Origin of the sequence: Mycobacterium sp. pR1184, assembly GCF_041287235.1 — a bacterium.
Lineage (GTDB): Bacteria > Actinomycetota > Actinomycetes > Mycobacteriales > Mycobacteriaceae > Mycobacterium.
Genome location: NZ_JBGGKR010000012.1, coordinates 173,015 through 216,974, shown reverse-complemented (window position 1 = coordinate 216,974; position 43,960 = coordinate 173,015). Strand labels below are relative to the sequence as shown.

Here is a 43,960-nt window from a genome sequence, read left to right as displayed (position 1 = left end):
GCGATCGAAATTCTCATCCAATCTGGGGCAATGCAGGTCAGACTAGTAAATGTGCCCCAGATTCAATGAGAACGGACAGAGATCAAATTCGCCGGCGTGGCGCGTCCCGGTTGACCGGTTGATCACATCGCCATACACCAGATCTGCGGAGTCGTGTTCGTAAATGAAAGCCGCCACCCGGGCCAGCGTGTCGGGTTCGTACAGAACGTCGTCAGCACCCAGGAAAAGCATCCAGGAACCAGTTGCCATGTCAACTCCGCGATTCATCGCGTCGTAAGGCCCGTCATCGGGACCGGAATGAATCACCAGGCGCGTATCTAGCTCGGAGGCAAACGTTTTCGCGATGTCCAGGGTGCCATCCGTGGAACCACCGTCGACCAAGACCACCTCGAAGTCATTCCACGTTTGGCGAACGATGCTTCGGAGGCAGGCGTCAAGCGTCGCCGCAACATGGAACGTCGGAACGATGATGGAAAACATCGGCGCAGTCATGGCGCTAGCCCCTCAATCAATCGTTCTGCCGGAAAAAGATACCGTCCGCCTGCAACATTTGGCCATCCCGCGGATCCACAAAGCACGGCAACAAACCCGTTAGGGTAAACCCCATGGAATATACGAGATCAAGCGCTTGGTTGATAAGCATTCCGCCCTCGTACAACGGCAGGAACGACAACTCGAGTTGCAGGCCGGCGCAGCGATCGTTGATCGTTGATTCGCCGCCGGCGAGAACGTGCTGCTCGAATCCTTGGACGTCAATTTTGAGAAAAACCTTGTCATTCGGCCTTAAAGTTTCCGACGCCACCGCATCCAGTCGATGTATTGGCACCTCTTCGGTACCAACATAGTTTGCCGGTGGGTATGCGTCCCGATGGCTCTTCAGCATCGGCAAGACAGAGCTACTCTCGCCAGCATTGCCTGCAACGTTTACGGTTATCGTTCCATCGGTATCTCCCAGCGCGCAACGTCGGATATCCCATAGCGGATCCTTTGATGCGTTGCTCTGAAGCCGCGAAAATGGTTCCGACAGGGGCTCGAATGAGATCAATCGACCTGGAAACCCTGCCTTGCGGAGACCGGCGGCATATTGTCCCGAGTTAGCGCCGATATCAAATACGACATTTACTTGGTGGGATTCAAGATGCCTGACGAATTGTCGTTTTAGATCCCGGTCAGAATAGGAACGTGACAGCTGAAGTGCGACGCCACGTGCGATCAAGCCGGCCCGACTCAGTAATTCCATTCTGCGACACTAACACGCGAATATGTCAGACGAATAGATTCCCCGACAACGGAACCATCGATGTCATTTCCGCACCGCACCGGCGTTGGCGCGATACCACGCCACCGTTGCCTCGATGCCCTCTCGCAGCGTGATCCGGGGCAGCCAGCCTGCCTCACGCAACACCGAGATGTCGAGCACCTTGCGGGGGGTACCGTCGGGTTTCGTTGAGTCCCACCGTGTTTCGCCTGTATAGCCGACTGCTGCTGCGACCATTTCGGCGATCTCCCTGATGGTGTGGTCGATACCGGTTCCGACGTTGACGTGCTCCGGATTATCGAAGTTTTCCAGCAGGTGCAGGCACGCACTCGCGAGATCGTCGACATGCAGCAATTCGCGCCGCGGCGTTCCAGTCCCCCAGTTCGTCACCTGCGCCGCACCAGTGGATTTGGCTTCCTCATACCTCTGGATGAGCGCCGGCAACAGATGCGAGTTCGTCGGCGAAAAGTTGTCACCGGGCCCGTACAGATTGGTGGGCATCGCCGAGATCCAGGCCAGCCCATGCTGTCGCCGCACCGCCTGGACCTGAAGGATGCCGGCGATCTTGGCGATCGCGTAAGCATCGTTGGTCGGCTCCAGGGGACCGGTGAGCAGTGCGGACTCTTTGATCGGTTGCGGAGCGAATTTCGGGTATATGCAGGAAGACCCGAGGAACAGCAGCCGCGGCACCCGCGCGGTGACGGCAGCATCGAGCAGATTGACCTGGATCTGTAGGTTTTCGGACAGGAAATCAGCCGGATAGGTGTTGTTCGCCATGATGCCGCCGACCCGCGCTGCCGCGTCGATCACCAGCTGGGGGCGGACGCTCAGGATGAAGTCAAAGGTCGCGGCCCGATCGGTCAGGTCGAGTTCGGCGTGCGACCGCACCACGATATTGGTGAAGCCCGCTGCCTGGAGGCCGCGCAACAAAGCGGATCCGACCAGACCGCGGTGTCCTGCAATGTAAACGGGTGCTGTCCGGTCGAGGACGGCGGCTGATGTACCCATCCCCCCGCTCAGCCCCAACCCGCTAGGGCCGGCTTGTCGATCCAGGGCTTGCCGTCGCACGCCAATGCCGCCATGTCCGCGTCCACCATGATGCGGGCGAGCTCCCCCGTGTGGACGGATGCCTTCCAGCCGAGCGACTGGGCAGCTTTGGTTGCATCGCCGATCAGCGAATCCACTTCGGTGGGGCGCAGATAGCGCTCGTCGAACTTCACATACTGCTCCCAGTCGAGGCCGGCGTGCTCGAATGCGGCCTGAACGAACTCGCGCACGCTGTACCCGCGCCCGGTCGCGAGAACGAAGTCATCGGGTTCAGCGGCCTGCAGCATCCGCCACATTCCCTCGACGTACTCGGGTGCGTAGCCCCAGTCGCGAACGGCATCAAGGTTGCCCAAATATAGATCCTCCTGCACGCCGGCTTTGATGCGAGCAACCGCCCGGGTGATTTTTCGAGTCACGAATGTTTCACCACGCCTTGGTGATTCGTGATTGAACAGGATGCCGTTGACCGCAAACATCCCGTAAGCCTCGCGATAATTGCGCGTCACCCAGTATGAGTAGACCTTTGCCGCACCGTACGGTGAGCGCGGATAGAACGGCGTTTGCTCGTTCTGAGGTGGCGGTGACGCGCCAAACATTTCCGAGGACGACGCCTGATAAAACCGGCAATCCACTTTGGATAGGCGAACGGCATCAAGCAGGCGCATCGATCCCATGCCGGTGGTGTCACCAGTGTGCACCGGTTCGTCGAAACTGACCCGGACATGCGACTGGGCCGCGAGGTTGTACACCTCATCGGGCTCTATGGTGCTCAGCAAAGTCACCAGGCGGGTGCCATCGGTGAGGTCGCCGTAGTGCAGGAACAATCGCGCGCCCGCTTGATGGGGATCGACATACAGATGATCGATCCGTGACGTGTTGAAGGTCGAAGCCCGGCGGATCAATCCGTGTACTTCATATCCCTTGGCCAGCAGCAGTTCGGCGAGATATGAACCGTCTTGCCCGGTGATTCCGGTTATGAGCGCTCGCTTCACTGAATTCCCACTTCTGTCTGTGCATACTCGTCACCACACGCCCGGCGTCCCACCATCGCGGCCGTCTCACTCCGCGTTGTGCTGCACCAGCGGGACGTCGCTTCGCTTCATACCAGATGTCGAAGCTCGACGCACTCAGATCCCGAGGTCACGCGCGAACCCACCGCTGCCTGGCGGCGACGTGGTTTGGGCGCGCGGGCAAAGTAATCCGCCGCGTGCTGGTTGCCAACGTAACCGGTCTGACCAGTGACGGTGTGCGCGACACGACGGCGTCAAGATGGACCCGCAACCTCGCCCTGCGGTACCCAGAGTCGCGTCCCTCGGGACGAAGCATGGGCTAGACTCCCCCGCATGGCGAACGATTTCGTCCCTGACATGCCCTCGGTGCGCCGTGGCGCTGAGCGCTGGATGTGCTCCCTCGCGCAGACCGAAAGAACCTCGCCGGTGGCAGCCGTAACGGCACGTTGTATCGCTGACGGCAGTCTATAGCCCGGGGACCCGACTCACAGCGATGATTCACAGGTTCTGCGTCAGCCACACGAAGCCTTTATTGCCCGACAGTTGGTATGACGACTGCATCGCACTTGGCGATTTCCAACCCGACTCCGCATCCCATGTAAGCCAACTTGATCAGTTTTGGCACGAGGCTCGACCGATGATCTACGGTAGCGCCGGAACGTATGTCCTCCCGATCGCAATCGAGAAATTTGCCGGCGCTTCCGAGCTCATTGAAATTTGTTCCTACAGAAAAAGAATCCTACCTTCGCCGGAAGGAATAGAATCCGCAGTATATGGCGGGATGAGAGAGCTGGACTTCGGGACATTTGAAAAAGCGACCGAATTATCAGTATTCACACCTAAACCTGGCCTGGAATTTCTAGTTGCCGCACCTTTATTTCTCGGCAAATCGGCGGTCGAGCATTATGTGCGGGAGCAAGTAATTGACCGGAGAGATGTTCTTGACTACACGTCGATAGCGATTGAGCTCGGCGTACTGGATTCCGACTCTGCATCAGAATTCTTGGCCACAAAATATTGCGTTCCCGGAGGCGTTGAACTCGGGATATTCCCGAAGTCGTGGATAACACTTCAGCTGTCAAAAATGGAGCTTATTGGCAGGCGGTTCCTGTGTCTTCACGGTGATCGCGTACGAAAATATAAGATGCGTAAAGTACGGACGGTCGCATTTCTCGCCGAGTGTCTTGGGTCTTTTCTCCTCCTTGGTCATCTCAAAGAACAATATTCAAACAACATTCCTGCCGATATATTTGGGTATTTGATTGTGGGAGTAGAAGGTAACTCAAGATACTCCCTTGGAGTAGGGTAACTCGAGCTACGCCCCTTGGATAGGGGTTGACGTCGCAGGAGACACTCAGGAGGGTTTGATTGAGAGCGCTCATCTGCGGCATTTCAGGCCAGGACGGCGCGTATTTGGCGCGCCTGCTCCTCGACAAGGACTACGAGGTCTTCGGCACGTCGCGCGACGCACAGATTGGTACCTTCGCGAACCTGACGCGCCTGGGAATCCGCGACCGCGTGAACTTGGAATCCATGGCCACCAATGACTTTCGCAGCGTGCTAAATGTACTGCGTGAGACCGACCCCGAAGAGATCTACAATCTGGCCGGACAAAGCTCGGTTGGCCTGTCGTTCGAGCAACCGGTGGAGACCCTCGAGAGTGTCGCACTCGGAACGATCAATCTGCTCGAAGCGATCCGGTTCCTCGATAAGCCCATTCGGTTCTATAGTGCCGGCTCGAGCGAATGCTTCGGGGACACCACGGGTGGCGCGGCGAATGAAGAGACGCCATTTCGTCCTCGCAGCCCTTACGCCGTGGCAAAGAGTACCGCGTATTGGCTCGTCGCGAATTACCGGTCCGCCTATGGACTACACGCCAGTACCGGCATTCTGTTCAACCACGAATCCCCGTTGCGACCCGAGCGCTTTGTCACGAAAAAAATAGTCGCGGCGGCGGTCCGCATTGCTGGGGGCGATAGGTCGCGTCTTACCCTGGGCAATATCGAGATCAAACGAGATTGGGGATGGGCACCTGAGTACGTCGATGCGATGTGGCGAATGTTGCAGCAGCCCAAGGGGTCTGACTTCGTGATAGCCACAGGCGCGAGTCATACTCTCGAGGAGTTCGCGGCGACTGCGTTCAGCCAGGTGGGGCTCGACTGGCGCGAGCATACGGATCTCTCCAACGCTCTGAAACGTCCTTCGGATCTCGCCGAAGGACGCGGCGACGCCTCTCGGGCTCAGGAAATCCTCGGGTGGTCAGCCACTTACCAGATGAGCGACGTTATCAAGGCCATGGTCGAGGCCGAGTCCGATCGGACAGAGCGCCCATGAAAGTCGCCTTCGACCACCAAATCTTCTCCTTCCAGCCGTACGGGGGGGTTTCTCGCTATTTCTTCGAACTGGCTAATCGTCTACCCGGCAACGGCGCGACAGAGGTTTCCGTTGTAGCCCCCTGGCACGTCAATAAGTACCTCGCGGAATCCGGCCGCCACTTCACCCGCGGCAGGTACGTGAACATACCGCCGTATACGATCGGCGGAATATCGGTTATTCCCATGGCAAATCAGCTCGTCGCACCGTGGTCGTGGCGGGGAACGAACGCCGACATCGTGCACGAGACCTACTTCTCCCCCAAGCCCGTCGGTAAGGGCCGGCGCCGCGTCGTGACGGTGTACGACATGATCCACGAGCTACTGCCCGCAGAATTTCCCGACGCCAAACGGATGACCGCAGCCAAACGCGCCGCGGTCGATCGGGCCGACCATGTGATCTGCATTTCTGAGAACACGCAGCGGGACCTCGTGCGCATCTACGACGTCGACCCGGAAAAAACGAGCGTCGTCCACCTCGGCTACTCAATGACCGCAAGCGCCAACGCCACAACGACGCAGGAAGATCGCCAGAAGACCGCGCCCTTCTTTCTCTATGTGGGAAATCGCCGGGGCTACAAGAATTTCAGCGCCCTGCTGGCGGCTTACGCCAGCTCCCCCACATTGCGCGAATTCGAGTTGATTGCATTCGGCGGGCCTCCGCTGCTGCCCGGCGAGCAAGAAGAGATCAAAGCACTGGGGATTGCCGATCGGGTCCGATATGAATCCGGATCAGATCAAAAGCTGGCTGCCCGTTACCGGGCGGCCGCCGCGTTCGTCTGTCCCTCCAAATACGAGGGATTCGGGCTTCCCCCGCTCGAGGCAATGGGTCATGGCTGCCCGGTCGTGTGCAGCAATGGCGGCTCGATTCCCGAAGTAGTTGGCGACGCGGGCATCTATTTCGACCCGAACGATCACGAAGAGTTGCGGGCGGCTCTCGAACGTGTGGCTACGACGGAGGAATTGCAGGCGGATCTCCGCGCACGGGGATATACGCGCACAGCCGCGTTTCCCTGGGACAAGTGCGCGGCCGATACGGCACAAATCTATCGACAAATCATCTGATCGCATTCATTTGTCGACTGTTGTTAACGAGCCCGCCATGCTGAGCCCAAATCGCTAGCTGTATCAAAGGGATTCTCGGCGAGTAGGTTGGCGCGAACGCGATTAATATCGGCTAGTGCGCGTTGATCTTCGCTACCTGGCAAACCACCATGAAGATCACAAACCAGCCACGCTATGCTCGATCATGGGGCGATCTGATCGAGCCTCCCCCGCGACGCACTCAGCCGCAACGACATTGGCTGCCAACAGCGTAGTCCTGCGTTAAGCTGAATCACGGGCAACTCAACACGCAAATGAGGGTGTGGCAATTGTGAGACTTGTTCTGAACCTTTCTCCCTCGGCTCTCCGTCATCCATTTCGTGGTCGACGCAAAATGCTAAGGACGCTAGGACCAGATCTTGCATCAATGACCACTTGGCCGGCGGACACCGAGCTTCAGGGTGAATTGACTGAGGCATCCAATCACAGTCAGGGGATAGGTAAATTAACGCACTACTTGCCGATCTACGACTCCACAATCGATCGAACAAAGCCAGTCCACATGTTGAAGATCGGCAGCTTCTACACGGACTCGGTACGGATGTGGCAAGAGTATCTCCATCCCGACTCGCATATTGTAGGTGTCGACACTAACGCGAAACTTTTGAAGATCGCAAATCCGAAAGGCATTCATGCCCGCATCGCCGGTGAAGAAGAAAGTGAAGACTTTTTGAAAGAAGTGGCCACTGAATTTGGCCCGTTCGACATTATTGTGGACACCGGTAATCACACGAGCTCTCACATGGTGGAGTCCTTCCGTTGTTTGTTCGCGAATTTTTTGAGCGATGAAGGCGTCTACATCGTCGAAGACGTTTTCTGCGACTATCGAAAGTTCTATCGCGATAGCCGCACCTCATTCATCGACTTCGTCAGGGCGTTGATCGATGCTATGCACGCTCACTACCAGGTCACTACCAGCGATACCAACTTTCAACTCGGGCATGCGGATCGAATCCCGGAAGTTTTAGTGCCAGCGATTACACCGATTTTGGGTGCTATTGAGATTTACGATTCCCTTGTGGTTGTGCGCCGTGCCGCCCGCGGCCTGACGCGAGGCACCCACCGGACCTAAGTAGCGAGCCAGACGCGCCGTGGCACAGTGAACTAGGTGCGGCGCTGTAGACCCGGAAGTAGCCGACGGAGCTGTCGAGAGGTACACCAATGAAAGCCGTACTGTTGGCCGGCGGGTTTGGTACCCGCCTCAGTGAAGAAACCGCGATCCGCCCCAAACCCATGGTGGAGATCGGCGGACGGCCGATCCTCTGGCACATCATGAAGCTCTACTCTCACCATGGTATTCACGATTTTGTGGTTTGTTGCGGTTACAAGGGATACGTGATCAAGGAATACTTCGCCAATTACTTCCTACACATGTCGGACGTCACTTTCGATATGTCCGCAAACAAGATGGAAGTCCACCGGCACCACGCCGAACCCTGGCGAGTGACGCTGGTGGATACGGGTGAGAGCACGCTGACAGGCGGGCGCCTCAAGCGAGTGGAGTCCTATATCCGGGATGATGAGGCATTCTGCTTTACGTATGGTGACGGGCTCAGCGACGTGAACATCGGCGCAAGCATCGAATTCCACCGCCAGCACGGCCGCCACGCGACGGTCACCGCGGTGCTCCCGCCGGGTCGCTACGGGGCCATCGAGTGCGACGGCAACCGGGTCACGGGGTTCTCCGAGAAACCGCGTGGCGATGGCGGCCTCATCAACGGTGGTTTTTTCGTCTTGTCTCCCGCGGTACTCGAGTACATTGAGGGCGACCAGACCTCGTGGGAAGGCCCACCCTTGGCTCGTCTCGCTGCCGACGGCGAAATGATGGCCTTTGAACATTCCGGCTTCTGGCAGCCCATGGACACGCTTCGGGACAAGAACATGCTCGAAGAACTCTGGATTAGTGGCGAAGCGCCGTGGAAGTGCTGGCGTTGAACGCTTTCGAGACTGCCTATCGTGGCCGGCGCGTCCTGGTTACCGGTCATACGGGTTTCAAGGGCAGTTGGCTGTGTCTGTGGCTACATACGCTGGGTGCCGAGGTTGTTGGGCTCGCCTTGGACCCGCCGTCCGAGCCCAGCCACTGGGACCTCTTGAAGCTGACGATCCAGGACCATCGCCTCGACATCCGCGACGAAGCGGCCGTCCGCGGGGTTTTCGCCACCGCCAGGCCCCAGATCGTATTCCATTTGGCGGCACAGCCTTTGGTTCGTCGCTCCTACCGCGAGCCGATCAACACGTGGGCCACCAATGTGATGGGCACCGCGCATGTACTCGAGGCCGCCCGCCAATCACCGGACGTGCGTGCCATCGTCGTCGTCACGACCGACAAGTGCTACGAAAACCGCGAGTGGCCCTGGGCGTACCGAGAACGAGACCGCCTGGGAGGCCACGACCCCTACAGCGCGTCCAAGGCCGGCGCCGAGTTGGTGGCCGCGAGCTATCGGACCGCGTTTCTGCACCAGCCGTCGGCACCGCTGCTCGCAACGGCCCGGGGCGGCAACGTAATTGGCGGCGGTGATTGGTCCGAGGACCGGTTGATTCCGGACCTGGTGCGTTCGGTTGCCGCCGGGGAGCCGCTCGTCATTCGCTCGCCGCACGCCACGCGACCCTGGCAGCACGTATTGGATTGCCTCAGCGGCTATCTGCTGCTGGGTCAGCGACTCCTCGCCGGCGATGCTGACTGCGCCGAGGCGTGGAACTTTGGACCGGACGGCGAAGGAAACCGGACCGTCGATCGGGTGCTCCACGATCTGGCGCAGACCTGGCCGCAACTGCGCTGGCAAGTGACATCCGCTCCTCAGCCGCACGAGGCGGGTTTGTTGCAACTCGACAGCGCCAAGGCGAGGATGCAGTTGGGGTGGCGTCCGGTGTGGAAGCTCGAGCAGGCAATCCATCACACGGCCAACTGGTATCGGCTCCTGATGGAATCGGGTGCACTGCCGAGCACCGACGAACTTGCGGCCTACGTCGCCGATGCGGCCAGCGCGGGATTGGGTTGGGCGACAACATGAAAATCCTCGATACGCCGCTGACCGGCCTCAAGATTGCGCGGTCGGTGCCGCACCGGGATGCCCGCGGCGCCTTCATCCGCCTCTTCTGCGCCGAGGAATTGCGGCCCGTGCTGGGTCAGCGCCAGATCGTGCAGATCAATCACTCCCGAACCAGCAGCGTCGGCGCCGTGCGCGGCATGCATTTCCAGCACCCGCCGCACGCGGAGATGAAAATGATCCGGTGCCTTCGCGGACGGGTCGTGGACGTCGCGGTCGACGTACGCGCCGGATCCCCAACGTTCTTGCAGTGGCACGCCCAGGAACTAGCCCAGGACGACGCCCACATGCTCGTCATCCCTGAGGGTTTCGCGCATGGTTTCCAGGTCTTGGAGCCCGATAGCGAGTTACTCTACCTGCACACCGCGTTCTATAACCCGCCCTCCGAAGGCGGGCTACGGCACGACGATCCGCGGCTCGCCATTACCTGGCCATTGCCGCCGCAAGACCTGTCGCCCCGTGACCTTTCCCATCCGCTAATAAGTGCCAATTTCACCGGAGTCGCGTTATGAAATGCCGACACTGCGGCATCGCGTTGGAGCACAGCTTTGTGGACTTGGGCTTTGCGCCCCCCTCGAATGCCTATGTCTACGCCGAGGAGCTGTCCAATCCCGAGGTGCACTACCCACTGCGGGTGAAGGTGTGCCACCGCTGCTGGTTAGTGCAGACCGAGGACTACGCACAGGCTGAGGACCTGTTCAGCGCCGACTACGCCTACTTCTCCAGCACTTCGAGCAGTTGGCTCGAACACGCGGCCGGTTACGCACGCATGATCACCGACCGGCTACATCTTGGGCCCGACAGTTTCGTAATCGAGGTGGCCTCGAACGATGGCTACCTTCTGAAAAACTTTGTGGCAGCGAGAATTCCCTGCCTGGGAATCGAGCCAACGGCGAGCACGGCCGCGGCAGCCGAGGCGCTGGGCATCCCCGTCATGCGGGAGTTCTTCGGCGAAGCGCTGGGGCGCCAACTGAAGGATGAAGGACGGTCGGCGGATCTGATCGCGGGCAACAATGTGTACGCGCACGTGCCCGACATCAACGACTTCACCCGAGGCTTGGTTGCCGCGCTCAAACCCGATGGCACTGTCACACTTGAATTTCCGCACCTTGTGCCATTGATCGAGCAGACCCAATTCGACACGATCTACCACGAGCACTTCTCCTACCTGTCACTCACCACGGTGGCCAGCATCTTTACCGAGGCCGGCTTGCGCGTGTGGGACGTCGAGGAACTGCCTACCCACGGCCATAGCCTGCGGGTGTATGGGTGCCACACCGAGGCGGCGATCGTCACAACGGAGCGTGTCGCGGCGGTGCTCGCGCGCGAAGAAGAGTTCGGGGTGAGTCGGCTGGAGACCTACACCGAGTTCCAGAAGCGTGCCGACCGGGCGAAGGACGACCTGGTGGCCTTCCTGATCGAGCAGAAGCGTGCCGGCCGACGAGTGGCTGCCTACGGGGCGGCGGCGAAAGGCAATACCTTGCTGAACTACGCCGGTGTCAGGCCCGACTTGTTGCCTTACGTGTGTGATGCCGCACCATCCAAGCAAGGGAAATTCCTGCCGGGAAGCCATATTCCGATCCGAGCGCCCGAGGCGCTGTGGGAAAATTCGCCAAACTACGTGGTGATCCTGCCCAGGAACATCGCTAAAGAAGTGCGGACGCAGCTCAAAGATCTTGCCGAGGGAGGCGCGATTTTCGTGACGGCGGTTCCTGAATTGAGCTTCCTGTGAAGCCCCGTATCGCGTACACCAAGCCATCGATCACCGATCTCGAGGTGCGCTACGCCACCGATGCCGCCGCCAACGGCTGGAGCGAGCAGTGCTATGCATACATCGGCCGCTTCGAGATCTCGTACAAGGAGCATCTCGGTATCAAGCACGCGATCGCCGCCGCAGCGCCGATCGTGCCCCTGGGGGCCAAGCCCTTCCTCGTCGACATCCTCGCCTGGCCATGACTGTCGCCGTGACCGGTGCTACCGGCTTTGTCGGCCGGCAGGTGCTCAGGGTGTTGCTCGATCGCGGCCAGCGCGTACGGGCCGTGGTTCGCGACGGCAGCGAACTACCCACATCGGTGGATGTGGCCACAGTGAATGACCTGTTCACGACGGACATCTCCGACTTGTCTGAACTGTTGGCCGACTCGGACACACTTATTCATCTGGCCTGGTACGCCGAGCCCGGCAAATATCTACAATCCCCACAGAACATTGAATGCCTCACCGGCACAATGAAACTGGCCAAGGCATTTCGCGAAGCCGGGGGTAAAAGATTCGTCGGTATCGGCACCTGCGCTGAGTACGACACCGCAGCAGGCGTGCTAGCCACTACCACCCCACTGGCACCCACCACCCTGTACGCGGCGTGCAAGGCGTCGGCCTACATGACGCTGAGCCACTACTTTGATGTCGGCAGCTTCGCATGGTGCCGGATCTTCTATTTGTATGGCGAGGGTGAAGATGAGCGTCGCCTAGTTCCCTATGTGCGCCGGCAACTCACTGCGGGTGAAGAGGTCCTGCTGTCGCGTGGGGACCAGGTCAGGGACTTCATGGACGTGAAAGACGCAGCCCGCATGATCGTGGACACCGCGCTGGGTGACCGCCACGGCGCCGTCAACATCTGTTCAGGGCAAGGAATTACAATACGCGAACTCGTGGAAAGCATAGCCGACGAGTACGGGCGTAACGATTTGCTACGTTTCGGCGCCAAGCCTGACAATGCCTTTGATCCTCCGAAAGTCGTTGGTGTGCAATGAAAGAGATGGCGACATGGGAATGACAGGCATGCGCGTCGTAATCACCCAGGCTATCTTGACGACTAGCGAAGACTGAAGCTAATTTGATGGTCGGTGCACACAAGGAGCAGAACGATAACCGTTGCCTCACAGCTCTTTCGTGTGCCATCTCATGGAGTGGCGCATAATGCCTCGAAGCTACGATTACTCCACACCAAGACTTGCTTGAACCCCACGACCGCCGTGACGCTGATTGCCGTCATAGCTGCGGTGGCGTTGACGACCCCGAGCAACACTTGGGCAGCTTTCTCTGCTGCGGATTCGGCCACGGCTTGTGATCGGTGTTGTGAGGGGATCACCGGCTGCACCAATGACACCGAGATGGACAGCGACGACGGCTTTGGTGCGTCACTACCGGCTCGAATCACCGGTGTCTCGGGCAAGACACTGAAAATCGACACAAGTATCATCCTCTGCGGCGGGCTCGGCTCTCGACTCCGCTTGAGCTGGGCGCTTGAATCACCTTTAGGAGCATGAACGTGACCGAACACACTCAGACAGAACATCAGCGGAGCGTGGTCGAGAATGTGGAGGCTCTCGCCAAAGACCAAGAAATCGCCCGCCTGTCTTCCGAATGGACCGACCGAAGCGTTACGCGCCGCTACACCTACAACTTCGAGTGGCTCGGTCGGCCGATCATCCAATTACCGCAGGACATGGTCTGCCTGCAGGAGTTGATTTGGAGGGTTCAGCCAAGTGTGATCGTCGAGACGGGAATCGCGCATGGAGGTTCGTTAATCCTTAGCGCTTCCATGCTCATGCTTCTCGACATGTGTGACGCGATCATCAATGACACAACTCTTGACGTTCGGGCTCCCAAACGGCAAGTCATCGGCGTCGATATCGAGATACGGCCTCATAATCGGGCTGCGATAGAAGAACACCCGACGTATCGATACATTACGATGATCGAAGGGTCCAGCATTGACGCGAACATAATTCAACAGGTTCACGATTTGGCGCGCGGCGATGGTCCCGTGCTCGTCTGCCTCGACAGCAACCACACGCACGAGCATGTCCTTGCTGAATTGTCGGCCTATGCACCTCTTGTCACGCCGAATAGTTATTGCGTGGTGTTCGATACCGTTATCGAGGACTTGGGTGCGGACAAGTACCCAGACCGGCCGTGGGGTCCAGGTAACAACCCGAAGACGGCAGTCTGGGAATTTCTCAAATCGCATTCCGAGTTCGAGATTGACCGCAAAATTCCGCAAAAATTGCAATTAACCATGGCGCCCGACGGGTATCTGCGCCGCCTGCCCTAAGGCCGCCAACGGAATTGGGACAGTAGGACCGATCTTCCCAAACGGTCGGGGGAGCGCACTGGTTTGCGTACTGCCAGGGTCGCACCAACCGCGCGACGGCAAACGGCGAACGCCTCTAAGGGCCATTATCCGGTCGGTGTCCGAGGCAAACCACCGCCGAACTTCGCCCGGGGGCCGACGCACCGGACATAATGGCCTCGGGCGTCGCTGACCGCACGAACCGGAAAGGGAGGATTCGTCGTGAAATTTGCTCTGGCGAGCTACGGCACCCGCGGCGATATTGAACCCAGCACCGCCGTGGGCCGCGAACTGCAGCGTCGAGGGCATGAGGTCCGGTTGGCCGTCCCGCCCAACCTGGTAGGTCTCGTCGAGTCGGCCGGTCTTGATGTGGTCCCTTACGGACCGGATCAGCAGCAAGGGTTCTGGGACGTGGATTTCCTCGGCAAGTTCTGGAAGGTCCGGGAGGTGATCGACTCGTGGCGCCGTACTCAGGACCTACTGCAAATTTCGTTGGGCGAGATGAGCGCGACGCTGGTGGCGCTTGCCGACGGAGCCGATCTAATGTTCACCGGCCCTGGTTTCCCCCAGGTGCCCGCCAATGTCGCGGAATATCACGGTATTCCGCTGGCAACCATGCATTACTTTCCGATGCTGCCCAACGGTCAGCTCTCACCAGGCGTTCCGGCACCGCTGGTACGTACCGCGATGAAAATGCTGGATTGGCCGCAACGGTTCGTGACGAAGAAGGCCGAGGACGCACAACGCCGGGCGCTGGGGCTGCCGAAGGCAACCGGTCCCGCACCGCGACGGATCACCGCACGCGGATCGCTAGAAATCCAGGCCTACGACCAGGTGTGCTTCCCGGGGCTGGCATCCGAGTGGGCTAAATGGGGGGATCAACGGCCGTTCGTCGGCACGCTGACGATCGAGATGGCGACGGACGCCGACGAGGACGTCGCATCGTGGATCGCCGCCGGACCGCCGCCGATTTTCTTCGGCTTCGGAAGCACCACCGTCAAATCCCCCGCCGCAACAGTCGAGATGATCGGCTCGGCCTGTGCGCAGCTGGGCGAACGCGCACTGGTGTGCTCCGGCTGGAGCGACTTCAGCGACGTGCCAGAGTCCGACCACGTCAAGGTGGTTGGCCCGGTGAACTATGGGACGGTATTTCCGGCCTGCCGCGCCGTCGTGCACCACAGCGGCGCCGGCACCACAGCTGCCGGGTTGCGCGCCGGGGTCCCTACGCTCAGCCTGTGGAGCTTAGGCGATCAGAGGATCTGGGCCGGCCAGGTCAAACGACTAAAGGTGGGCACCGCGCGGCCGTTTTCGGCGACTACGCAAGAAACACTAGTAAAGGACCTGCGCGAGATCCTCGCCCCCGACTATGTCAGCCGAGCCCGCGACATCGCCACCAGGATGACCAAACCCGCCGAAAGCGCCGCCAAGACAGCCGATCTCCTCGAGAATTTCGCCCGCGTACCGGCCGCGAAGAACTAGCTGATGAAATTTGCCCTGGCGAGCTACGGAACGCGCGGCGATGTCGAGCCGCCCGCTGCCGTCGGCCGCGAACTGCAGCGCCGAGGACACGAGGTGGCCCTGGCGGTCCCGCCGGGATTGCTGGACTTCACCGAGGACGTGGGGCTGACGGCCGTGGCGTATGGGCCGCCGATCGAGGAATTCCTGGACGAGGATTTCCTGCGCAGCATGTGGACGGATTTCTTCCGCAGCGCGTGGACGATCACCGGGCCGATCAACGTGGTGCGCAAGGTCTGGGAGCCCATCATTGTGCACTGGGCTCAGGTGAGTTCGACGCTGATGTCGCTGGCAGACGGGGCCGACCTGCTGTCCACCGGCATCAATTTCGAGCAGGCCGCCGCCAATGTGGCCGAGCACTACGACATTCCGTTGGCCACCCTGCATCACTTCCCGATGCGGGCCAACGGCCAACTGGTACCGACCATGCCGGCGCCGCTGGTCCGCTCCTCGATGACGGCGATCGAATGGCTGTTTTGGCGTACGACGAAGAAGGTCGAGGACGAGCAGCGCCGCGCACTGGGCCTGCCGAACGCGACGGCTCGCTCACAGCGTCGCATCGCCGACCGGGGATGCCTGGAAATCCAGGGCTACGACGAGGTGTGCTATCCGGGGCTCGCCGCCGAATGGGCGAAATGGGACGGCCGCAGACCCTTTGTCGGTGCGCTGACAATGGAATTGGCCACCGATGCCGACGACGGGGTCACGTCGTGGATCGCTGCGGGCACGCCCCCGATCTGCTTCAGTTCGGGCAGCATCCCGGTCGAGTCTCCGACCGAACTGGTGGACATGATCGGCACGACGTGCGCGCAGCTGAGTGAGCGAGCGTTGGTGTGTTTCGGCGGCACCGACTTCACCGACGTGCCGCATCCCGACCACGTCAAGTTGGTGGGCCCGGTCAACTACGCCACGATTTTCCCGAGCTGCCGTGCAGTGGTTCACCACGGTGGCTCGGGCACCTCCGCCGCGAGCATGCGCGCGGGGATTCCCACGCTGATCCTGTGGAGTTCGGCCGACCAGCCGTACTGGGGAGCCCAGGTGAAACGACTGAAGGTCGGTGCTGCCCGGCGCTTTTCGTCTGCCACGCAGGAAACGCTGGTCGCGGATCTACGTGAGATTCTGGCCCCGCAATACGCCACCCGCGCCCGCGCACTCGCGACCCGAATGACCAAACCCGCCGAAAGCGTCGCCCGCGCTGCCGATCTTCTAGAAGATGCCGCCCGCAGAAATGCGTCCGCCTGAGCGCGTTACCGTGCCGGCTTGATCAGCACGCCCTGTCCGGTGGGCAGCGCACAGATCACCACACCGAATTCTGCCGCCAACGCATCCATCGCGGCACGCTGCTCGTCACGCCCCCGATTCGCGTAGTCGTCGAGGAGCACAAAGGCACCCGGCGTCAGCCGTGGCCAAAAATGGCGCAGCGCCGCGACTTCGGGTGGCGCACAGTTCATGTCGATGTGTAGGTAGGCAACCGTCTGCGCTTCGACCTGGTCGAGGGTTTCCGGAACCGCACCCACGATGATGCGCTGGTTTTTCCACTGGGCGAAATTGGCGCGGACACCCTCGACTCCGCTGACATACATGCCGTTGCGCAGCTTCAACTGGCTTCGCTCATACTCACCGGACTCGCGTTCGGCCTCTGTGACGAAGCGCGAATCGATTCCGGCGAACGTGTCGAGCAGATAGAACGTTTTGCCCAGGCTGTCCCAGTCGAGGTACTCCATGATGGCGCTGCTCAAGAACCCATAGCTGACGCCACACTCGACGAAATCGCCGTCCAGCAGGCTCGCGCTCTTGGCCGCCCAGAGCCCGACGTGTACCCGCCACTGCCACTGATACCAGTCCTGGTCGGGCAGCGCACGCGCGCCACGTTTGTAGGCGCGCTGGAAGGCGGGGTCGTCCAGGAAGGCGTCGTTGTGGAAGCTGATCAGGCCGTCACTTGCGTAGACGTCGGGTAGTACCTTGCGCGCGAGCCAATACTCACCGCGCACCCACCACATCAGCAGGCGAGTCTTGACGTCCAGACCGTTGGCCACGGCGGCAACCATAACATTGGCGTCTACCTTAGCTCCGGCGTATGGGATGGGTTCACCGCCAACTTGGTTGACCAATTGCGTTGCACTGGATAGCGCAAACACGTTCTTGGGCATGGGTTTACGGCGAACGGCGATTGCCGTTCGTTGATTGGGAAGCTGCTAGGGCCGCGTGGTGGTTACGGCTTGCGCCACAGCACACCGGTGCCGTCGATTTCCTCGATTTCAGCGGTTATTCCGTGCTTCTCACGGTAGTCGGCCACCGCTTGCTCGCACGCTTTCAGGGCATAGTAGTCGTCAATGATGCAAAACCCGCCGGACGTCAACCGCGGATAGAGCGCATCGAGGGCCTGAATCGTCGACTCGTACAGATCGCCGTCGAGCCTTAGCACCGCAATCTGCTCGATCGGTGCATCGGCCAACGTGTCCTTGAACCAGCCGGGGACAAAATCGACCTGCTCGTCGAGCAACCCATAGCGTTCGAAATTGGCCTTGACCTGCTCCTGCGAGACTCCGAGGATGCTCGCGTGCCGGTGCAGCTTGATTCCTTTATCGGCTTGGTAATTCGCCGTATCCGGCGGAGGTACGCCGGCGAACGAATCGCACAACCACACCTTGCGCGTCCGATCTCCGTACGCCGATAGAACCGCGCGCATCAAAATCGAAGCGCCGCCACGCCATACGCCGCACTCGACCAGATCGCCGGGAACGCCGTCGGTGAGCACCGTCTCGACACACTTCTGCAAGCTGGTGAGTCGCTGCATGCCGATCATCGTCAACGCGTCCGCCGGCCAGTCCAGGCCCCGGTCCCGCGCATAAGCGTTGAACGGGTATTTACGCACCAGCATGAAGTTGCGGGCGTTGAAAATCGGCCGCCCCAGCCGGTACCACCCGACCGGCACCAACTCATCCTGACCATATCGGGTGAGGTCGCGACGGAGCAGGTCAAGGTACGCCGACCGTGCGTCGGTATCAGTCACGGTCAAACGGCCCTCTTCTCGCATACCACTACTCCCAATCATGGAGCCTAGACGCCGTTCGACGTCACCAACGCGTTCCACAGTCTTCCGCCAACTCCCCCGCTCAACCGGTCCGATCCCCGACAAGGGCCCGAGACCGTACCAACCCCCACAGCATGTTAACTGAGTAGCAGGCACCTGGCCGCCGAATCGAGGTGTGAAGTGCGACTTCGGCCGCCTACTCGAACGCACCCGCATCGCGGGAGCGGCACCGAGGCGCCCGCCGATCACGCAAAACGGCCCGAATGGGCGAAGCTTTCCAGCAGATCTGCCGCGCGCGTGACACTGTCCTCGGCCGACGTCATATGGGTTGCGAGCGCCCGCGCCTTGGCAGCGCATTCCGGCGTGAGGATCTGCCGCAGGTCCTCGATCAGCGTGTCCTTGGTGGTGAGCGAAAACTTCCGGGCCGCACCCACTTTCAGGCGTCTGAGGTGGCCACCCCAGAACGGCTGATCGCCCGCCGTCCACAGGATCAGCGTGGGGACCCCGGCGCGCAGGCCCGCGGCCGTGGTGCCGGAGCCGCCGTGATGCACCACCGCACGGCAACTGGGGAAGACTTTCGCGTAATTCACCGCGCCGACCACCTTGACGTGATCGAAATGCGGTACCTCGCTGAAGTCTGCCCAACCGGCGCAGATCAAGGCCCGCTCGCCTAACTGCTCGCAGGCCGCGGCGATCATCTCGACGGTGTCAGCCGGGGTTTCACTGACCGGCATGCTGCCGAAGCCAAAGCAGATCGGCGGCGTTCCGGCGTTCGCCCACGCCACGACATCGTCGTCGATATCTGTGGTGAGTCCCATCGTCAAGGCCCCGACAAACGGGCGGCGCTCGCCCCATTTCGCCCACTCGGCGGCCAGCCCGGGGAAACACACCTGGTCGTAGGCCTGCAGTTCCAAGGACCCGCGTTGGGCAATCCGCTTGGGCGAGGCGCAGGTGGTCTTCGGCAGGCCGAGCTTACGCCGCTGGGCGTCCTCTGCCTTCTTGTTCATCCGCCAGACCATCCAGTCATACGCGGCCATACCGGTGCGTACCAGTGGGGCCGGCAGGTTCGGGATGAGCTGGCCGTTGGGCCGCATCGGGATGTAATGCAGCACCGCCAAAGGGATGTCGTAGTACTCGGCGACGTTGGTCGCGAGGTCCTGGTACAGCTGGCCGGTGAAGAGCACGTCCGCCCCGGCCGTCAGCGCCGTCAGGGTCTCGCTCATATCCGTCCAGGACCGCAGCACGGGCTCCCACGCTTCGCGCACCAAGTCGATCGGACCCTTGATGGTCCAGAACGTGCGGCGGAACCTCGACCAGAAGTTGCGCAGGAACTCGTCGTCCCAGAACGCCTGCATATCCGGTCCGTAGGCGACCGCCTCAAGTCCGGCCGTCTCGGCCAGGCCAAGGAGATTGGGCGGGATGGCCATGCGAACTTCGTGGCCTCTGCGCAACAGTTCGCGCCCAGCAGCCAGCGAGGGCTCGACATCCCCCCGGGTTCCGTAACATGCCAGAGCAAATTTCATCGCGAGGCTAGACCTATCACTTCCCGTCGACCTAGGCAAGCCCAGGCGAGCGCGTTTACTCCTGGTTCACGTCGGCTTTTGGCTGTCCCGAACAGCCGCAAATTTGCCGTTGCCGCGAACGCGTCAGCGTTCGTCGGTAATGAGTTCGGATCGATTATCAGACACCGTGATCGGAAGGCTAATCGTTGTCGGCAAACTTGATATTCAAAGACGGCGAGCCGCGAATGAAAGCGCAGCGAAGAAATTCTGGCGAATGAAGCAGAACGCAGGCGATTGCCCCCGCGTAATTCGCGGCTCCATCCCGGATTACGCAAGGTGCTTCGCGCGGGCAAAGTCTTCCACCAGATCTGCCGCGGCGCTGACGCTGTCGGCGGGTTTGGTCATCCGGGTGGCAAGCTCGCGGGCTCTCGTCGCGTATTCCGGGTCAAGGATGCGGCGCAGATCCGCGACCAGTGATTCGCGGTTGGTGCTCGAGAAACGACGGGTGGTCCCCACTTTCAGCTTTTTGAGCTGGGATCCCCAGATTGTTTGGTTGGGGTCCATCGAAAGAATCAACGTGGGAACGCCCGCCCGCATGCTTGCCGCCGTCGTGCCCGAGCCGCCGTGGTGCACGACGGCGCGGCAGGCGGGAAAGACCTTCGCGTAGTTCACCGCGCCCACCACCTTGACGTGGTCGGGAAGCGCAACGCCGCTGAAGTCGCTCCAGCCGGCGCACACCAGTGCCCGCTCACCCAACTCCGCGCAGGCCGAACTGATCATCTCGATCGTGTCGGCCGGAGATTCCACCGCCATGCTGCCGAAACCAAAGCAGATAGGCGGTGTGCCGGCGGTGATCCAGGACACGACCTCGTCGTCGACCTCAGTCGTCAGCTCCATCGTCAGCGTGCCGACGAACGGTCGCTGGCCGTTCCACTTCGCCCATTCGTCCGCCAGCCCGGGAAAGCACGCCTCGTCGTAGGCCTGGATTTCCAGGGATTGACGCCGGGCGATGCGTCCCGGGGAAGGTCCGGTTGCCTTGGGCAGTCCGAGTTCGCGGCGCTGCGTGTCTTCGACCTTCTTGTTCAGCCGCCAGCAGAACCAGTCGAACGCCGTCATCGAGTAACGGGCCAGCGGCGGCGGCAGGAACGATACGACCTGGTTGTTGGGCCGCATCGGGACGTGATGCAACGTAACCAGCGGAAGGTCGTAGTACTCCGCGACATTGGCGGCGGTTTCCTGGTAACTCAGCCCGGCGAACAGCAGGTCAGCACCCTCGGCCAGCGACACCAGCGTCGTGTTCATCTGGGTCCAGCACTCGTCGCTGAGCTCCCACATCTCGTGCCACAGCCGTCTCAGCTGCCGGACCCGCCAGAACCTGCTGAAGAAGGACGTCCACAGGTTGCGATACACGTCCAGCCAGGTCCGCGTGTCCAACCCGTAGGAGACCGCGGGAAGACCGGCCGTCTCGACGAATCCCATCAGGTCGGGCGCGACGGCCATTTGCACGTCGTGACCTCTGCGCTGCAGTTCGCGTGCGATAACGAGGGAGGGCTCGACATCGCCTCGAGTTCCGTAATTCGCCAGCACGAATTTCATTGCGAAATCAGGCCTTTAGGTTTGTGTGGCGTTATGGCTTGCGCCAGAGCACGCCGGTGCCGTCGATTTCTTCGATCTTGGCGGATATCCCATGCTTGTCGCGGTAGTCGGCCACCGCCTGCTCGCACGCTTTCAGGGCGTGGTAGTCGTCGATGATGCAGTAGCCGCCGGACGACAAGCGCGGGTAAAGGGCGTCGAGGGCCTGAATCGTCGATTCATACAGATCGCCGTCGAGTCGCAAGACCGAAATCTGCTCGATCGGAGCGTCTGCCAGCGTGTCCTTGAACCAGCCGGGGATAAACCGGACCTGATCATCGAGCAAACCATAGCGCTCGAAATTCGCCCGGACTTCCGCCTCCGGAACGCCAAGGATCTTCGCGTGGCGGTGCAGCTTGATCCCTTTGTCGGCCTTGTAGTTCGCGGTGTCCGGGGGCGGTACACCGGCGAACGAATCGCACAGCCACACCGTGCGGGTCCGGTCGCCATACGCCGAAAGCACCGCGCGCATCAAGATCGAAGCGCCGCCGCGCCATACGCCGCACTCGACCAAGTCGCCGGGAACCCCGTCGGCCAGCACCGTCTCGACACAGTGCTGCAGGCTGGTCAGCCGCTGCATGCCGATCATCGTCAAGGCATCCGTCGGCCAATCCAGGCCGAGGTCCCGCGCATGCTGGTTGAACGGGTATCTGCGCACCAGCATGAAATTGCGGCTGTTGAACAGCGGCCGCCCCAAGCGGTACCACCCGACCGGCACCAGTTGATCCTGACCGTATCTGGTGAGGTCACGACGGAGCAGGTCGAGATACGCCGATCGCGAATCGCATTCAGTCGCGGTCAAATCTGCCCCCAATTTCCCATACCTTTAACTCCCATGTGTCAACCGGTTGTTCAGCCTAGACGCCCGCCGAGGGCGCCAACGCGTTTCGCGGTTTTCCCGCAGGCCGCCGAGGCGAAACCAGCCACCACCGAGGTAGTCGCGACGTCGGCGTCCACGCCCCCAGCTAACGGCCCCGCAGCGTGTGGAGTCTACCGTCAATCGTCGGTCGAACTAGCGCGTCCGCTCGAGCTTGCCCAGACCGGTGATCTCGAGACTGACCGACTTCCGCGACCCGGCCGCGCTGAGCAGGAAAATCACGTCACCTATCGGAGCACCAAACCAAAATCGCCAGAACGGCTTTCGTAAGAACTTCACGGCGAAGCTGCCCTCGCCGATCAGCCAATACACCGGTATCGCGACCATGCGGTAGAAGATGCGTTTCCAACGGGCGGTGACCATCTCGAGATTCATCTCCATCATCTCGAGACCCCACGCCCGGTATTGCCATTCCAGCTGATAGCGAGACTGAAACTCGAAGAACGCCCGCATTTCGCCGTTGGTGACGAGGTACTCGTCGAAGACCAGGATCGACCCCGCAACGAAGTGCTCCTTGCACGTCTCCAACGCGTGCAGGCAACTCTCATAGGTATCCAGGTCCATGTGAAAGAGCCTGATCGGCGCATTCGGCCGGTCGGCCAAAAACGGCGCGAGCGTGTCGTAGGTGCTGCCCTTGATGAACTGGACTTTACGGCCGAGGGCGTCGGGCACGCCGTCGTGGAAAGTGACTCCGGTGTCTTGCATGAACCGTTGCGCAAACGGATCCGACAAGGAGAACGTTCCGCGCTTGACGACATGGTCCTCGAGTTTCCAGTCCTCAACCAGACCCTCGAAGCTGTCGAAGCCGTAAACCATTCGGTCGCTGGCATCGGATATCAGCCTCGTCGACCAGCCGATCCAGACGCCGAGGTCGAGGATCAGTTCGTCGGAGTCGCCCAGGGCCGGCCCGGCCAAGCCGGACGCCTCATTCAGCAATGTGTGATTTCGAATTCGGCGCCGCCGCAAATCTTTCATGCTCCGGCGAACGAAATCACCGTAGGCGTCGTCATAAATCGTCGTGTCCCGCGCATATAAATTGGGAATGTAGCGATCCCGCCCCGGACGAACAATGCGTGCGCCTACCAGCAACACCAGGAGTACACCGATCGGGATGAGGAGAGCCGGCACGAAATAGCATGCCGCAGCTACGACGAGCGCAGTGCCAAAGAGCACCGCTTTCCACAGACGATGAACAGCCGTCCGCTCCACGTCTCGCCTGTCAACCCCAACGCCCACCGGTTCACCTCCCTGTTCTGGCTAGACTAAGGCGAATCGCGTCAAGTTATTGAATGAACCACACGATTGCTCGTAAGTCACCCCGAGCGCGTAGCGAACCCGACTTCGCCACGTCCGAGCCGACCGGCGCGTCTGATCTTCGACCCCGGGCGACATCAGCGGCAATCACAGAGTGCGGTGCGTGCCCAGGTCGTCACCAACCACGCCACAGGACGACCGGCGCCGCTAATTCCGCCCGGCACGTTCCGCTACCGCGCGGTGCGAATCGAGGGTGTGATCGGTTGCGGCGGAACGGGATTCGCGTTGCCGGCCGATCCATTCCAGCAGTTTCTGCAAACCATCGTCGAGCGTCCATTTCGGGCGCCAATCCAGCGCTTCTTTCGCGGGCTCGACGTCGCAGCTCGCGGCACGCACATCGCCGTCGCGGAATTTCGATACGACGACCGGTTCGGGGGCACCGCAAACGGCGCTAATCGTTTGTGCCAGCTCATGAATCGTCGTCGGGGTACCTGATCCGATGTCCAGGCAGCGTTGCTCGGGCGCGGGTTGCTGCACTGCCGCGAACAACGCGTCGACAACGTCGTCAATGTATACGAAGTCGCGCACAATCCGACCGTCTTCGTAGACCTCCAGCGAATGACCTTCGCGGGCCAATCGCGCGAACAACGCGACTATTCCGGTGTACGAATTGGTCAACGACTGGCCCGGCCCATAAACGTTCTGTAACCGCAGCACACTGACATTCGTGTCGTGTGCGGCGGCCCAGGCCGCCAATGTGTGCTCCTGGGCGAGCTTGGTCGCCGCGTAGACATTGGTGGGTCGAGGCTCGGTTCGGCCCGCGCAGCTGGGCAGCGGCACCGCGGGCTCACCCGTCGGGCTTTGCGGATCCCAGTTGCCCGCCACCAGTTGCGCGTGGCTGCGCGGGCGCGGATAGAAGATGTGTCCGCCGCTCTGCCAAGCGCCCTCGCCGTAGACGGCCCTGGACGACGCCAGCACAAGCTGATCGGGCACGAATCCCGCCCGGCTCAAGCCGTCGAGAAGTTGGGTGGTGCCCACTACGTTGACCGAACCATGGCGCGTCGCCTCGGAGAGCGACTGCGCTGTTCCCGTCTCGGCAGCCAAGTGGACGATCTGCGAAGGACAGAACAACCGGAGCACGGCATCCCAGTCGGGGGCGTGGGTGACGTCGCCGGTGAACAACCGCACCGATGCCGGCACGTCGATCGGCTGCCCCGGGGCATGCACCTGTGGGTGCAATACGTCCATCACCGCGACCTCGTAACCGGCCTCGACGAGACGGCGCGACAGCGCAGACCCGATAAATCCAGCTCCACCAGTGATAAGCACGGATTGTGACAAGAGCCGAGGTCTCCCGTTCGTCAATGGGTCTGGTCGATCATATCGAGGAGCATCCTCCGGCTAGTGGCATTCGCGATTTAGGTCCGCAGCGACCACGCGGCCGGCAGCGGAGGTGGCGCCGGTTCGATGTCATCGGACTGGTCATCGCGGATCGTGAACCGCTTCGTAATGCTTGCAGGACAAGCTTTTTCGTCGACCTGGCAAACCGCTAGGCCCAGGTGCCCCGGCGCCCGTGTGCCATCGCGACAAGCTCCATCATCGGTATTGCGATCGACGGGCGCAGGAACCGGTAGAGGGGTTTCTTGGAAAGAGCGCGGAAATCCTCGAAGGCCGCGCACAACTCGTCGCTGGCGCGATACGACTCGAAAATGCGATCGAGTGCGGCGGTGTCCAGCGGCTCGTCGTGCGCGGCCTCGCAGAGCGTGTTGTAGACGGTGGACATCCAGTCCGCGCCGAGCCCTTTCACGTGTCCGGAGTGTCGCTGGCGCCGCAGATCATCGGTGAGAAACTCCTCGATTGCGTCCTCTTGCTGCGTGTTCAGGTCGATGTCGAGCGTGGTGGCTCCGCTTTACTTCCCGGCGCCAGTTGTCCAGAAAGGCGGAGTAGTCGACGAACACGCGCGGCAGGCCGCGCGTGTAGCGCTCCGCCAGAAGGCTGTATTTCAACCACAGGGCCCCCGAGAGCTCTCGCGAGACTTGCCAGGTCGCCGCGACAGACGAGATGACCTCCATCGGGTGTCGGACCGCGATCACGACCCCCACCTGGAAACCGGACCGTCGTGCGGCCTCGAACCACAGCGGGGACAGCGTGGTTATCCGGGGTTCCTTGATCACCAGTAACGGCGCGACGGGCAGCTTGGTCAGATAGGCCTCGATCTTGCCGATGCAGGCGGCCCTCTCCTTGGCGTCGAGCGTCTCGCTGTCCATCGACCACAGTGACGGGTCGAACCAGGCGGTGTGGTGGCGATGAAAAATGGTCTCGTTGATGGCGATGGCCTTGCGCGGTTCCCAATAGCCGCGCGGGTTGCCTGCGTCGGCGCCCAACATCCCGGCGGGCAACACACCACCGGAGAGGGAAAGAACACGGGTCAGCGCCGACGTCCCGGACCGTTGCGGCCCTAATACGAAAAGGACGACCCCGCGATGCGCGTTCGTGGCCTTGCGCGCGCCCTTGACCCCGCCGTCCGTCGCGGTCACGAACACGACTCCAAGCCTGCTACGCAAGCCGTCCCACCCTGGTCGATCCGCCCAGCGGGATAGCGGCGCGGCGCCCCAACCCCGTGTATTGAGTCGTAACATCGACTTTCGATCATTACCGAAACTAATTTACGCGACTGCAGGGAAATCGCCACTTGAGCGGCGGTCGTGTCACTGGCGGTTCGCACGGGAAAGCCTTTCGTTCGGCCCCCTACCTCGCGGTTCGTTGGCTGGTAACCGGGTGTTCACCATCGAGGGTTGCCCGATTTTACCGCCGCATCCGAAGTTACGCGCGGAAACCAGACTCAGCCAGCAACTGCGCCCTGCTCGCTGAACGGCGCCCCGAACTCGGTGATCGGCCGGAAACCGCGCTTGCGGGCCTTGCCGACACCCGCCCGCAGCAAGTTGCCCAGCGTGGCCACGCCAGAGTGATCCAGCACCAGGAAGGGCGACAGTAGCCGGTTGTGCACGAATGCGAATGCCAGCCCCGACGCCGGGTCAGCCCACCCGAACGATCCGCCCATTCCGACATGTCCGAAGCCCGGCACCACATTGCCGAACGGCACGGTGTGATAGCCGAGGTGGAATGACAAGGGCACCATGATGTTTCGGTCCCGCTTCAGGCTGCGCCGCCCAGTCAGCCCGGCGACGATCTCCGGCGACAAGAAGCGGGTGCCGTCGATCTCACCGTTGTTGGCAATAGCGCCGTACATCCGCGCCAACCCGCGAGCCGTAGCCACCCCGTTGGCCGCCGGCATCTCGGCGTCCAGCAACGGAATATCGCCCTGCACGGCAGCCATGACGCCACGGAAGTACAGCGAGCGGAATCCGCCCGAGAACTCGGTGGCGACCTTGCGCGCCACGTAGCCGATGACGGGGTTGCCAATGACGTTCTGCGGCATGATGATCTCCGCGACCCTGGTCGGCGCGCCGGCCGGTGGCCGCCCCAGGTGCAAGCCGTCGGTGCCCAGTGGCTCGGCCAGTTCCTCGCGGATCAGCGTGCGCATGCCCTTGCCGGTGACGGCGCGGGCCAGGCCGGACATCAGCCAGCCGAAGGTCAGGGCGTGGTAGGCAGGTTTGCCCAGCAACCGTCCGGGCGGCGCCGCGGCCAGCCGCTCTTCCATGACCAGGTGATCCAGCAGGTCGTCCTGGGTGGCGCCACGCAAGCCCGACAGACCGCCGCGGTGTCTCATCACCTCGCGGACGGTGAGCGTGGACTTTCCGTTGGCAGCGAACTCACGCCAGTACTCGGCGACGGGCGCTTCGTAGTCGATCAGTCCCCGATCGGCGAGCCGGTGGATGACCGTCGCGGCCATCCCCTTGGTCGCCGAGAAAACCATCGGAGCCCGGTCGGCGGTCCAGGGCACCTTGCCCGCCCGGTCCGACCAGCCCGTCCACACGTCCACAACCGGTTGGCCGTCGAGGTAGACCGCCAGCGCTCCACCGCCGAAGCGGCGACCGGGGAACAGGCTCGAAAAGCCGCGTACAACGCAGGAAAAGTTTGGGTCCACCGCACCGAACACACGATGACCTGCGTCAAGGCCATCGCGGGAGGGGTTCGTGCGGCGATCGACCCCGTTGTCTACCGTCACGATTTTGAATTTACTTCGGATCGGCCCGACTGAGGCGCAAACACGGATTAATTTACCTTTCCGTTAGCGCGACGCCGCGTCTAGTATTTGCTGGGCCGCCAGCGCGGGGGTAAGCTCGCCGGCTTTGACCTGCCGCTCCAGCTCGGCACGCATCTTGCGCACCGCCGGGTTGGACAGCACCCGGTCCAGGACCGTGTCGCGGACCATCTGCCAGGTCCAGTCGACTTGCTGCTCGCGCCGGCGGGCTTCGAACTCCCCGGCCTCGGTGAGCACCTGGCGGTGACGCTCGACGGTGTCCCACATCTCGGCCAGCCCACTCCCCTCCACCGCGCTCATCGTGAGAACCGGTGGCCGCCATAGGGTTTCGCGCGGATAGATCAGCCTGATCGCCGACGACAGCTCCCGGGCGGCCTTGCGCGCCTCCGGCAGGTGCTCGCCGTCGGCCTTGTTGACCACGACGATGTCGGCCAGTTCCAGCACGCCCTTTTTGATGCCTTGCAGCTGGTCGCCGGTGCGGGCCAGGGTCAGCAGAACGAAGGTGTCGACCATGTTGGCCACGGCCACCTCGGACTGGCCCACGCCGACGGTTTCGATCAGGATCACGTCGAAACCCGCCGCCTCCAGCAGGACGACAGTCTCCCGAGTCGCCTTTGCTACACCACCCAAAGTCCCCGATGTCGGCGATGGCCGGATGTAGGCGTCGGGGTGCGCCGCCAACCGCGACATCCGGGTCTTGTCGCCGAGGATCGAGCCGCCGGTCCGCGTCGAGGAGGGATCGACCGCCAGGACCGCGACCTTGTGGCCGCGTTCGATCAGGTGCATGCCCAGCGCCTCGATGGTGGTGGACTTTCCGACCCCGGGCACCCCGGTGATACCCACTCGATGGGCATTCCCGGAGTCGGGCAGCAATTCCAACAGCAACTGCTGGGCCCGCTCGCGATGGTCCGCCCGGGTGGATTCCAGCATCGTGATGGCTCGTGGCAGCGCCGCACGATCGCCGCTGCGAATAGCCTGGGCCAGTTTGTCGACGGTCTCGTTGCTCTTGGATGTCATCGAGCCCGCCAGCAAAAGGTGCGATACGACGATTTGCCCGCCTCTGAGCGACAATTCGCCCGCAAGAGGCCAGGGCACTTAGTCTGTCGGCCGGGTTGTCGCTCAGAGGCGGGCAAAGTCAGTGTCTTCCCGCGTGGAGACCAATGGGGTTGATGTGGCCACTGCGATGCGCCCTAGCCGAGGTCGTAGCCCAACCGCTCGGCGAGCTTGTGCAGCAAGCCGATTGCGGCGTCGGCGATCACCGTGCCGGGCGGGAAGATGGCCGCCGCGCCCGCCTGGTAAAGCTCGTCGAAGTCGCCGGGCGGGATCACGCCACCGACCACGATCATGATGTCGGGCCGGCCTGCTTGGGCGAGCGCGTCGCGCAGCGCGGGAACCAGGGTCAGGTGTCCGGCGGCCAGCGAGGACACTCCGACCACGTGTACGTCGTTGTCGGCGGCCTGGCGGGCCACTTCCTCCGGTGTCGAGAACAACGATCCGACGTCCACGTCGAAGCCGATGTCGGCGAATGCCGTCGCGATCACCTTCTGTCCGCGATCGTGGCCGTCCTGGCCCATCTTGGCCACCAGGATCCGGGGCCGGCGGCCGTCGGCCTCGGCGAACTTCTCGACTAGTTCGGTGGCGATTGCCATGTTCGGAGCCTTTCCGGCTTCGTCGCGGTAGACGCCGGCGATCGTACGGATCTCCGCCTGGTGGCGGCCGTACACCTTCTCCAGCGCGTCCGAGATCTCCCCGACCGTGGCCTTGGCCCGCGCGGCGTTGATCGCCAGCGCCAGCAGGTTGTTGCCCAGGCCGTCTTCACCGGCACGGCCGTGAGCGGCGGCGGCCCGGGACAAATCGGCCAGCGCGGCCTCGACGGCCTGCGAATCCCGGTTCGCCCGTAGGTCTTTCAACTTCGCCAGCTGTTCGGCGCGCACCCGACTGTTTTCGACCTTGAGGACCTCGACCTCCTGGTCCTCCTCGACCTGATACTTGTTGATGCCCACCACGGGCTGGATGCCCGAGTCGATCCGGGCCTGGGTGCGTGCGGCGGCCTCCTCGATGCGCAGCTTGGGAATGCCGTCGTCGATGGCCTGGGCCATACCGCCGTGCTCGGCGACCTCGGCGATGTGGGCCCGCGCGCGCTGCGCGAGCTGATGGGTCAGCCACTCGACGTAATAAGAGCCGCCCCATGGGTCGATCGGCCGCGTGGTGCCAGACTCCTGCTGCAGCAGTAGCTGGGTGTTACGAGCGATCCGCGCGGAGAAGTCGGTGGGCAACGCCAGCGCCTCGTCGAGGGCGTTGGTGTGCAGCGACTGGGTGTGGCCCTGGGTCGCGGCCATCGCCTCGATACAGGTCCGGGCGACATTGTTGAACGCGTCCTGCGCGGTCAGCGACCAGCCCGAGGTCTGCGAGTGTGTGCGCAGTGAAAGCGATTTCGCGCTCTTGGGGTTGAACTGGCTGACCAGTTCGCTCCACAGCAACCGGCCCGCGCGCAGTTTGGCGACCTCCATGAAGAAGTTCATCCCGATGCCCCAGAAGAAGGACAGCCGCGGCGCGAACTTGTCGATGTCCAGGTCGGCGTCCAGCCCGGCCTTGATGTAGTCCACACCGTCGGCCAGCGTGTAGGCCAGCTCCAAATCCGCTGTGGCACCGGCTTCTTGGATGTGGTAGCCGGAGATGGAGATGGAGTTGAACTTCGGCATCTTGGCGCTGGTGTATCCGAAGATGTCGGAGATGATGCGCATCGACGGCTTGGGCGGATAGATGTAGGTGTTGCGCACCATGAACTCTTTGAGGATGTCGTTCTGGATGGTGCCGGCCAGCTTCTCCGGCGGCACCCCCTGCTCCTCTGCGGCCACCACGTACAGCGCCAGGATCGGCAGCACGGCACCGTTCATGGTCATCGACACCGACACCGACGACAGGTCGATGCCGTCGAACAGCTGTCGCATGTCCAGGATGGAATCGATTGCTACACCGGCCATTCCGACGTCACCCTGAACACGGGGATGATCGGAGTCGTATCCGCGGTGGGTGGCCAGGTCGAACGCCACCGACAGGCCCTTCTGGCCGGCGGCCAGGTTGCGGCGGTAGAACGCGTTGGACTCCGCGGCGGTGGAGAAGCCGGCGTATTGGCGGATTGTCCACGGCTGGTTGACATACATCGTCGGGTAGGGACCGCGCACGAACGGCGGTTCACCGGGGAAGCTGTTCAGCGGATAGCCGTCGGCCTCGACGGCCGCACGGTCGGCCCCGATGTAAACCGGTTTGACCGCGATGTCTTCCGGCGTATGCCACACCAACTGATCCGGCGTATACAAGTGCGCCGCGGCGGCCGCGGCGACATGCTCGTCCACGGCCGCTTCGGTGGGCCGCTCCCCCTCGCGGTCGCCGCGCAGCGGGATGTCGGCGAAGCTGCCGATCACAGGAGTCGACGTCGTCATCGTGTCACGCCCCCAACCGAGTGAGCAGATCCGAAAGGGCTTCGATCGCATTGATTTTGGCCGTCAGGTATTCGTCGGGCCGGTGCTCGGGATCGGTATCGGCGACCGCCTTTTCCGCTCCGGCCAAGTAGATCCGCGACACTCCGGCGTTGCGTGCCGCGTCGACGATCGCGGCCGCCTCGGTCGCGTAGCGCTTGTCGGTGCCGCAGATCACCGCCGCGGCAGGCGATCCCGCATCGGACGCGGCCGCGGCGACCCCATCTGCGTCGAGGGTTCCCGGGTTGACCGCCTCGATGCCGCCCGCCGCCAGCAGGTTCGCCGCGAACGTGGTGCGGATGTTGTGCTCGGCCAGCGGGCCCAGCGGAAGCAGCAACGCCTTGGGCCGGGCATTGGTGCGGGCCAGGAAGGCATCCGAGCGGTCGCGCAGCGCCTCGAATCCCGCGGCGTAGCGCTGCAAGTTTCCGACGTCGGGTTGACCGATCGAATCACTTTGCGGCAGTGCAGGTTCGGACAGGTTCGGGAATTCGTTGACGCCGGTGACCGCGGTGCGGCGATGCGCGATGTCGTCGGCGCGCTCTGCGGCGATGTCGGCGATCTGATCGGCGATGTAGTCACGAGCGTCGACGAATCCGCCGCGGCCCTCGATGGCCTGGAAGTGTTCCCAGGCGCCCTCGGCGATGCGCTGCGTGAGGTCTTCGACGAACCACGACCCACCGGCGGGGTCCAGCACCCGGCCGACGTGCGACTCCTCCAGCAGCAGCAGCTGGGTGTTGCGCGCGATGCGCCGCGCGAAGCTTCGCGCCGTACCGGGAAAACCGCCCGGGATCGCGATGTCGAACGGGAACACGAGCACGGTGTCGACGCCGCCGACACCGGCGCCGAACGCGGCCAGCGTGCAGCGCAGCATGTTCACCCAGGGATCGCGCTGGGTCATCATCGGCAGCGACGTCTCCGCGTGCACGATCGCCCGGCCGGCATCCGGCTCCCCCACGACCTCGGCGACTCGCGCCCACAGTTGGCGCACGGCACGCATTTTGGCGATCGTCATGAACTGGTCGTCGTCGGCGGCGAACCGGAAGCTGATCTGGCCCAGCGCCCGGCGGACCGGCATCCCCGACTCCGTCAACACCCGCAGATAGGCCACCGCGGCGGCGACACTGGCCGCCAGCTCCCACGTCGCGTTGGCGCCGAGGTTATGGAACGCGGGCCCGTCGACGGTGATCGCCCGCACGCCGTGATCGACGGTCACCCGGGAAGCGACCGCGACGACGTCGTCGATCGTCGGCGCGGGGCGCCCACTGTGCGCCGCGGTCAGCGGGTCGGCACCCAGGTCCACCGAGAGGGTGGCGCGTTGGTCGGATTCGACCTCGTCCACCAGGGCCAGCATCGCGTCGGCTGCCGCCGCATAGTCCGCGCCGGCCTCGAGGATGATCGGCGCCATACTCAGGTAGACACCCGCGAGCAGCCCTTCGAGCTCCTGGGGAGCCACGCCGCCCGCCCCGACTCGCAACAGCAGCGCGCTGACCCCTTCACCGAGCGCGCCCAGCACGGCCGCGTTGGTTTCGGCGGCGGTGGCATCGGCGGACGGGAATGCCTCGACGACCTTCCAGCCGGACTTGACGTCACGGAGGGGGTCCGCGCCGCGCAGGTAGGGCCACTGGCCGGGCAGCGACGGCTCGGGCAGCTCGTCGAAGACGGTATAGAGCGGACGAACGGCGAATCCGTCGTAGGTCGGGGTGTCCAGCAGCTGCTCGGGTTCTTCCCCCAACTCGGCGGGTTCCTTGCGGGTGCTCTTGGCGAGCACACCGGCAACCGCGGTGCGCCACCGCTCGCGAACCTGTTCCAGGTCGGCGAGCTCGGGTACATCAATGGACACCGACTGCTCCTGTTTTCGCAGCTATTGGCAACGTTGCTTGAAGTTGCGGAGGACACGCGACTCGCTAATCAGGCTAATTGATTGGCCCCGCCGTCAAAAAACCGTGCGGTGGAATCGGTCGGCCCAAGTCGCCGGCGAAACACCAAGCCGGGGATACAAGTTATTCATATCCGGCCCGTAACGTTGAGTGGCGTGACGGGCCCCGCCACCGCCAAAACCACCAGTACGCTGCGCAGTCTCAGGCGCGCGCTGGCGTTGAGCGCACGCCAGCTGTCCCGGCCGCGCGCCATCGCGGCAGTGGTCGGTATCACAGCTGCGGTGGCCGTGGCGTTATGGATTCCGCTGCCCGGCGCGGTCCAGTTGCGCGATTGGGCCCAATCGCTGGGCCCGTGGTTCCCGCTGGCATTTCTGCTCGCGCACATCGTCGTCACGGTGGTGCCGGTGCCCCGCACGGCGTTCACCCTGGCCGCGGGTCTGCTGTTCGGGCCGGCCCTGGGCGTGGTGATCGCGGTGGTCGCCAGCACGGCGAGCGCGGTACTGGCGCTGGTGTTGGTGCGCGCCGCGGGATGGCGGCTGTCCCGGTTGGTCCGTCACCGGGCGATCCACCGGGCCGACGAGCGCCTGCGCGAGCGGGGCTGGGTGTCGGTCGTGTCGCTGCGGTTGATTCCGGTGCTGCCGTTTTCCGTCGTGAACTATGCCGCCGCCGCGTCCGCCGTCGGCATCCTGCCCTACACGCTGGCCACGCTGGCCGGCCTGCTGCCCGGAACCGCCGCGGTCGTGTTTCTGGGCGACGCGCTGGCCGGTCACCCCAGCCCGCTGCTGTTCGCAGTGTCGTTGGTCACCAGTGCGTTGGGGCTGACGGGGCTGGTCCTCGAGATACGTCATTACCGCCGGCACCACCGCCGCGCGCCGCATCCCGAGGAGCCCGCCTCCGAACCGGCCATTTTCAGCTAACTTCGCCGTTTTCTTGAGCGCGCTGCCGCTTGCCTGAAAGATCTGTTCAATGGAGCGGGTCTACGCGCAGCAGCTGGCGAGTTTCGCCGTGCAGCCGTCGCGAGCCGGTCTGCTCGTGCTCTTGCTCGGCGCGCTGGCGTCGGTGGCCGTCGCGGTGTTGTCCTTCCTGCTCGACCGGATCAAGCTGTATCGCGTGCCGGCCGGCAGCGTCCTCGCCTCACCGGTGCTGCGCTACCCGCCAATACCACGGCCGCGGCCGCACGCCTCGTGGGTGACGATCGGCGCGGCGCTCGCCGCCGTTGTGTGCATTACGGCCATCTGGCTGGCGCCCAAGAATTACGAGCACACCCTGGAACCGTCGGCGCCCGAGCTGACACCCATCGCCTTGCCCGCGTCCGCTGCCGCGGGACCGGGGGCAGGCATCTACGTCGAATACACCGACGGCTCCGGTGGAATGGGTTGCACCGCTGGGTTTTTGGTGCACACCAGCAGTGGGCAGGCCGGTGTTCTCACCGCGGGGCACTGCAATCGGTCCCGGCAACCGAGCAAGGTGGTGATGAACCTCGCCGGGATCCTCCCCTACGCGAAGCTGGGCACGTTCGTCCAGACCGTCAACGAGGGTGTCCACAACGAGCAGCACGACATCGGCCTGATCGTGCTCGACGGCGACAATGTCCCGCAGAGTCCGGCCATCGCCGCCGCGCTGCCGATCACGGGTGTCACCACCGACCTGTCGATCGGAGAGCAGCTGTGCAAGTACGGCATGAGCAGTGGCGAGGCCGAATGCGGCGCGATCCTCGACATCACCGAGAGCAAGGTCTCGTTCGCGGCGGGCGGCCAATGCGGTGATTCCGGCGGCCCCGTCTACCTCATCCGAAACGACGGCACCGCCACCGCGGTCGGCATCGACATTCGGGGCAGCAATCCCGCCAATCCCGTGGCCGGGTGCCTGGCCCCGGCCAAGTTCTCGGTTGCCGAACTGGTGCAGCCGTGGCTGGACCAATGGCATCTGACCGCCATGACCGCACCACCATCCGGACCGCGCTGAGCGGCCTCGAGACGACTCGGGAGCGACATGACGTCCGACGACAGCCACGCCGGCGCACCCGGTCGGCGCTTTTCCACGGCCGCGCTCGTCGCCGCCGGCTTGGCAGGTCTGATCGTCGGCGCGATCGCCGCCTTCGCGATCACCGGGCTGGTGTTCACGATCCGCGTCCAGCTGCCCCCGCCGCCGTATCCACCGCCGTTCTCGCAGACCTCCGGCTACCCCGCGCCCACGAGCGTGCCGCCGATGCCCCCGCGTCCCCCTGGCCCTCCGGAGGCCATTACGCCCCACGCGTTGCCGGCGCCGGTATCACCGTAGACCTAAGCAGCGGCCGCGGGAGAGCTTCAGCGGCGCAAGCACATTGGTACTCGGCAGTCGACTAGTTCTGATCCGGTCCCCGCACTGTCATCGCAGCGACCAGGGCCAGAAACACCGCGGCCGGCAGACCGTTGACGACCTTGTCGCGCACTCGCACGTGCGCGGCCACCGCCAGGGCGAAGTACAGCGTCAGCATCGCCGTCGTCAGCCTCGCCAGCGCGGGGAAACGGGTGACCGACAGCAAGCCGACGGCAGCCGCGGACTTCACCACCGGCAGCACGGGCCTGACGTTCTCCGGAAGTCCGACGTCATCTAGGACTTTCCTGATCGGGGCGATCTGGACACCGCACAACACCGCGTCGACGGCGTGAAAGGCACCCAGCGCCGTATACGTCTTCGGAGAAGTCAAAACGCTCATCCGGCAATCCTATTGGGTCAACTCGGGTGGCTGACCGTCGATGGGCTGGCGGGCTATCGCCTCGGCCTTGGCGACCGCCTGGGCGATCTTGGGGTCGGTCTCGGTGGAGAACCAATCGGCCACGTCGGCATCGTCCGCGGCGGCGGCGTGCTGGGGCACGTCCTCGACCGGCGACGGCTCGAACCGGAACACCCCGTCCTCGCCGGGCGTGCCCAGCAGTTTGGTGAAACCCTGCAGCGCCGCGCTGAAGTCGCTGGGCACCACCCACACCTTGTTGGCGCTGCCCTGCGCCATTTTCGGCAGCGTCTGCAGGTACTGGTAGGCCAGCATCTCCGGGGTGGGCCGGCCGGCCTTGATCGCCGCGAACGTCTTCTCGATCGCCTTGGCCTGGCCTTGCGCCTGCAGGTAAGCCGCGGCCCGCTCACCCTGAGCGCGCAGCATCCGGGATTGCCGGTCTGCCTCCGCGGCCAGGATCGCGGCCTGCTTGGCGCCCTCGGCGGCCAGGATCTGCGCCTGCTTGGCACCTTCGGCCTGCTTGATCGCCGCCTCCCGGGTGCCTTCGGCGGTCAAGATCATCGCCCGCTTCTCGCGGTCGGCCTTCATCTGCTTCTCCATCGAGGCCTGGATCGACGGCGGCGGGTCGATGCTGCGCAGCTCGACTCGCGCGACGCGCAGGCCCCACCGGCCCGTCGCCTCGTCGAGCACACCGCGCAGCTGCCCGTTGATCTGGTCGCGCGAGGTCAGGGTCTGCTCCAGCGTCATGCCGCCGACGACGTTGCGCAGCGTGGTCGTGGTGAGCTGCTCGACGCCGACGATGTAGTTGCTGATCTCGTAGACGGCCGCCTGCGGAACGGTGACCTGGAAATAGACCACGGTGTCGATGTTGAGCGTCAGGTTGTCCTCGGTGATCACGGGCTGCGGCGGGAACGACACCACTCGCTCGCGCAGATCGACCCGGGCCCGGACGCGATCGATGAACGGCACCAGCAGCGTCAGCTGCCCGCTGACCGTACGGCTGTACCGACCCAGACGCTCGATCACCGCGGCCTCGGCCTGCGGTATCAGCGCCACGGACTTGGCCACCACGATGATCGCAAAGACCACCAAGACGGCCAGCAACACCAAACCCGCAACCGCACCTTCCACCGGAGTTCCTTTCTCTCGCAGCGTCTTCGCAGCGTCTGTGCCGACCGATTAGTGCTTGAACACCACCGCCGTCGCACCGTCGATGTGCACGACGGTGACCGATTCGCCGGGCTCGTAGACATCGCCGTCGTTGAACGGGCGCGCCGTCCACACCTGGCCGTCGAGTTTCACCTGCCCCCCATCGCGGGCAACCCGATCGAGCACCAGCGCGCTCTTGCCCTCGAGCGCCTCGATGCCCGTCGGCAGCGACCTGGGAGTCATCCGCTGCCGCAATGCGGGCCGGACCAGCACGACGAGCAGGATTGAGACGACCAGGAACACCGCGCCGTCGGCCAGGATCGGCCAATCCGTGAACCACGCCGTGACCGAGGCGGCCAGCGCACCGCCGCCCAGCATCAACAGGAACATATCGCCCGTCAGCGCCTCGGCACCGGCAAGAGCCAGCGCGAAGATTAGCCAGCTCAGCGCGATCGCCATGCCGTCAGAATACGCGTGATCCGCCTTTGCCGGACCGAACAACTACACTGCGAGATCATGTGGTGTCCAAGTGTTTCACTGTCCGTGTGGGCTAATGCCTGGCTCGCCGGCAAGGCTGCGCCCGATGACGTATTGGACGCGTTATCCCTTTGGGCACCAAAGCAATCCGTTACCGCGTATGATGCGATCGCGGCCGGTCACACCGGACTGCCCTGGCCCGACATCCACGACGCCGGGACCGTGTCGTTGTTGCAGACGCTGCGCGCCGCGGTTGGCCGGCTGACGCTGCCGGGGACCACCGGTGCGCCGGGATCGCTGCACGGACGGATCAACGTGGTGTTGCCGATTCCCGGCGACGTGCGCGGCCTGGCCCCGGGGACGCAGTTCGAGCGCGACGCCATGGCCGCCGGTGAGGCGGTGATCATCGCCCACCCCGACGATCCGACGGCGGCGGTTGGCCTGGTCCCCGAGTTCTCCTACGCCGATCTCGACGATGAGGAGCCGGATTCACCGGAGTTGTGTGCGCTGGCCTGGACGGTGTACTCGCTGCCCGGCGCGCCGGTGTTCGACCACCACGAGCTGGGCGATGCCGAATACTCGCTGCGGTCGGCGGTGCGGTCAGCCGCCGACGCGCTCGGCGCGATGGGGTTGGGATCGACCAGCGACATCGACGATCCCCGTGGGCTCGTCGAGCAGCTACTGGAATCCACACGGCAACACCGGATTCCCGACCACGCCCCGTCACGTGCATTGCGGGTGCTGGAGAACGCCGCACACGTCGACGCGATCATCACGGTCAGCTCCGGGCTGAGCCGGACGTCCGATGCCGCTGCACCGGATCGCTTCGCGGCCCGCGTGGCCTCCGGACTGGAGCCGGTGGGCACCCAATCGTCGTCGGAGGCGCGGATCGCGGGCGACGCACTGCGACCGCTCAACGCCGTGGTGCGTTCGGCGCGGATGGCCGCGGTGAACGCGATCATGCAGTCGGCCTGGGCCGACTAACCGCCTTCTCGCGCAACGCAATGCGGCGGGCGGCATGCCGCTCCGTTGATGCTGCCCAGGCAGCCTGCCACCGGATCCGGACCGCTCACCCGCTCGGGGGCACGGCCGTACCGCAGTTCGTCGATCAGGTCGGCGGCGAGCTGCGCGAAACGCGGGTGGGCGTTGGGCGTCGAGGCCCGCACCAGCGCCACACCGGCCGCCTCGGCCTGACCCGCCAGCTCGTGATCGAGATCCCACACCACCTCGATGTGGTCGGCCACGAAACCGATCGGGCAGATGATGAACGACTGGGTGCCCGCCGCGGCCAGCGCCGTGAGATGGTCTGCGACATCGGGTTCCAGCCATGGCACCTGCGGCGGACCCGAGCGCGACTGCCAGGCCAGGTCGTACTCGGCGTACCCCGCGGCCGCCGCGACAAGGCTTGCGGCGTAAGCGACTTGGCGGCTGTACAGTCGCGGGCCGAGGCGCTCGTCGGCGGCCACCGGAATCGAGTGTGCGGTGAACACCAGACGCGCGCCGGCCTGTTGCTCGGCAGTCAGGGCGCCTGACGCGGCACCGATGGTATCGGCGAAGATCTGCACGAACCGCGGGTGATCGAAGTAAGGCCGCAGCTTGACCAACTCGGGCGCATCGGGGCCCGCGGCCTCCCGGGCCCGGGCGATGTCCTCGCTGTACTGCGAGCAGCTGGAATACCCGCTCCACGCCGACGTGGTGAACACCACGGCGCGGCGAACACCGTTGTCGCGCATGGTCTTAACCGTGTCTTCGACGTACGGCTCCCAGTTGCGGTTGCCGAAGTACACCGGCAGCTGAAGACCCCGCTGGGCCAGTTCGTATTCCAGCTGCATGACCAGCGCGCGGTTGATGGCGTTGATCGGTGACACGCCACCGAAATGCAGATAGTGCTCGGCGACGTCGTCGAGCCGTTCCGGCGGCACGTCGCGGCCCCGGGTGACGTTTTCCAGGAACGGCCGGACCTGCTCGGGGCCCTCTGGTCCGCCGAATGAAAGCAGCAGGACAGCGTCAAATTCCACGGAAATCCATTGCCGCCTAGAGCAATTGGGTGCTGGCGCCGCCGTCGGCGTAAATGACGGTGCCGGTGGTCGCAGGCAACCAGTCCGAAAGCAGCGCGCATACCGTCTTGGCGACCGGCGTCGGGTCCTTCATGTTCCAGCCGATCGGAGCGCGCTGGTCCCAGCCCTCCTCAAGCAGCTGCATCTGGGCGCCGGCCTCCTCGCCGAGAGCACCCCCGACGATCGCGCTCATCGCGAGCGTCCGGATCGGCCCGGCGGCAACCAGATTCGAGCGGACGCCGGACTTACCGGCCTCGCGAGCCACGAACCGGTTGACCGACTCGAGTGCGCTCTTGGCGACCGTCATCCAGTTGTACGCCGGCATCGCGCGGGTTGGGTCGAAGTCCATACCGACGATGGAGCCGCCCGAATTCATAATCGGCAGAACCGCTTTCGCCAGCGACGCGTAAGAGTAGGCCGAGATGTGGATGCCCTTGGACACGTCTTCGTATGGTGCGTCGAAGAACGGGTTGATGCCCATTCCCGTCTGCGGCATGAAGCCGATGGAGTGCACCACACCGTCGAGCTGGTTGCCTTCACCGATCTCGGCGGTCACCCGCTCGGCCAGGGTGTCCAGATGTTTTTCGTTCTGCACGTCGAGTTCGATCAGCGGCGCCTTCTCGGGCAGCCGATCGGCGATGCGCTGGATCAACCGCAACCGGTCGAACCCGGTGAGCACCAACTGCGCGCCGGCCTCCTGCGCCACCTTGGCGATGTGAAAGGCGATCGACGAGTCGGTGATGATCCCCGTGACGAGGATCCGCTTGCCTTCTAGTAGTCCTGACATCTCTTCTCTCGTCCGTCCTTCTGTACTCAGTGGCCCATGCCCATGCCGCCGTCAACCGGGATCACCGCACCGGCGATGTAGCTCGCATCCTCAGACGCCAGGAAGCTCACCGCCCCGGCGACCTCCTCGGCGGTGCCGACCCGCTTGGCCGGGATGAATTCCAGGGCGCCCTCCTGGATTCGCTCGTCGAGCGCGCGGGTCATCTCGGTGTCGATATAGCCGGGGGCCACCACGTTCGCGGTGACACCGGCCTTGGACAGCTCCCGGGAGATGGAGCGGGCCATGCCGATCAGACCGGCCTTGGCGGCAGCGTAGTTGGCCTGGTTGCCGATGCCCCAACTGCCCGACACCGAACCGATGAAGATGATGCGGCCGAATCGCTTGCGCTGCATGCTGCGCGACGCGCGCTGCGCCACCCGGAACGCCCCGGTGAGGTTGGCGTTGATGACCTCCTCGAACCGCTCCTCGGTCATCCGGATGAGGAATGCATCCTTGGAGATGCCGGCGTTGGATACCAGCACCTCGACCGGACCCTGGTGCTCCTCGACCTCTTTGAAGGCGCGGTCGACAGCTTCGTTGTCGGTGACATCGCACACGACGCCGAACAACCCCTCGGGTGCCCCGGAGCCGCGGTGTGTGACGGCCACCTTGTGGCCGTCGGCGGCCAGTCGCCGGGCAATTGCCAGACCGATCCCCCGGTTTCCGCCGGTCACCAAGACCGACCGGGATACGAATGGGGGTTTGCCGCCGGCGGTGGCGGACTCGGTGGCTACGTCAGTCACTCGGCCAACCTATCGTCTCGGTGTGGCAGAGCTCCAATCTGCCCCTTTTTGCAGCGCGACCGTAACGCCACCTCCCACTCGTGCCGCGAGCGTAAGCACACTGCGAAAAGCCGTGCTGAAATTAGCAATGTGCTTACGCTCGCGGCGGCGGGACCCCTCGGCGGGCACGGGCTTCCTTCGCGCGGCGGATGATGTCGTCCGGATGGTCCTCAGCGACGACTCGGACCACCAGCCATCCGTAACGTCGCTCAACCATTTCTATCCGGCGAATGTCCTTCACATACTGGCGCCGGTTCAACCGGTGCTGGTCACCGTCGTATTCAACGGCCACCTTGATGTCGTCCCAACCCAGGTCCAAATAAGCCTCCACCCAGCCCCATTCATTGCGGACTGCGATCTGCGTCTGCACCGGGGGAAATCCCGCACGGACCAACAGCAGGCGTAACCACGTTTCTTTCGGCGACTGCGAACCGGAATCGACCAGGGCGAGCGCTGCTCGCGCGGACTTCAATCCGCGGCGACCCCGGTAGCGATCGAGCAATGCGTCGACGTCTGGCATCTTGAGGTCAGCCGCCTGGGCGAGCGCGTCGATTGCAGCGACCGCAGCTCCCTGCGGGAGTCGACGTGCCAGATCAAGCGCGGTTCGAGCCGGAGTAGTGACGCGCATACCACCGATGACCTCGATCTCGTCGTCCTCAATCAGCTCCTCCCACACCTGCACTCCTGCGGTCGGATAGCGGTTCACATCGATGATTGCCGCGGGTAACGATGGATCAATCCACCTGGCGCCGTGTAGAGCTGACGCGGAATAGCCAGCGAGCACGCCGCGTCCTCGCGAACGCAACCAGCATGCTTTCGCCCGCATCACCGCTGTCAGCTCGGCACCCCGGAGCACATAGACGTCCTTGTGCAGTGCGACATAACGGCTACGCAGCACATAGGGCGTCAGGTTGCCCGCGGCCAGCGCGGCACTGCCCAGAAACGGGTCCGTCATGACCAGAAGTGTGCGCAGCAACACCGACAACGGTCGCGAGCGTAAGCGCATCGCGAAAATCCGCGATGAATCTCGCAGTGTGCTTACGCTCGCGGCAACAGTGGGCCGCGGCGACAGTGGGAAGCGGCGACAGCGACAGCGGCGGCAGCGGGGCTACGTCGGCAGCCGTCGGTTGATCAGCAAAGCCGCGAGCGCCGCCAGCGCCAGCACCAGCGCACCCAGTCGCAGCCAGCCCACGCTCGCGTCGCCCTTGATCGTCTCGTAGCCGATCTGCTGTTGCAGCGAGGCGTAGACCTGCTTGAGCTCCTGCAGGGTCGAGGCGTTGAACGAATTGCCGCCGGAGAGCTGGGCGACCTTCTTCAGCGTCTCGTCGTCGACCGGGACGGGCTGGCGCTGGTCGTTGATCTCGACGAAGCCGTACGGCGTGCCAAACGAGATCGTCGAGATCGGCACGCCCTGGTCCTTGGCGGTCCGCGCGGCGGTGAAGGCCCCCTTGGGGTTGTCCGGGTTCGTCGGCATCGTCTCCTTGCCGTCGGAGAACAGCACGATGCGGGCCGGGGGCGGCTTGTCGCCACCGCCGATGACCGCGCCGACCGTGGCGATGGCCTGCAGCGCGGTGAAGATCCCCTCCCCGGTGGCGGTGCGGTCGGCGAACTGCAGCTTGTCCAGCGCGACCTTGGTGGCCTCGCGGTTGGTCGTCGGCGACACCAGCACGGTCGCGGTCCCCGCGTAGGCGATCAGCCCGAGGTTGATGCCCGGGGTGAGCTCGTCGGCGAACTGCTTACCGGCCTCCTGCGCGGCGGCCATCCGGTTGGGTTCGACGTCGGTGGCACGCATCGACTGCGACACGTCGATCACCAACATCACCACCGCCCGGTTGCGCGGAATCCGCACGTCGTTCGTCGGTCCGGCCATCGCGACGGTCAATAGCACCAGCGATGCCACCAGCAGGATCGCCGGGAGGTGCCGCCACTTGGCGGGCCGTTTGGGGGCGACGCTTTCCAGCAGCTCCATGTTGGCGAACCGCAGCATGCGCCGCTGGCGGGCCAGCTGCATCAGCACATACAGCACGCCCAACCCGGCGACCACGAGCAGGAACAGGAACCACCATGCGTGAGCGAACCCGGACAGCGACATCGCGCCCAGCAACGGCAACGTCACTGGCGCCCCGCCATAGCCCCGCGCCGGCGGGACTCCACGAATCGGACGATGTCGGCGATCCAGTCGCGGTCGGTGCGCAGCGTCAAAACCGGTGCGTCGCAACCGCGTATCGTGCGGGCCACGTCGGCCCGATGCGCCGCCGCCGCCTTGGCGAAGTCGTCGCGCAGTTGCGCATCGACGGTGAATTCGCGGGTCACACCGGTCTCGGCGTCCTGCAGCACGACGTCGCCCACATCGGGCAGTTCGATATCGCGTGGGTCGAGCACCTCGATGGCCAGCACCTCGTGGCGGGCCGCGATCGCGCGCAGCGGGCGCATCCAGTTGATCGGCCCCAGGAAGTCACTGATGATCACGGCCATCCCGCGGCGGCGTTCCGGCCGGCGCAACGCGTCGATGGCAACCGCCAGGTCGCCGCGCACGCCCGTCGGCGCCTTGGGCATCGTCGCGATCGTGCGCAACAGCGTCTGCTCGTGCTGGCGCCCGGAGCGCGCCGGCACCCGAACCGTCGTCGCCCCGTTGGTGACGAGCGCACCGAGCCGATTACCGCCACCGCTGTTGAGGAACGTGATCGCGGCCGCGGCGGCCACTGCCA

Annotated in this window: 40 protein-coding genes and 2 pseudogenes (1 of these 42 only partly in view); 17 read left to right on the top strand and 25 right to left on the bottom strand. The window is 63.6% G+C overall.

What is annotated here, in order from left to right; all coding sequences use genetic code 11:
* Positions 1–51: 51 nt before the first annotated feature.
* From ACAG21_RS21220 to gmd, 4 genes and pseudogenes are all read right to left on the bottom strand, one after another.
* Positions 52–480: pseudogene (locus ACAG21_RS21220) on the bottom strand (glycosyltransferase); the annotation flags it as partial.
* Positions 481–508: 28 nt separating this feature from the next.
* Positions 509–1,240: an FkbM family methyltransferase gene (locus tag ACAG21_RS21215; protein ID WP_370498225.1), complete on the bottom strand. Its 732-nt coding sequence runs from the start codon at positions 1,238–1,240 to the stop codon at positions 509–511.
* A gap of 63 nt (positions 1,241–1,303) precedes the next feature.
* The gene (locus tag ACAG21_RS21210) at positions 1,304–2,266 is read right to left on the bottom strand and encodes a GDP-L-fucose synthase family protein (protein ID WP_370498224.1); all 963 of its coding nucleotides are present in this window, start codon (positions 2,264–2,266) and stop codon (positions 1,304–1,306) included.
* Between the two features lie 8 nt (positions 2,267–2,274).
* The gene (gmd, locus tag ACAG21_RS21205; protein ID WP_370498223.1) at positions 2,275–3,297 is read right to left on the bottom strand and encodes a GDP-mannose 4,6-dehydratase; all 1,023 of its coding nucleotides are present in this window, start codon (positions 3,295–3,297) and stop codon (positions 2,275–2,277) included.
* A 655-nt stretch (positions 3,298–3,952) separates the two neighbouring features.
* Between gmd and ACAG21_RS21200 the strand changes: the two genes are divergently transcribed.
* The 13 genes from ACAG21_RS21200 to ACAG21_RS21140 all read left to right on the top strand — a co-directional run bounded on the left by ACAG21_RS21200 (position 3,953) and on the right by ACAG21_RS21140 (position 16,670).
* Positions 3,953–4,624, top strand: a complete 672-nt coding sequence (locus ACAG21_RS21200; RefSeq protein ID WP_370498222.1) for a hypothetical protein — start codon at positions 3,953–3,955, stop codon at positions 4,622–4,624.
* A gap of 59 nt (positions 4,625–4,683) precedes the next feature.
* A complete protein-coding gene (locus ACAG21_RS21195; RefSeq protein ID WP_370498221.1) occupies positions 4,684–5,649 on the top strand; it encodes a GDP-mannose 4,6-dehydratase in 966 nt (321 codons plus the stop codon).
* Positions 5,646–6,752, top strand: coding sequence for a glycosyltransferase family 4 protein (locus ACAG21_RS21190; protein ID WP_370498220.1), 1,107 nt, complete (start codon positions 5,646–5,648; stop codon positions 6,750–6,752). The genes ACAG21_RS21195 and ACAG21_RS21190 overlap by 4 nt, the downstream gene beginning before the upstream one ends.
* Positions 6,753–7,158: 406 nt before the next feature.
* Entirely contained in the window at positions 7,159–7,863 is a 705-nt protein-coding gene (locus ACAG21_RS21185) for a class I SAM-dependent methyltransferase (RefSeq protein WP_370498219.1), read from the top strand.
* Positions 7,864–7,952: 89 nt separating this feature from the next.
* Positions 7,953–8,726, top strand: coding sequence for a glucose-1-phosphate cytidylyltransferase (gene rfbF, locus ACAG21_RS21180; protein WP_370498218.1), 774 nt, complete (start codon positions 7,953–7,955; stop codon positions 8,724–8,726).
* Positions 8,708–9,802: a CDP-glucose 4,6-dehydratase gene (gene rfbG, locus ACAG21_RS21175; protein WP_370498217.1), complete on the top strand. Its 1,095-nt coding sequence runs from the start codon at positions 8,708–8,710 to the stop codon at positions 9,800–9,802. The genes rfbF and rfbG overlap by 19 nt, the downstream gene beginning before the upstream one ends.
* Entirely contained in the window at positions 9,799–10,350 is a 552-nt protein-coding gene (locus ACAG21_RS21170; protein WP_370498216.1) for a dTDP-4-dehydrorhamnose 3,5-epimerase family protein, read from the top strand. Before rfbG ends, ACAG21_RS21170 begins: the two co-directional genes overlap by 4 nt.
* The gene (locus tag ACAG21_RS21165; protein WP_370498215.1) at positions 10,347–11,570 is read left to right on the top strand and encodes a class I SAM-dependent methyltransferase; all 1,224 of its coding nucleotides are present in this window, start codon (positions 10,347–10,349) and stop codon (positions 11,568–11,570) included. Before ACAG21_RS21170 ends, ACAG21_RS21165 begins: the two co-directional genes overlap by 4 nt.
* Positions 11,567–11,794 (top strand): hypothetical protein, encoded by a 228-nt coding sequence (locus ACAG21_RS21160; RefSeq protein WP_370498214.1) that lies wholly within the window; start codon positions 11,567–11,569, stop codon positions 11,792–11,794. The genes ACAG21_RS21165 and ACAG21_RS21160 overlap by 4 nt, the downstream gene beginning before the upstream one ends.
* Positions 11,791–12,591, top strand: coding sequence for an NAD-dependent epimerase/dehydratase family protein (locus ACAG21_RS21155; protein WP_370498213.1), 801 nt, complete (start codon positions 11,791–11,793; stop codon positions 12,589–12,591). Before ACAG21_RS21160 ends, ACAG21_RS21155 begins: the two co-directional genes overlap by 4 nt.
* 512 nt (positions 12,592–13,103) lie before the next feature.
* The gene (locus ACAG21_RS21150; protein ID WP_370498212.1) at positions 13,104–13,895 is read left to right on the top strand and encodes a cephalosporin hydroxylase family protein; all 792 of its coding nucleotides are present in this window, start codon (positions 13,104–13,106) and stop codon (positions 13,893–13,895) included.
* A gap of 240 nt (positions 13,896–14,135) precedes the next feature.
* The gene (locus tag ACAG21_RS21145) at positions 14,136–15,392 is read left to right on the top strand and encodes a glycosyltransferase (RefSeq protein ID WP_370498211.1); all 1,257 of its coding nucleotides are present in this window, start codon (positions 14,136–14,138) and stop codon (positions 15,390–15,392) included.
* Between the two features lie 3 nt (positions 15,393–15,395).
* Positions 15,396–16,670 carry a glycosyltransferase gene (locus ACAG21_RS21140; RefSeq protein WP_370498210.1) on the top strand — a complete coding sequence of 425 codons (1,275 nt, stop codon included), beginning with the start codon at positions 15,396–15,398 and terminating at the stop codon, positions 16,668–16,670.
* A 5-nt stretch (positions 16,671–16,675) separates the two neighbouring features.
* Here the strand turns inward: ACAG21_RS21140 and ACAG21_RS21135 are convergent, their stop codons facing one another.
* The 12 genes and pseudogenes from ACAG21_RS21135 to mutA all read right to left on the bottom strand — a co-directional run bounded on the left by ACAG21_RS21135 (position 16,676) and on the right by mutA (position 33,211).
* On the bottom strand, positions 16,676–17,476 hold the full coding sequence (locus tag ACAG21_RS21135) for a class I SAM-dependent methyltransferase (RefSeq protein WP_370498209.1): 801 nt from the start codon (positions 17,474–17,476) through the stop codon (positions 16,676–16,678).
* Positions 17,477–17,640: 164 nt separating this feature from the next.
* Entirely contained in the window at positions 17,641–18,447 is an 807-nt protein-coding gene (locus ACAG21_RS21130) for a TylF/MycF/NovP-related O-methyltransferase (protein WP_370498208.1), read from the bottom strand.
* 260 nt (positions 18,448–18,707) lie between these two features.
* Positions 18,708–19,985, bottom strand: a complete 1,278-nt coding sequence (locus ACAG21_RS21125; RefSeq protein ID WP_370498207.1) for a glycosyltransferase — start codon at positions 19,983–19,985, stop codon at positions 18,708–18,710.
* Between the two features lie 306 nt (positions 19,986–20,291).
* Positions 20,292–21,560 (bottom strand): glycosyltransferase, encoded by a 1,269-nt coding sequence (locus ACAG21_RS21120; protein WP_370498206.1) that lies wholly within the window; start codon positions 21,558–21,560, stop codon positions 20,292–20,294.
* Positions 21,561–21,591: 31 nt separating this feature from the next.
* Complete coding sequence (locus tag ACAG21_RS21115) at positions 21,592–22,398, bottom strand: TylF/MycF/NovP-related O-methyltransferase (protein WP_370498205.1); 807 nt, start codon at positions 22,396–22,398, stop codon at positions 21,592–21,594.
* A 210-nt stretch (positions 22,399–22,608) separates the two neighbouring features.
* Positions 22,609–23,709 (bottom strand): class I SAM-dependent methyltransferase, encoded by a 1,101-nt coding sequence (locus ACAG21_RS21110; protein WP_370498204.1) that lies wholly within the window; start codon positions 23,707–23,709, stop codon positions 22,609–22,611.
* 225 nt (positions 23,710–23,934) lie between these two features.
* Positions 23,935–25,056, bottom strand: a complete 1,122-nt coding sequence (locus ACAG21_RS21105; protein WP_370498203.1) for an NAD-dependent epimerase/dehydratase family protein — start codon at positions 25,054–25,056, stop codon at positions 23,935–23,937.
* A 220-nt stretch (positions 25,057–25,276) separates the two neighbouring features.
* Positions 25,277–26,264: pseudogene (locus tag ACAG21_RS21100) on the bottom strand (sulfotransferase family protein).
* 305 nt (positions 26,265–26,569) lie between these two features.
* A complete protein-coding gene (locus tag ACAG21_RS21095) occupies positions 26,570–27,856 on the bottom strand; it encodes a serine hydrolase domain-containing protein (RefSeq protein ID WP_370498202.1) in 1,287 nt (428 codons plus the stop codon).
* A 63-nt stretch (positions 27,857–27,919) separates the two neighbouring features.
* A complete protein-coding gene (gene meaB / locus ACAG21_RS21090) occupies positions 27,920–28,909 on the bottom strand; it encodes a methylmalonyl Co-A mutase-associated GTPase MeaB (protein ID WP_370498201.1) in 990 nt (329 codons plus the stop codon).
* 173 nt (positions 28,910–29,082) lie between these two features.
* On the bottom strand, positions 29,083–31,335 hold the full coding sequence (gene scpA / locus ACAG21_RS21085; RefSeq protein WP_370498200.1) for a methylmalonyl-CoA mutase: 2,253 nt from the start codon (positions 31,333–31,335) through the stop codon (positions 29,083–29,085).
* A gap of 4 nt (positions 31,336–31,339) precedes the next feature.
* A complete protein-coding gene (mutA, locus tag ACAG21_RS21080; protein ID WP_370498199.1) occupies positions 31,340–33,211 on the bottom strand; it encodes a methylmalonyl-CoA mutase small subunit in 1,872 nt (623 codons plus the stop codon).
* 192 nt (positions 33,212–33,403) lie between these two features.
* Between mutA and ACAG21_RS21075 the strand changes: the two genes are divergently transcribed.
* Genes ACAG21_RS21075 through ACAG21_RS21065 form a run of 3 tightly spaced genes read left to right on the top strand, consistent with a single transcriptional unit; the run spans position 33,404 to position 35,528 of the window.
* Positions 33,404–34,165, top strand: a complete 762-nt coding sequence (locus ACAG21_RS21075; RefSeq protein WP_370498198.1) for a TVP38/TMEM64 family protein — start codon at positions 33,404–33,406, stop codon at positions 34,163–34,165.
* A gap of 49 nt (positions 34,166–34,214) precedes the next feature.
* Entirely contained in the window at positions 34,215–35,213 is a 999-nt protein-coding gene (locus ACAG21_RS21070) for a S1 family peptidase (RefSeq protein ID WP_370498197.1), read from the top strand.
* 27 nt (positions 35,214–35,240) lie between these two features.
* Positions 35,241–35,528, top strand: a complete 288-nt coding sequence (locus tag ACAG21_RS21065; protein ID WP_370498196.1) for a hypothetical protein — start codon at positions 35,241–35,243, stop codon at positions 35,526–35,528.
* Between the two features lie 61 nt (positions 35,529–35,589).
* Here the strand turns inward: ACAG21_RS21065 and ACAG21_RS21060 are convergent, their stop codons facing one another.
* From ACAG21_RS21060 to ACAG21_RS21050, 3 genes are read right to left on the bottom strand one after another with little or no spacing between them, the layout of a single operon-like run.
* Positions 35,590–35,946 (bottom strand): DoxX family protein, encoded by a 357-nt coding sequence (locus ACAG21_RS21060; RefSeq protein WP_370498195.1) that lies wholly within the window; start codon positions 35,944–35,946, stop codon positions 35,590–35,592.
* Between the two features lie 9 nt (positions 35,947–35,955).
* Positions 35,956–37,092 carry an SPFH domain-containing protein gene (locus ACAG21_RS21055; protein WP_370498193.1) on the bottom strand — a complete coding sequence of 379 codons (1,137 nt, stop codon included), beginning with the start codon at positions 37,090–37,092 and terminating at the stop codon, positions 35,956–35,958.
* 48 nt (positions 37,093–37,140) lie between these two features.
* The gene (locus ACAG21_RS21050; RefSeq protein ID WP_370498192.1) at positions 37,141–37,569 is read right to left on the bottom strand and encodes an NfeD family protein; all 429 of its coding nucleotides are present in this window, start codon (positions 37,567–37,569) and stop codon (positions 37,141–37,143) included.
* A gap of 57 nt (positions 37,570–37,626) precedes the next feature.
* On the opposite strand from ACAG21_RS21050, the gene ACAG21_RS21045 reads away from it, so the two are divergent.
* Complete coding sequence (locus tag ACAG21_RS21045) at positions 37,627–38,571, top strand: hypothetical protein (protein ID WP_370498191.1); 945 nt, start codon at positions 37,627–37,629, stop codon at positions 38,569–38,571.
* Here ACAG21_RS21045 and ACAG21_RS21040 read toward each other — a convergent pair.
* The 6 genes from ACAG21_RS21040 to ACAG21_RS21015 form a co-directional block, all read right to left on the bottom strand.
* Complete coding sequence (locus tag ACAG21_RS21040; protein ID WP_370498190.1) at positions 38,568–39,605, bottom strand: ferrochelatase; 1,038 nt, start codon at positions 39,603–39,605, stop codon at positions 38,568–38,570. The genes ACAG21_RS21045 and ACAG21_RS21040 overlap by 4 nt on opposite strands.
* 16 nt (positions 39,606–39,621) lie before the next feature.
* Positions 39,622–40,431, bottom strand: a complete 810-nt coding sequence (gene inhA, locus ACAG21_RS21035) for an NADH-dependent enoyl-ACP reductase InhA (protein WP_370498189.1) — start codon at positions 40,429–40,431, stop codon at positions 39,622–39,624.
* Between the two features lie 26 nt (positions 40,432–40,457).
* Positions 40,458–41,213 carry a 3-oxoacyl-ACP reductase FabG1 gene (gene fabG1 / locus ACAG21_RS21030; RefSeq protein ID WP_370498188.1) on the bottom strand — a complete coding sequence of 252 codons (756 nt, stop codon included), beginning with the start codon at positions 41,211–41,213 and terminating at the stop codon, positions 40,458–40,460.
* 133 nt (positions 41,214–41,346) lie between these two features.
* Positions 41,347–42,207, bottom strand: coding sequence for a hypothetical protein (locus ACAG21_RS21025; protein WP_370498187.1), 861 nt, complete (start codon positions 42,205–42,207; stop codon positions 41,347–41,349).
* A 153-nt stretch (positions 42,208–42,360) separates the two neighbouring features.
* Positions 42,361–43,368 (bottom strand): VWA domain-containing protein, encoded by a 1,008-nt coding sequence (locus ACAG21_RS21020; protein WP_096286869.1) that lies wholly within the window; start codon positions 43,366–43,368, stop codon positions 42,361–42,363.
* Positions 43,365–43,960 carry the 3' portion of a DUF58 domain-containing protein gene (locus ACAG21_RS21015; protein WP_096286867.1) on the bottom strand. 367 nt of this gene lie beyond the right edge of the window, so 596 of the gene's 963 nt are visible here — the last part of the coding sequence; the start codon falls outside the window, past its right edge; its stop codon occupies positions 43,365–43,367. The genes ACAG21_RS21020 and ACAG21_RS21015 overlap by 4 nt, the downstream gene beginning before the upstream one ends.

Bases quoted from the DNA above. Each gene is read 5' to 3' on its own strand.
- ACAG21_RS21215 (WP_370498225.1), bottom strand. From the start codon at position 1,240: ATGGAATTACTGAGTCGGGCCGGCTTGATCGCACGTGGCGTCGCACTT.
- ACAG21_RS21210 (WP_370498224.1), bottom strand. From the start codon at position 2,266: ATGGGTACATCAGCCGCCGTCCTCGACCGGACAGCACCCGTTTACATT.
- ACAG21_RS21200 (WP_370498222.1), top strand. From the start codon at position 3,953: ATGATCTACGGTAGCGCCGGAACGTATGTCCTCCCGATCGCAATCGAG.
- ACAG21_RS21190 (WP_370498220.1), top strand. From the start codon at position 5,646: ATGAAAGTCGCCTTCGACCACCAAATCTTCTCCTTCCAGCCGTACGGG.
- ACAG21_RS21185 (WP_370498219.1), top strand. From the start codon at position 7,159: ATGACCACTTGGCCGGCGGACACCGAGCTTCAGGGTGAATTGACTGAG.
- rfbF (WP_370498218.1), top strand. From the start codon at position 7,953: ATGAAAGCCGTACTGTTGGCCGGCGGGTTTGGTACCCGCCTCAGTGAA.
- ACAG21_RS21170 (WP_370498216.1), top strand. From the start codon at position 9,799: ATGAAAATCCTCGATACGCCGCTGACCGGCCTCAAGATTGCGCGGTCG.
- ACAG21_RS21165 (WP_370498215.1), top strand. From the start codon at position 10,347: ATGAAATGCCGACACTGCGGCATCGCGTTGGAGCACAGCTTTGTGGAC.
- ACAG21_RS21155 (WP_370498213.1), top strand. From the start codon at position 11,791: ATGACTGTCGCCGTGACCGGTGCTACCGGCTTTGTCGGCCGGCAGGTG.
- ACAG21_RS21150 (WP_370498212.1), top strand. From the start codon at position 13,104: ATGAACGTGACCGAACACACTCAGACAGAACATCAGCGGAGCGTGGTC.
- ACAG21_RS21140 (WP_370498210.1), top strand. From the start codon at position 15,396: ATGAAATTTGCCCTGGCGAGCTACGGAACGCGCGGCGATGTCGAGCCG.
- ACAG21_RS21135 (WP_370498209.1), bottom strand. From the start codon at position 17,476: ATGGTTGCCGCCGTGGCCAACGGTCTGGACGTCAAGACTCGCCTGCTG.
- ACAG21_RS21125 (WP_370498207.1), bottom strand. From the start codon at position 19,985: ATGAAATTTGCTCTGGCATGTTACGGAACCCGGGGGGATGTCGAGCCC.
- ACAG21_RS21120 (WP_370498206.1), bottom strand. From the start codon at position 21,560: ATGAAATTCGTGCTGGCGAATTACGGAACTCGAGGCGATGTCGAGCCC.
- meaB (WP_370498201.1), bottom strand. From the start codon at position 28,909: ATGACATCCAAGAGCAACGAGACCGTCGACAAACTGGCCCAGGCTATT.
- scpA (WP_370498200.1), bottom strand. From the start codon at position 31,335: ATGACGACGTCGACTCCTGTGATCGGCAGCTTCGCCGACATCCCGCTG.
- ACAG21_RS21070 (WP_370498197.1), top strand. From the start codon at position 34,215: ATGGAGCGGGTCTACGCGCAGCAGCTGGCGAGTTTCGCCGTGCAGCCG.
- ACAG21_RS21065 (WP_370498196.1), top strand. From the start codon at position 35,241: ATGACGTCCGACGACAGCCACGCCGGCGCACCCGGTCGGCGCTTTTCC.
- ACAG21_RS21060 (WP_370498195.1), bottom strand. From the start codon at position 35,946: ATGAGCGTTTTGACTTCTCCGAAGACGTATACGGCGCTGGGTGCCTTT.
- ACAG21_RS21050 (WP_370498192.1), bottom strand. From the start codon at position 37,569: ATGGCGATCGCGCTGAGCTGGCTAATCTTCGCGCTGGCTCTTGCCGGT.
- ACAG21_RS21045 (WP_370498191.1), top strand. From the start codon at position 37,627: ATGTGGTGTCCAAGTGTTTCACTGTCCGTGTGGGCTAATGCCTGGCTC.
- inhA (WP_370498189.1), bottom strand. From the start codon at position 40,431: ATGTCAGGACTACTAGAAGGCAAGCGGATCCTCGTCACGGGGATCATC.
- ACAG21_RS21025 (WP_370498187.1), bottom strand. From the start codon at position 42,207: ATGACGGACCCGTTTCTGGGCAGTGCCGCGCTGGCCGCGGGCAACCTG.